Origin of the sequence: Streptomyces rubellomurinus, from assembly GCF_000961885.1 — a bacterium.
Lineage (GTDB): Bacteria > Actinomycetota > Actinomycetes > Streptomycetales > Streptomycetaceae > Kitasatospora > Kitasatospora rubellomurina.
The window spans coordinates 228,233-285,903 of sequence record NZ_JZKH01000001.1 but is presented as its reverse complement, the minus strand read 5'-3'; the positions used below and the strand labels follow the sequence as shown (position 1 = coordinate 285,903).

Below are 57,671 nucleotides of genomic sequence, written 5' to 3'. Positions count from 1 at the left end.
GAGCGAGCCGAAAAGGGCGACGACGGCGACGAGGGCGCCGATCAGGCTGAGGTTCTGTCCGCCGATCGCGGCGAGCAGGGCGCGCGGGCCGCCGGACCGCACGGGCAGGGCGCCGGTGTCCGGCGCCGGGGTGGTCGGGGGAGTGGCGGTGGTCATCGGGTCTCTCCGGTCTGGGCGGTGCTGGCGAGGTCGTCGGCCGTGGCGAGGTCGTCGGCCATGGCGAGGGCGAGGATGGCCTCTTCCGTCGCCTGGTCGCGGGTGAGTTCGCCGGTGGTGCGGCCGTTCTGCATCACCACGACCCGGTCGGCGAGGCCCAGGACCTCCGGGAGTTCGGAGGAGATGACCAGGACGGCCGTGCCCTCGCGGGCGAGGTCGGCGATGATCTGGTAGATCTCGGCCTTGGCGCCGATGTCGACGCCGCGGGTGGGTTCGTCGAGGATCAGCAGGTCGGGTTTGCGGGCGAGCCAGCGGGCCAGGACGACCTTCTGCTGGTTGCCGCCGGACAGTGTGCGGACCTCCGCCTCGATGGAGGGGGCGCGGACCCGCAGCCGGTCGGCGTACTCCTGCGCGAGGTCCTTCTCCTGGCGGCGCTTGACGAACCGCCACCGGCTGAGCCGGCGCAGGCTGACCAGCGAGGTGTTGTCCCGGATCGTGCGCTGCAGGAACAGGGCCTGGGCCTTGCGCTCCTCGGGCGCCAGGCCGATGCCGGCGGCGATGGCCGCGCGCGGGTCCTTCAGCCGCAGGACCCGGCCGTTGAGGGCGACGGTGCCGGAGCGGATCGGGGCGTCGCCGGCCAGGGCGAGGGCGAGTTCGGAGCGGCCGGCGCCGATCAGGCCGGCCAGGGCGACGACCTCGCCGGCCCGGACCGTCAGACTGATGTCGCGCACGTCGTCGGTGGTGACGTCCCGGACGTCCAGGACGACGCGGTCGGTGGCGACCTGCTGGCGGACGAACAGCGAGGACAGGTCGCGGCCGACCATCAGGCGGACCAGCTCGCCCTCGTCGGTGTCGGCGGCCCGGACCACCCCGGCGACCCGGCCGTCGCGCAGCACCGCGATGCGGTCGGCGAGCCGGAAGATCTCCTTCATCCGGTGCGAGACGTAGACGACGGCGATGCCCTCGTCGCGCAGCCGCCCGATCAGGGCGAACAGTGCCTCGACCTCGTGCTCGGAGAGCGAGGAGGTCGGCTCGTCGAAGGCGATCGCGCGGGGCGGGACGGCGCCGGTCAGGGCCCGCATGATCTCGACCAACTGGCGCTGGGCAGCGGTGAGTTCGGAGCCGAGCAGGTCGGGGTCGAGGACCTTGTCGAAGCCGAGGCGGGCCAGGTCGGCGGTGATCCGGCGGCGCAGCTCGGCGCGGTCCAGGCGGCGCAGCCCGGCGCGGGGCAGCGAGCCGGCGTAGACGTTCTCGGCGACCGGGACGTGCGGGATGATCTCCGGTTCCTGCGGGATGATCCGGATCCCGGCCCGGCGGGCGTCCTGCGGGGAGTGCAGGTCGAGGGTCTGGCCGTCCAGCAGGACGCGCCCCTCGGTGGGGCGGTGGTCGCCGGTGAGGATGCGCAGCAGGGTGGACTTGCCGGCGCCGTTCTCGCCCATCAGCGCGGTGACCTGCCCGGGCGGGAAGGAGACGGTGACGTCGGTCAGCGCCTGGACGCTGCCGAAGCGCTTGGACACGCCCTCGGTGCTCAGGCCGGCGGAGCCGCCCGGTGGCGGCGGGGGCGTCGGTTCAGGTGGGGTCATCGGGGCCTCGTTGGCGGTGCGGTGCGGGCGGTGCGGACGGTCTTCGGGAGCGGCGGCGGTGCGGCGGGGCCGGTGCGGGCCCGCCGCACCGCCGGCTCGACGTGGCGTCAGTGTGACGCCGGCTGCGGCGTCAGCTGCAGGACACGCCCGCGGACTGCCAGGTGGCGGCGTCGACCATCTTGGTGGGGGCGAAGGCCTCCTTGGGGAAGTCCTTGCCGTTCTTGAGCTTGTCGACCATGGTCTGGACGGCCAGGGCGCCGACGTCCTTGCCGCTGATGAACAGCGCGGCCTTCATGCCGGAGGGCTTGCCCGCGGCCCAGTCCTTGCACGCCAGGTAGGCGCCGAGGCCGACGCCGTCGATGTCGTCGGGGCTGATCCCGGCGTTCTGCAGGGCGGTGACGGAGCCCTGGACGTTCTCGTCGTTGCAGCCCCAGGTCACCCAGTGCTTGACGCCGGGGTTGGCGGTGATGGTGGCGGCCACCTTGTCCTGCGCGCCGGTCGGGGTGTTGTCGGTGGCCACGTCGATGGTCCGCACGCCCGGCACGGCCTGGTCGAAGGCGTCCTTGGCGGCCTTGACCCGGTCGCCGCAGACCGTGACGTCCTGCTTCCAGGCGGAGATGACCCGGGTGTCGGCCGCGTTCCAGCCGGCCTTCTTGAACTCCTCGGCGGCGCGCTGGCCGACCTGCTGGCCCATCTGCTGGCCGGAGAAGCCGATCCGGGGCACCAGGTCGCCGGCGGCGCACTGCGCCGGGGCGGGGCCGCTGACGCAGACCTGGTCGTCGGAGGTGAGCAGCGCGGCCTTGGCGTCCCGGGCCGTCTGGACCACCTGCGGGCCGACCGCCGGGTCCGGCACCACGATGATCAGACCGTTGCTCTTCTGCGCGATCGCGGCCTGCACCTCACTGACCGTCTTGTTGGCGTCGTTGCCGAGGTTGACGACCTTCAGGTCCGCGCCCAGCTCGGCCGCCTTGGCCTTGGCGCCCGCCGCCTCGTCCACGAAGTACTGCTGGTCACCCTGCTTCTGCAGGTAGGTGATCGAGACCTTGCCGGACACCGGCGCCACCGAGGCGTCGCCGCCGGAGGAGGTCTGGCCGGTGGAGCACGCCGTCAGGCCGACGGAGGTGACCAGGCTCAGTGCGGCGAGCGAGGCCAGACGGGCACGGAGGGAGAGGTGCATGGTGGTGGGCTCCTGAGGGTGTGAGTCCGATCGACTCAGAAGCAAACAGAGTCGATCATAAAACATCGCAATCAAACGCGATGGATCAACAGGAAACGCCCAGCTCAGGCTTGAGTCAAGCGTGGCTTTGCCTGCGGGCCACTTTCGAAACCGTCTCGTTATGCCAGTCCAGCCCGGCGCGCTGGGGAAGCGTGCGAATCGGCGGGTCAGGGCTGTTGATTAGTGTTGGAAGTTGCGTCTACGCTCCTGCGTGGCCTGCCGGGCATGCACCCGACAGCCTAGGGGCGGCGGTCGGCCACCCCGTTCTTCCCCCGCTCGTCCCCCCACTCCCTCCCCACCCAGGAGACCACCTTGGGACGCACCCGCCTGCCCTCGAAACTCCGTACGGCCCTCGGCGCCGCCGCCCTGCTGCTGGGCGCGCTCGGCAGCCTGGCCACGACACCGGACGCCCGGGCCGCGACCCCCGTCCAGACCGCCGTCACCCTCGACGGCACCAAGCCCGGCCTCACCTTCGACGGGGTCGGCGCGATCTCCGGCGGCGGCGGCAACTCCCGCCTGCTGGTCGACTATCCGGAGCCGCAGCGCAGCCAGCTGCTGGACTACCTGTTCAAGCCCGGCTACGGCGCCTCGCTGCAGGTGCTGAAGCTGGAGATCGGCGGCGACACCAACTCCACCGACGGCGCCGAGCCCAGCATCGAGCACACCCGGGGCACCGTCGACTGCCACCAGGGCTACGAGTGGTGGCTGGCCGAGCAGGCCATGGCCCGCAACCCCGAGATCAAGTTCTACGGCCTGAGCTGGGGCGCCCCCGGCTGGATCGGCAACACCGGCAGCGGCGGCAACTTCTGGTCCCAGGACACCGTCGACTACCTGATGTCCTGGATGGGCTGCGCCGCCCAGCACCACCTGAACGTCTCCTACCTCGGCGGGTGGAACGAGCGCGGCTTCAACGCCGGCTGGTACGAGAACCTCAAGAGCGCGCTCCTGTCGCACGGTTACGGCTCCACCAAGGTCGTCGCCGCCGACGACACCTGGGCCGTCGCCGACGCGATGGCCACCGACCCGGCGTTCCGCAACGCCGTCGACGTCGTCGGCGTGCACTACCCCTGCGGCTACCTGGGCAACTTCACCAACTGCCCGAGCACGCCCACCGCCCAGGGGCTCGGCAAGCCGCTGTGGGCGAGCGAGAACGGCTCCGAGGACGCCAACGACGGCGCCGGCGCGGTCGCGCGCGGGATCAACCGCGACTACCTCGACGGCCGGATGACCTCGTTCATCAACTGGCCGGTCATCGCCGCGCTCTACCCCAACCTGTACTTCTCCACCGACGGCATGTCGATCGCCAACCAGCCCTGGTCCGGCGCCTACACCATCGGCAAGACCACCTGGGTCACCGCGCACACCACCCAGTTCGCCAAGCCCGGCTGGCGCTACATCGACGCCGCGAGCGGCTACCTCGGCGGCGCGCGGACCAACGGCAGCTACGTGACGCTGAAGTCGGCGAACACCACCGACTACAGCACCGTCGTGGAGACCGTGGACGCCACCGCCGCCCAGACCGCGAGCTTCACCGTCACCGGTGGCCTGTCCACCGGCGCCGCCCACGTCTGGTCCACCGACCTGGGCTCCACCGACCCGTCGCAGTGGTTCGTCCACACCCAGGACGTCACGCCGAAGAACGGCACGTACACGCTCACCCTCCAGCCCGGCCGCGTCTACACCGTGACCACCACGACCGGCCAGGGCAAGGGCACCGCCACCCCGCCGCCCGCGGCCCCGATGGCGCTGCCCTACGCGGACGACTTCGAGACGCCGGCCACCACCACCTCGCCGACCTACTTCACCGACATGAACGGCGCCTTCCAGACCGTCCCCTGCGGCGGCGGCCGCACCGGCACCTGCCTGCGCCAGATGGCCCCGACCTCGCCGATCCGGTGGACCGACGAGAAGCACGACGCCCCGTACACGATCATGGGCGACGGCAGCTGGTCCAACTACACCGTCAGCGCCGACACGCTCTTCGAGCAGTCCGGCGGCGTCGAACTGCTCGGCCGGGTCAACCAGCAGGGCCGCAACAACAACGGCCTGAACGCCTACCACCTGCGGTTCAGCGACACCGGCGCCTGGTCCATCGACAAGAGCGACACCGCCTGGAACTTCACCACCCTCGCCAGCGGCACCACCACGGCCCCGGGCACCGGCCACTGGCACACCGTCGCGCTCTCGATGCAGAACACCACCCTCACCGCCAGCATCGACGGCGTCGCGGTCGGCAGCGCCACCGACGCGAGCTTCACCAACGGCCAGGCCGGCCTCGGCGTGGCCGGCTACCAGACCCACCAGTTCGACAACTTCAAGCTCACCCCCGGCACCCCGGCCACCCACACCGGCCCGATCGCCTCCGCCCTCCCCGGCAAGTGCGTCGACGGCAACTCCGGCGCCGGCGGCACCGCCGTCCAGCTCTGGGACTGCAACGGCGGCGGCGCCCAGGTGTGGACCTGGTCCAACGGCACCCTCACCCACAACGGCAAGTGCCTCGACGTCACCGGCGCCGCCACCGCCAACGGCACCCCGGTCGAACTGTGGGACTGCAACGCCGGTGCCAACCAGCAGTGGACGCCCCAGCCGGACGGCACCCTGAAGAGCACCCAGTCCGGCCGCTGCCTCGACGACCCGGGCTTCGCCACCACCAACGGCACCCGGCTGGCGATCTGGGACTGCAACGCCGGCGCCAACCAGCGCTGGACCCTGCCCTAGCCGACCGCCGAGGACGGCCCCGGACGGCACCCGGCCGCCCGGGGCCGTCCGCCGCCGCGGGCTCGCCCCCCGCCCGCCGCGGACGTACCGTCGAAGGAGGACGACGCTCCAGCGCACGGATGGTGACGGCCGCAGCGTCCGGCCCTGCGCACGCACAACGCCCGGACGGCCGGCCGCCGGGAAGGCTCAGCGGCGATGGACCCGAAGACACTCCTGCAGAACGTGTCCGGCCTGCTCTGGCACCTGGCCGACGCGGCCGTCCGATCGCTCACCGACCCGCTGGCCGGGCTGAACAAGCTCACCGGCCAGCCCCCGGCCCTGCAGGACAGGCTGCTGGAGCCGCTGGCCGCCCTTCCCGACCACGACGCGTTACTCGGGCTGGTCCGCGACCTGTTCGGCGACGTCACCGACGCCGGATCGCCCGTGCGCGCGCACGGGTGGCAGCGCGACGCGAAGTCCGCGCGGGGCCTGGCCCTGGTGCTGACCGAAGGAGCCGCCCGGGCCGTCGTCGCGGCGACCCCCGGGCCGAGCGACAGCGGGCCGACGATCGACGTCGTCGTCACGCCGGGCGCCGACCTCCGTCCCACCCTCGGCAACGCCCCCTGGTCGGTGACCGTCGAGATCCGGACGCCCCAGGACGCCTGGGTCGCCACGTACTTCCCCGGCGCCACACCCGAGCCACCGGCCGGGACGGCCACCCTCACCGCCCGGCGGGGCGCGTTCGGCATCGGCCCGGCCGACGGCCCGCACGTCTCGATGGACGCCCTGACCGTCACCCTCACCGCCTCGCCCACCGCCCCGCTCGGCGTCGACCTGCGCGTCGAGGGCTTCCAGGCCGCCGTCCTGCCGCCCGCGCTCGCCGACTTCCTGGGCGACGGCGGCGGCCCGGCGACCGGGAAGACCGCCTTCACCGTCCGGCTCAGCCGCGCGGAGGGCCTGCGGTTCCAGGACGGCGGGGCGCGCCTGGCGCTCCCGGTGGGCCTGGACCTGCCGGGCGTCTCCACCCGCGGGTTCGCGCTGGAGCTCGACGAGGACCAGGACGGCATCGCGCTCCGGCCGACCTTCGCGGCCACCGCCAAACCGCCCGTGCTGCCGCTGAACGCGACCATCGACGGCCTCGGCCTGCGCGTCCCGCTCCGGCTCCGCTCCGACCGGATCGGCGTCGACCCGGCGCAGCTCCGGGCGGACTTCCCCACCGGCATGGGCATCGAGCTCGACGCCGGGCCGGTCTCCGGCGGCGGATCCGTCCTGGAGACCGGCGCGTCCGGTGACGGCGCGTACGCGGGCGTGCTGGACGCCGACCTCGGCTTCGCGCGGGTGAAGGCGTTCGGGCTGCTGCAACTGCCGGTCGCCGGGCGGGACCTGTCGTTCCTGGTCCTGCTCGGCGCCGAGTTCGGGTTCCCGGGGATCGAGCTGAGCTTCGGCTTCGCCCTGGACGCGGTCGGCGGCCTGCTCGGCTTCGACCGCCGGGCCGACGACGAGCACCTGCGCCAACTGGTCCTGGACGGCAACGCCGACCGCATCCTCTTCCCGGGCGACGCGGTCGCCCGCGCCCAGGAGATCGCGGGTTCGCTGGAGGCCTGCTTCCCGGTGGCGCCCTCCCGGTTCGTCGTCGGCCCGATGGTCCGGATCACCTGGGGCGGCCGGATCCTCGCGCTCTCCGCCGCCGTCGTCCTCGACCTGCCGGAGCCCGTGCGGGCCCTGATCCTCGGCCGGCTGACCATCAGCCTGCCCGACCCGCTCGTCCCGCTGATCCGGCTGCAGGCCGAGGTGTTCGGCACGATCGATCCCGGCGTGCCCGAGGTGGAGGTGCTGGCCTCCCTCACCGGCTCGTGGATCGTCGGCATCCCCGTCTCCGGGGACTTCTACCTGCTCTTCCGCGGCGGCAAGGACGCCGCGTTCGTGCTGTCCGCCGGCGGGTTCCACCCGCGCTTCGTCCGACCGCCCGGCGTGCCCGCGCTGCGCCGCCTGGCGATGGACCTCGGCGGCGGAGGCCTGGGCCTGCGCGCCGAGGCGTACCTCGCGCTCACCTCCAACTCGCTGCAGTTCGGCGCGAAACTGAGCCTGGACGCGACGATCGCCGGCTGCGGGGTGGAGGGCTCCCTCGGCCTGGACGCGCTCTTCGTGTGGGAGCCGAGCCTCGCCTTCTCGGTCCACGTGTTCGCGAGCGTCGCCGTGCTGGCGTTCGGCCACCGGCTGGCCGGCGTCGCGCTCGACTTCACCCTGGAGGGCCCGGCGCCCTGGCACGCCTTCGGCAGCGGCAGCATCTCGGTGCTGTTCTGGGACGTCTCGCTCGACTTCGACGAGCGGTGGGGCGCCCCGCCGGCCGTGGCGCCGAAGGCGGACGAGATCCTGCCGCTCCTGCTGGCCGCATTCGCCAGGCCCGACGTGTGGACGGCCGCGCGGCCGCCGGGAGAGCGGTCCCCGCTGCGCCTCACCGACCAGGCGAACACCGCGCTGGCCAAGGGCGAGGTCGCCCACCCCGACGCGACGTTCCGGGTGAGCCAGAAGGTCGTCCCGCTCGACACCGCGATCACCCGCTTCCACCGGGTCCACATCCCCGAGCAGACCTGGCGGATCGTCCCCGTCGTGGGGGCGCACGACGACACCCCGCTGCGGCCCGTCGACCGGACCACCGAGCAGTTCGTCCCCGGCGAGGTCTTCGAGCTGACCGACGAGCAGCAGCTCACCCGGCAGGGCTTCGAGGAGCTTCCGAGCGGCGCCGTGCTCTCCGACACCGACGTCCGGCCCGGCGCCCGGCACCGGGTCACCGACAGCTACGAGACCGTCTACGAGGTCGACACCGACTGGTTCAGCGGGACGACGACGCCGCCGCCGGACGGGCGCAGGCTGGCGGGCACCGGCCTGTTCGAGCTGGAGGGCTTCGCCCGCCCCGTCCGTGCGGCCGAGCGGGTCGACCGCTGGCGGGCGGCGCAGCGGCCGGTCGGCGCCCTGAAGGTGGAGTTGCCGCGATGAGTCAACGCTGGTTCGTCTCCTCCGTCACGTTCGGCGCCCTGGCCGACGCCGTCTCGGTCACCGGGGCACGGCCGTCGTTCGACCCGGCGGTCAAGATCACCCGGACCCTCAAGGACCAGCCGGGCGAGACCTTCCCCGACCGCCCGGGCCCGAGCCTCCAACTGCTCGGGCCGGGCGACACCCTCGGGTTCGACCAGGCCGCCGTGGTCCGGCAGGAGCCCCCCGCCGGCAGCCCGAACGGCGTGGCCGAATACCTGGCCCAGGTCGAGTTCTCGGACGCCTCGCTGCCGTGGCTGCTCAGCCTGCCGGGCCCCGCCACGCTGCCGTGGCTGGTGCTGCTGGTGCTGCGCGAGGACGAGGGCGCCCTGCAGCCGGGGAGCCCGCTGCCCGTCGTCGACGTCCCGGGAGCCGCGCTGCCGGACCTGGCCGACTCGTGGGCGTGGGCGCACGTCGAGGCCCGGATCGAGGACGGCGACACACCGGAGGCCGCCGTCACCCGGGACGTCCGCACCGGTCTGGACACCGTCGTCTCGCGGCTGATCTGCCCGCGCAGACTGGAGGCCGACCGGGGCTGGCTGGCCTGCGTGGTGCCGGCCACCAAGGCCGGCGCCGCCGCCGGGCTCGGCGCCGACCCGCCGGCCGACGGGGCCGCGCAGGCCTGGACCGCGGGGCAGGCGCAGGTCCGGCTGCCGGTCTACCACTCCTGGCGGTTCCGCACGGGGGACGACGGCTCCTTCAAGGACCTCGCCCACCGGGTCCAGCCCGTCGCGAGCCGGAATCTGCCCGACTTCGGCAGCCGCACGGTCGACGTCCGGTGCCCGTGGCCGCTGCGCGACCTGCTCGGGGACGGCACCCCCGCGCGGCTCACCGTCCCCGTGCGCGGCGCCCTGCGGGTCCCCGGCACCGACACCGCCGACGAGCAGTGGAGCGATCCGGCGAGCATGCTGCGCTTCCGCGAGATCCTCAGGGGACAGCTGGACGCGCCCGGGCTGCGGCACGACCCGGCACGGGTCGAAGCCCCGGTGGACCGCGACGAGAAGGCCGTCGCCCCGCCGCTGTACGGCAGCCACCACACCGGTGTGCAGGCGGTGCCCGAGGACGGCTGGATGAACCGGCTGAACCTGCGGGTGAAGTACCGGATCGCGGCCGCCCTCGGCGCCCGGTACGTCCAGCTGGAGCAGGAGTTCCTGATGGCCCGCGCCTGGGAGCAGATCGGCGCGGTCACCGAGGCCAACCGGCTGCTCGCGGCGGCGGAGCTGGCCACCGAGAGCGCCCGGGCCGCCCAGGACAAGCACCTCGGCGGGCTGGACGCGGCGGCGCTGCCGGAACTCTCGCCCTACCAGGGCGTGTTCGGCTCCGGCGCGGGGAGCGGCACGCTGGCGGACGCCCTGGCACCCTCCGCCGTGCCGAACGGCGTCGCCTCGACGGCGTTCGTCCGGCTGACCCGCCGCGGCGGCGCGGTGCACCGCCGGACGGGACGGGCTGCGCGGGACGTGGCCGCCGGCGTGCTCACCACCGACGCCTTCGTCGACGGGGCCCTGAAGGCGACGAAGTCCTCCCTGCCGTCGATGTGGCTCGCCGGCGCGGAGCAGGCACAGCTGCCCCCGCCCGCCGAGGTGGTCCAGGGGCCGCTGGCCACGTCCACCGTCGTCGGCGACCCGTCGGCCGTGTTCGCCTCCCAGACCCTCAACGAGCTCCTCTCCACGATGCGGATGCTCGCCGAGGACTACCGGGACTTCCAGCAGTTCGACGCCCCCCGGGAGAAGTTCCAGGCCCTGTTGGTGAAGGCGCAGGCCGCGGCGACCGACCGCGACCCGCGGTCGATGACGCAGCCCGCCCTGGTGCGCGGGGTCGGCCGGATGATGAGCGTCGAGCCCCTCGCGGCGCCGCTGTTCACGGCGGCCGACCCGGGGCCGACCGCCCGGGCGCTCATCGGCGAGGTCCGGGACGCCGTCCAGCCGGTGCCCCTTCAGGTGGGCCGGATGGTCTCGCTGCTCGGCCCCACGGTGATGCGGGACCGCACCGAGGACGACCGGCCGCTGCGCCCGATCATGGCGCACCCGGAGTTCGGGTTCCCGATCGCGGCGGAGCTGGTCAGCCGGTGGCCGGAGTGGGCCGTCCCGGGCGTCTCCGCGTTCCCGGACGACGCCGCCACCCTGCTGGAGCCCAACCCGGCGTTCGTGGAGGCCCTGCTGGTCGGCCTGAACCAGGAGTTCAACCGCGAACTGCGCTGGCGGGAGTACCCGACCGACGAGGCGGGCACCCCGTTCTCGCGGTTCTGGCCGCCGGGCGGTGCCCGGCCCGGGTACGGCGAGATCGCCCGCTGGGCGACCGGCGACGAGCTCGGCTCGCACGACCCCCACCAGGGCGACGACCTGCTGGTGCTGCTGATCCGCGGCGAAGTGCTGCGCCGCTACCCGGGCACCGTCGTCCTCGCCGCGAAGTCGGTGGACCGCACCGTCGAGGGCCCGGACGTGCGGTGGCAGGAGCCGGCCTTCGTGCTGCCGGTGGACGAGCGCACCAACCTCTACGGCTTCGCCGGTCTGGCGGCCGCGCAGGCGGTGGCCGAGCACTGGATGTTCGTGCTGCGCGAGCCGATGCGCGGGGTGCAGTTCGGCTTCGACCAGCCGACCTCCCCGCCGTCGGCGTTCACCTCCTGGGCCGATCTGACCTGGGACCAGGTGCCGACGGTCAACGGCTTCGTGGTCCCGCGGGTCGTCGACGGCAAGCCGCCCGCGCCCGCCGGGCTGGTGGACCCGCGCACGTGGCCGGGCCCGGACGCGGCGGACTTCGCGAGGATCGTCTTCCGGCCGCCGTTCCAGGTGGCGTTCTCACCGCAGCGGATGATCGGCGGCGCGTGATCGGAAGCGGCCCGGTCCGGTCCGGTCCGGACCGGCTCGGTCCGGCCCGGTCAGGGCCAGGTCTCCGAGGGCCGGACGATGTCGAAGAGCAGCCCGCTGGAGCTCTCGCCGCAGCCGGGGTTCTTCTCCCGCCGGACCCACGGGTGCCAGGAGCCGTCGTACCAGCGCGCCAGCACCGGGCTGCGGGTCACCTCCGCCCCTTCGCGCGGCACCTCCTCCTCGGGCACGGACGAGTCGGGCCGCAGCAGCCGGCCGAGCGGCTGCGAGCTCGCCCCGGGCTGGTTCAGCTGCACCAGGACGAACCGGATCGACGCCAGGGCGATCGCCTGCGGCACCAGCGGCAGCCAGTAGTCCGGCACGACGGTCTGCACCCCGTAGGAGCCGGTCCCGCTGGACTGCGAGCTCTGCGCTGCGGTGCACGGCGTGCCCTTCGGTGCGGTGCGCAGCCAGCGCTCCCGGCGGTCGACGAGTTCACCGCGGAGGTCGGTGACCGACTTCTCGATCGCCCACGCGAGGTTCGCCAGCTCGTCCCGGGCGAGCAGCACCGTCTCCAGCCGCTCGCCCACCGCGCCCTGCCCCGAGGGCATGACCAGCAGGCCGTCGTCGGTGCCGGTGACGGTGAACAGGTTCCAGCCCGCGTCCGCGCCGCCGGCCCGCCGCACCGTCCGGGTGTCGCCGAACGAGTCGGTGACCACGATGCCGTCGAGCGTCGTCAGCGAACCGACCGGCACCTCCAGCGGGAAGAGGAACCAGTCGTTCCCGTAGACCTCGCCGAAGGCGATCACCAGCAGCCGCCCGGTGTCGAGCGCGGACACCTCGGCCGCGCCGAAGTCGACCTGGGCGTCCTCCATCTCCCAGAACCGGTCGGCCGGGATCCCGCCGAACCGTACGGTCGCGGGGACCACCTCGTGGCTGAAGGGCAGGTCCGGCGCCGCGGCCGCCGGGCCGGCGCCCGGATCGAGGTCGACGCTGAACCAGTCCAGGCCGTCGCCGAGGTACTCCTCGGCGTGGAAGACCTTCGTGCCGCAGCTGAAGTCGGCCCGGTGCTCGAAGCGGTGCGGATCGAACGTGTCCGGGGTGTCGACCGGTGCGATGCCGCGCCACCAGGCCAGCCAGCGGGCGCCGACCTCGGCGAGCCCGTCCACCCGCAGCGCACCGGCGACCAGGTCCGCGGCCAGCTTGCCGGCGTCGGGCACCCGGGGCGCGAGGAGCGTGACCAGGCCGGCCGGCGGCCCGGACGGCGCCGGCACCGGGTCGAAGCGGTACACCGCGAGGACCCGAGGCAGCGCGGACGACAGCCCCGCCTCGTCCAGCAGCCGGACGAAATGGGCCCCGCCCTCCACCCGCGTGTACTCGTCCGGCTCGGTGGCGCCCTCCGACTCCACCAGGGCGTCGAGGGGGCCCGAGGCCGGGTCGTACGGCACCCACGGGTGCACCTCCCGCACGCCGGGCGCGGCGGCCGGGCGCCAGGCCGAGATCGGGGTGCTGCGCCCGCTGACCACGGCCAGGACGGGCGAGCCGGCGTCCTGCCCGGCGAACTCCCCGAACTGCCACTGGCGGGCGAGCGCCCACGCCGGATCGTGGACCCGGGCCGCCAGGCCCGTCGCCACCTCGTCGGTGCGCGACAGCGGCTCCAGCCGGTAGCGGTAGGACCCGCTCTGGTCGACGTGCTCGCGGGGCATCGGTCAGTCCTCCGCCAGGTCGATCCAGAACTGCCTGATCGCGGCCGCCAGGTCCGTGATACCGCCGTCGCCCACCCGGCAGGCCGGGAGGATGTTGTCCAGCAGCGGAAGGTCGGCGAGGTCGACGGCGCGCATCTTGGCCAGTTCGAGGGTGTCCCGCACGACGAGCGCGAGGCCGTCCGCCGTCCAGCCGCGGGTGGTGTCGGGCGGCACCGCGATCAGCACCGCCTGCGGGGCCTTGGCGTCGGGCCGGTCGAAGTGGAACGACACCCCGGTCAGCTCCGACTCCGCCGCGACGACGTCCGCTGGGGCACCGTTCGCCGGGACGCCGTCCGTCCGCGCCCGTTCGGCGGCCAGGGCGTCCGCGCCCGGGAGGACCTCGACCCACTCGTCGAACACCATCCCCGCGACCGGCCCGCCGTCCGGCAGGTCGGCGACGGTGTGACGGACCAGGTGCCGGCGGGCCGGCGGCCGTGCGAGCGGGTCGAAGCGGCCGCCGATCCAGGCGCCGTCCGGCGGCAGCTGCGAGGCGGACAGCCGGCTCGCCCGGCCGGCCCGGGCCTCCGCCAGCAGCAGGGTCTCGTACCAGGTCCGCACGGCGGGACGGACCTTGGCGAACCGGCGCACCCAGTCGGCCACCGCCGACCCGGTCGCGCCGTCCGCCGGCGGCGGCAGGGCGGTGCCGGAGAGCACCGGTGTCAACGGGATCCCGGCCCCGAGGAACTCCGCCAGCACCCGGGTGACCTCGCCGAGCCAGCCGGGGGCGGTCGAGTCCGCCGTCAGCGCGTCGAGCCGGGCCGGGTCGCCCTCGATCCCCAGCGCGTCCCGCTGCTCGGGGGTGCGGACGTTCGCGACGAACTCGGCCACGCGGGTGCGCACTTGATCGAGTCCCGGGACCGCCTGGCCCGCCGGCGCCCCCGGATCCGGCGCGGCCGGGTCGTCGACCAGGTGGGACGGCAACAGCGGACCGGCGCCGAGCAGGAGCCCCTGGATCCGGCCGGCCACCGCGCGCAGCTCGTCCCAGCCCTGCCCGAACCCGACCTCCGGGCCCGCGGCCCCGCTCAGCTCGCGGATCCTGGCCCGCAGCCGCCGGTGCACGGTGCCGGAGACGTCCAGCACGAGACCGAGGGCGCTGAACCCCACCTGGTCGAGCGTCACGGTGAACGGACGCGGGGCCGGCCCGTCCGCGACCGTGCCGGACAGCGTCCAGCCGGCGGCCGGGCCGAGCAGGTCGGCGATCCAGGCGTCGACCCGCGGTTCGAGCGCCGAGAAGGCGTCCGTTCCCCAGCCGGCGGGTCGCGCCGGGTCGCTCGGCAGCACCGCCGCGATCCGGTGGGTGACGGCCCGCCCGCGGTGCGGGGTGCGCAGGACGTCGATCCGGTCCGGCACCTGCTCGCCACTGCCCAGCGTGTCGGCGGCGAGACCGGCGCGCATCGGGTTGCCGCCGACCAACTGGTGGACGCTCTCGGCCAGCAGCAGGTCGCTCACCGCGTCGAGCGCCTGCACCAGATCGTCCAGCATCGGCCGGGTGCCCGGGTCGGCGGCCGGAAAGCCCTTGGCGGCGAGGACCGCGTCCACCCTGCCCGCGCCGTGCGCCCGGGCGAGGGCGACCCCGTCCACCACGTTCCGGGCGGCGATCGCCTCGGAGCTGCGCTCCCACAGGGGGTCGGGGCCGGGCGTGCCGGTCGGGGGCGCCGGGGCGACGGGTACCGGGAACGCCTGGCGGAAGGCGTCCTTCTGCTGGTCCAGGTGCGCCTCGTGCAGCGCCCGCTCGAACCGGTAGCCGAGCAGCGCGCCGAGGTTCTGGCCCCGGTGGACGCCGCCGAGCAGCCGGCGGGCGGTCCTGGCCCGCCGGGACGACAGGTCGACGGCGAACGGCGAGGCCGAACCGTCGGCGGGCGGGGTGGTGTCGCTGTCGCCCCCGGGTGCCGGGGCGCCCTGGTGGGCGAGGAAGCCCGACCGCAGCACGGCGGCGGTCGCCGCGTGGTGCAGCGAGGGCGCGTGGAGGAACCCGTCCGACGGCCTGGCCGTGCCGGGGTAGAGGTTCTCCACCCAGCCGTACCCGCCGATCCGGACGCCCCGCACGCCGGCCGCCCGGGTCTCGCCGAGCCGCCGAGTGGCCAGCGAGGTGGCCCAGGCGTCCCACCGGTGGGAGCAGACGTCCAGCAACTCGAAGGCGAGTGGCAGGTAGTCGTCCGCCGGGACGTCCGCGAGCGCCGTCAGCCCGGCCAGCACCGTGTCGGCCGCCGGAAGTCCGGAGGTGGCGGCCGCCAGCTGGTCGGCCAGCTGCTGTGCGGAGGCGGTGCCCGACTGCCGCATGGCGATCAGCAGGTCGACGGCGGAGGGGATGTGGTAGGCGAGGTCGACCACGTCGTCGGGGTGGCTGCTCCCGAAGGACACGAACAAGCCGTGGAGGTCGGAGTTCAGCATCACGAGGACCAGGTCGGTGGCCCCCTGCGGGGGCGGGAAGCCGAATTCACCGAAGATCGTCGGCGGCCGGGTGGGGGCGGGGTTCCCGTCCGCGGTCATCGGCCAGCGCGTGAGGAACTGCTCCTGGGTCAGCTCGCCCCTGAGCAGCCCCACCGCGTCGGCGAGGCGCCGAGCGCTGTTGGCGAACAGGGCCGCGTACTTGTCGGCGTTCGGCGCGAGCCGCCGCGGGACAAGGGCGTAGTCCGGCGGCTTCGTGTTCGACGTCCAGGCGAGGTTGCTGATGAGCTCGGACGGGAGCGCCCACCGCAACCCGGACCGGATCCCGCCCAGCGCCACCGTCGGAGCGGGTGCGCGCAGGCTGATGCCGTCGAACCTGATGAGACCTCCCCGGGAGGTGAGTTCGCGCCGGATGACGATGTCGTTCGACACCGGCAGCCGGGTGAGGATGTCCGCCGCGATCCAGTCGGCCGGGGTGCCGTCGGTGACCCGCGGAATCCAGCCCGGGGTCAGCGCGGCGCGCCAGTGGTGCCGCAGCCGCTGCAGCCAGGGCACGATCAGGGCGTCGGCCCCGTCCGGGGCGGCCGGCACCCACTCGTCCAGCGCCGTCACCGGGAGCAGCCCGTACGGCTGCCGCCCGACCCGCACGGTCGGCAGCGGACCGCGGCTGCGCACGTGGTCGGCCAGGTGGCTCCTGATCGTCAACCACTGGGCGTTGCGGTCCTTGAGGACCGAGCCCCGGGGATTGTCGTCCGTCAGGACGGCGTCGCTCCGGACCTCGTCGACGAGGGTCCACCAGCTCAGCAGCGACAGCGCGGCGATCGCGCTGTCGCCGTCCCGCGCGGCCCCCGCGCACTCGCCGAGGAAGCTTCCGTCGCCCAGGCCGAGCGCGTCCGCGAGGCGGGCCCCGTCCGTCCCCTTCAGCAGTGTCGGCGGCGGGCCGGGGGGCATCGGGGTCGGCCGTGCGGACCACGCCGTACGGGTGTCGGGCGTGTTGTTCGTCGGCGCCCCCACCGGCAGGACGTCGAACCCGTCGCTGAACAGGTGGCCCTGCAGGCACTGGCCCAGCCGTTCGGCGCCGGCCTCCGGTTCCAGATCGCTCACCCCGATGACGAAGAGCTGGTCCAGGTGGTCGTAGCCGGGCGGCAGGACCAGCTCCGCCGCCATGCCGACGTCCACCGCGGTGCGGAAGTCGACCGCCCACTCGGCGTGTTGGTGGTCGGGCGCCGCCTCGTCCGCGGCGAGCAGGCCGAGCGGCAGCGGATCGGGAATGTCCACGCCCACCTGGTCGACGACCGCCCGTCCGTCGACCAGTCCGAGGAAGCGCCAGCGACTCGGCAGCGTCGTGACCCGGGGGGCGCGCCGGGGCCCGGGGTCGCGCAGCTGCGGAGCGGTCGCGGCCCCGGGACGGGCTGCGCGGGTCGCCCAGGCCGCCCGGGGCGCGCTGACCACGCGGAGCAGGTCCTGCCACGCCTGCGCACCGGGTGCCTGCCAGTACTTCTGGGCCGCGTCGAGTTCCGCGGGGGTCAGCCGGGGCTCGAAGGAGTCGACGTGGATGTCGTCGGGGTAGACGCGCGCCTTGATGCTGCGTCGGTCGGCGGACCACTTGGTCTCGATCCGCACCGGCAGCAGGGCGATGGGAACGGAGGTCCGCCGGCCGAACAGCGGGGCCTCCGCGTCGAGCGAGTCGGCGAGCCGCTGGGCGGCGGCGTCGACCTTCGCACCCAGCGCCGCCAGGTCGCGCAGTCGGTTGCTCTGGCCGTTCTCCTCCATGCGCAGCTTGTTGCTGGCGGCGCTGAACAGCGGCACATCCGAGGCCGGTTGGCTCGCCACCCAGGCACGGACCCGCTCCAGCGTGACGGCCCTCGCGTCCGCGTCCAGCTGCGCGAGGTCGTGCTCCAGCCGGGCGTCGTCGAGCGCCCGGCGCAGCCCGAGGGCGCTCTCCCGCGGGACGGTCACGGGGGAGAGCGTCACGATCAGCCCGCCGGGCGATTCGATCTGGGTGACGGTGCCATCGGGGGCCAGGCCGATCGCAACGGGGGCGCCGGGCTCCCCGATCGGGTTGAGTGCCCACTGCGGGGCCGGTATGAGCGTGAGCTCGTGCGTGGTGGTGCGCGAGAGCGGGGCTTCGGCCGGACCGAAAAACTTGGGCTTCAAGTCGAAGGGAAGCGCCCGGCCGTCAACGATGAGCCGGTACCCGAAGACGGTCAGCGTCCGCCAGGACGCCCTGGCGAAGCCGGCGAAGGCGTCGTCGATCACGATCCGGCCTTGGCGGGTGAGGCCGAACGTGAAGGGGGACATCCCATCCACCAGGAAGAACGCGTATTCCCCGAACGGGATCAGTGCCAATTCGTTCGTGTCGGTGCGGGAGAGGTTACCGCCCGACCAGTTGGGCAGTTCTGGTGTCAGGCCGTGGGAGAGTTCTCTCGCGTCGAGGGTGATGGTGAATCCGTGAATCACCATCGACCGGTCGGTGACCTCGGCGAAGCCCAGAAGGGTCGGGTCCAGAACGACCCGGCCGTCATGGGTCACGGCAAACCCGTAGTCCGTATTTCCTCTGGAGAGCTGGAACGTGTAGGCCGGCGCGGGTAACAGTCGGACGTCGTGCGCCGTCTCCCGCGACAGCGTTCCCGCGCCGGTGGTGATGGCCAGGAGCAGATCGTGCGACAGGGCGCGGGCGTCGATCGTGACCGGGAATCCGTGCAGCACCAGCGTGGTCGTCCCGCGGCCTTCGAGGAAGCCGTCGAAGGTCGCGTCGAAATCGACGGTGCCCTCCTGGGTGACCTTGAAGTGGAAGCTCTCCTCTTGGTCGGACACCTGCGCGACGCTGTAGACCCCGGGCGCCAGGGAGATCGTCGGTGCGGCCGACCCGTCGATGGACGGGACGTTCAGCCCGGCGATCATGAACTGCGGGAAGGTGAGGCTGCTGCTGTCAATGCGGATGTCAGGCATCTCATGAGCCCCAAGGCTGCAGAGGTGATGGGGGCCTCACTCCCCAGGGTTTCGCAGCGGACGGCCGGCTGCAACCGGGCGGCGGGGCGGCGGGGCGGCGGCGCTTCCGCCGCCCCGCCAAAGGGGCTCAGCCGCAGATGCCGCGGGCGTAGTCGTAGGTCGCCGTCGCCTGCGAGTACTGCCACTGCGGGGCCAGCAGGCCGGTGTTCAACTGCTCCGCGGCCTTGGCGTCCTCGACGATGTAGCCGAAGTCCTGGAGGTAGGCCGGGTAGAGGTTCTTGGAGCCGATGAAGAACGCCGAGCCGTCGACCGAGACCAGCTTGTGGTGCAGCGCGTACGGGTGGCCGTCGGCCCAGGTGGGGGTCGGGGCGGCGCGGAACGAGGCGAGCTGGAGGTTCTGGCACATCGCCGTGCGCGCGCTCCCGCTGCTGCCGGTCAGGGTGGTCAGGTGGTTCAGCAGCGCGTCGCTGACCTCGTTGAGCGACTTGATCTGCGAGTAGCCGCCGCTGCCGACCCGGCCGCGGTTGGCGGGGTCGCTGACCACGATCCGGACCTTGACGCCGGCCGCGAGCTTGGCGGCCAGGGTGTCGTACAGCTTGACGTCGTAGCGCGGCATCGGCGGGCAGGTGCCGTTCAGGTCCTGCTGGGAGATCTCGATGTGGCCGGTCGCGCTCGCGATGAGGGTGCGCAGCGCGCTCTCCTCGGGGTTGACGGTGGCGTAGCCGCGGTCGGTGTTGGTGTAGTCGTGCACGCCGATCGGCCCGCAGCTGACGGCCGGGGAGGTGGCCGGGGTGAACCGGTGGCCGGAGGAAGGGTCCGTGTCCCGGATGCCGACGCCGAGGCCGCCGACCGCGATGACCGGGGTGCTGCCGGTCGCGGCGGCGGGTGCCGGGTTGGCGTCCTGTTCCAGGGTGGGGTTGCAGGCGGCGCCGTGGGAGGAGGCGAACCAGGCGGCGGAGAGCGGGCCGGTGTTGCGGCAGGTCCAGTCCCAGAGCGTGTCCAGGTAGCGCCCGGCGGTGGTCGCGGCCGGGCCGGTCAGCGCGAGGTCGACGTCCGACACCGGGTGCGTGGTGTCGAGGTAGTCGTCCTTCCAGTTGTTGATGCCGCCGGTGATCACCCGCTGTCCGTCCACCACCAGGAGCTTGGAGTGGTTCCAGGAGAACGCCGTCTTGGCGGTGGTCATCGACGCGACGGTGAGCGTGATCCGGTCGGCCGCGTCGCCGAGCCTGCCGACCAGTTCGTCGCGGTAGCGGGTGGGCAGCGCGGTGACGTTGAGGAGCGGGGCCGCGCCGACCAGGATCCGCACCTGGAGGTGGTTGCCCTTGGCCGCGGCGGACTTGAGCCCGGCCACGATGGCGTCCTCGAAGGCGCCGTTCGGGAACGGCGCGAGGGTGGAGATGTCGACCGTGCGGGTGGCGCTGCCGATCGTGTCGGTCATCCGGGCCAGCAGCTGCCGGGTGCCGGGCCGGTCGGTGCACTTCGGGTCGCCCCAGCAGGCGGGCGTCTGGAGCAGCCAGCCGGCCGGGTCGTCGGCGGGTGCGTCGAGGGCGTTGCCGGCGGTCCGCTGCCAGACCGTGCCCTCCAGGCCGGGGGAGACCTCACGCAGGGCCTGTTCCACGGCGTCGAGGTGCGGGGTCGGGCTGCTCTCAACGCCCCCCGGCGGTACGGGTGTTGCGGGGTCGGCGAAGGCCGGGGCGGTCGGCATGGCGGCGAGGACGGCGGTGGCGAGCGCGAGCGACGCCGCTCGGAGGAGACGGTGGGACTGCTTGTGGAGCAAGGACGTACCTTCGGGACAGAGGGCGGAGTTTGATGATTGTTCATACGATAACCGCCAAAAATTACCCGCACGTCACCTGTGTCTCCATCAGATCCCCGCAGAGGGACGCCGCGTCAGTGGGCGGTCCCCTCCGGGGTGCGCAGGTCGGTGGGGCGGGTCGAGGCCGTGAGCAGGGCGCGCACGGCGTGGGCGGCCGTGGCGGCGGGCAGGGAGGGCTGAGCCCGGTCGAGGACCTGTTCGGGCAGCGCGGGCAGGTGGACGAAGCCGCCGCGGGTGGGGGGGCGTTCGGTGGCGATCAGGTGCATCAGCGCGTAGAAGACGTGGTTGCAGACGAACGTCCCGGCGCTGTGGGACAGGGAGGCCGGCAAGCCGGCCTCCCGGACGGCGGCCACGCACGCCTTCACCGGCAGCGCGGCGAAGTAGGCGGCGGGGCCGCCGGGGACGACGGGCCGGTCCACCGGCTGCCGACCCGCGTTGTCCGGGATGCGCGCGTCGTCGACGTTGACGGCGATGCGCTCGACGCCGACGTCCGGGCGGCCGGTCGCCTGGCCGAGGCAGAGCACCACGTCCGGGTCGCTGCCGCGCACCGCCGTCCGCAGTTCCTCGGCCGCCCGCCCGAAGACGCAGCTCAGCCGGACGGGGGTGACCTCCATCCCCGCGGGCGGCTGCTCGGCGACGAGGCGGGCGACCTCCCAGGACGGGTTGAGGGCGGCGCCGTCGAACGGCTCGAAGCCGGTGAGCAGGACCCGGGTCATGGGCGGGCGGAGCCTTCCTGTGAGGTGGAGAGGTCAGAACGCGAACAGCGACATGATGGCGATGTTGCACACCAACAGGACGCCAGCGGTGGGCAGTTGGGCCTTGATCGGCCCGTACTGGTCCTTGAGTTCGAGCAGGGTGGCCGGGACCAGGTTGAAGTTGGCGGCCATCGGGGTGGCGAGGGTGCCGCAGAAGCCGGCCAGCATGCCCACGGCCAGGACGACCGCCGGGTTGCCGTGCAACTGGGTGATCAGGACGGGCCAGCCGATGGCGGCGGTCATGACGGGGAACGCGGCGAAGGCGTTGCCCATGATGACGGTGAACAGGGCCATGCCGAGGCAGTAGAGCGCCACCGCCGCGTAGGTGTTGCCGTCCGGCAGGAAGTGCGTGGTGATCCGGCCGACCTGGGTGCCGACCCCGGAGGCCTGGAAGATCGTGCCGAGCACGGCGAGGAGTTGGGGCAGCAGCAGCGCCCAGCCGATGGCCTCCACCAGTGAGCGGCCGGCGTGCAGGGCGGTGACGGGCCTGCGCTCGCGGGTGAGGAGGTGAGCGACGGCCAGGGCGACGAGCGTGCCGATGCCGAGCCCGAGCAGCGCCTCGCTGCCGGACTGGAGCAGCAGGCCGCTGCCCAGGTGCACGTCCTTGAGGAGGGTGGCGCAGGTCAGCGCGACCAGCGGCAGGGTGAGCGCGGGGACGAACAGCCGGCTGCCGAGACGGGCGGCGGAGGCGGCCCGCTGCTCGGGGGTGGTGGTCGTGGGCGTGCCGCGCCCGGTGAAGCCGAGGCCGCCCAGGCAGATCATGGCGAGCACGGCCGCACCCAGGGGCGCGGCGGGCGCGCTCTTGTCGGCGACCCACGTGCCGTAGACGAAGCTCGCGCCGAACAGGCCCCAGAAGGCGGCGCTGCCGAACCGCTTGGGGTTGCTGCGGTCGGCCGCCATCTGCACGGCCATCGCGAGGAAGACGGCGCCGACGAGCCAGTACAGCCATTCGACCTTGATCACTTGCTGTCCTCCGCGGTGAGGGTGGCGGCGGCGGTGCGGGCGCCGGCGGGGGCGTCGGCGGGGCGGCCGGACGCGGTGGCCAGGTCCCGGGCGAGGACGGTGTCCAGCCGCAGCAGCCGCAGGCCGTGGACGAGGGTGGCGCAGACCGCGGTGGGGACGGCCCACAGCGCGAGCTGCACCGGCTCCAGGCTGGTGTGGTAGGTCGCGTTGACGAAGCCGGTGATCAGGAGGATCGAGCCGACGGCGAGGAAGCAGTCCTCGCCGAAGAACAGGCCGACGTTGTCGGCGCTCGCGGCGAAGGAGCGCAGCCGTTCGCGGGCCTTCTCCGTCAGGGTGCCGTGGCGGCGCTCGACCGCGGCCTCCGCCATCGGCGCGATCATCGGCCGCACCGCCTGGGGATGCCCGCCGAGCGCGGTGAGCCCGAGGGCGGCGCCGAGCTGACGGATCACCAGGTAGCAGGCGAGCAGGCGGCCGGCGCTGACCTTCGCGAGCCGGTTCATCAGGGTGCGGGCCTGCTCCTGCAGGCCGTGGCGCTCCAGGAGGCCGATGACCGGCAGGGTGACGGCGAAGAGGGTCACCGAGCGGCTGGAGGCGAAGCCCGTCCCGAACGTCTCCAGGACCTTCACCGGGCTCAGCCCGCCCAGCAGGCCGGTGACGATGCCGGCCGCGCCGACGACGAGGAGCGGATTTCGCCGGGTGGCGAATCCGGCCACCACGATGAGGATGCCGACAAGAACGATCATGTGGCTGGTCGCCTTTCGGAGGGGTCCACGCCGGGTGCGCGGTCGTCTGCGACGCCACGGGCGCGGGAGGTCCCGGCCGGTGGGCCGCGACCTCGCGGGGGGTTGCCGAGAGGTTAGGGGATTGTGGAACAATCCGACAAGAGTTCAGGAGCGGCTCCGTACGAGCGGAACGCGGCGGCAGGAGGCAGGACTTGACCGGGGTTTTCGACGCACTCGCGGCCGACCGGGGCCGGCTCGAACGCGCCAGCGCCGCCCAGCGGGTGGCCGAAGTGCTGCGCGAGCACATCACCGAGGGCCGACTCGCCTCCGGAACGCGGCTGTCGGAGGAGGCGCTGGGCGAGGCGCTCGCGGTCTCGCGCAACACCCTCCGGGAGGCGTTCCGGCAGCTGGCCGACCAGCGCCTGGTCGTCCACGAGCTGAACCGCGGGGTGTTCGTCCGGGTCCTCGAACCGGAGGACGTCGCCGACATCTACACGCTGCGCCTGGCCCTGGAGATGGCCGGGGTGCGCGCGCTGCGCAGCGCGGCGCCGGAGCGCCTGGCCGCCGTGCGGGCCGCGCTCGCGCGGGCGGAGGCGGCCGAACTGCTCGGTGACTGGGCCGCGGTGGGCACCGCCGACCTGCACTTCCACCAGGCCGTCGCCGGGCTGGCCGGCAGCGGGAGGATCGACGAGTGCATGACCCGGCTGATGGCGGAACTGCGGCTGGCCTTCGCCGCCGTCCCCTCCCCGCGCGCGCTCCACGAACCGTTCCTGGGGCGCAACCAGACGCTCGCGGGGCTGCTGGAGTCGGGCGAGATCGACGACGCCGAGGTCGAGTTGACCAGGTACCTGGACGACGCGCGCGCGATGATCGTCCGCGCCATGGCCGAGCGCGGGCAGGCCCCGGGAGCCGGGCGGTGACGGACGGACGGGCGGAGCCCGCGGCCGTACCGGAACCGGTGATCGACCTGAACGCCGACCTCGGCGAGGGCTTCGGCCGCTGGACGCTCACCGACGACGCGGCCCTGCTGTCGGTGGTCACCAGCGCCAACGTCGCCTGCGGCTTCCACGCCGGGGACCCGTCCACCATGCGACGGGTGTGCGCGCTGGCCGCCGAGCGCGGGGTGCGGATCGGCGCGCAGGTCTCCTACCGGGACCTGGCCGGCTTCGGGCGGCGGGCGATGGACGTCCCCCCGGACGAGCTGGCCGACGAAATCGCCTACCAGATAGGGGCGTTGCAGGTGTTCGCGCAGGCCGCCGGCGCCAAGGTCGGCTACGTCAAACCGCACGGCGCGCTCTACAACCGCACGGTGCACGACGAGGAACAGGCGGCGGCCGTGGTCCGTGGCGTCCGGCTCGCTCTGCCCGGAACACCGTCGCCGGTGCTCGGGCTGCCCGGCTCTCGACTGCACGAGGCGGCCCGGCGGGCCGGACTGCCGGTCGTCGCCGAGGCGTTCGGCGACCGCGCCTACACCCCGGAGGGCACGCTGCTCTCCCGCCGGGAACCGGGTGCGGTCGTCCACGACCCCGACGCCGTGGTCCGCCGCTCGGTCGGCATCGCCCGCGACGGCCTGCTCGCCGCCCACACCGGCGAGCGGATCCGCCTGCGCGCCCGCTCGCTGTGCCTGCACGGCGACACCCCCGGGGCGGCGGACCTCGCCCGCCGCGTCCGGACGGCGCTGCGCGCGGCCGGGGTGCGCGTCGAGGCGTTCGCATGAGAGTGCTGCGGGTCGGCCCGCACGCCCTGCTGGTCGAACTCGCCGACGCCGACCGGACCGCCGCCTTCCACGCCGAACTCCTGCGCAGGCGCGCGGTGTTCGGGCTGCCGCCGGTGGACGAGATCGTCCCGGCCGAGCGGACCGTGCTGCTCGACGGGGTGGCCGACCCGCGTGCCCTGGCCACCGAACTGGCCACCTGGCGGGTGCCGCCCGCCCCGGAGCGGCTCGGCCCGGTGGTGACCGTCCCCGTCCGCTACGACGGCGCGGACCTCGCGGAGGTCGCCGCGCTCTGGGGCGTCGCGGAGGACGCCGTCGCGCGCATCCACTCCGCGACCGAATTCCGCGTCGCCTTCAGCGGGTTCGCCCCCGGCTTCGGCTACCTCACCGGCCTCGCCGAGCGGTACCACGTCCCGCGCCGGGCCGTGCCCCGCAGCGCCGTGCCGGCCGGCGCGGTCGCCCTGGCCGGCCCGTACACCGGCGTCTATCCGCGCTCGTCCCCGGGCGGCTGGCAGCTGATCGGCCGCACCGAGGCCCCGCTGTGGGACGCCGCGCGCGAGCCGGCCGCCCTGTTCGCCCCGGGGACGCGGGTGCGGTTCGTCATCGAGGAAGCGTGATCGAGGAAGCGTGTATCGAAGAAGCATGATCGAGGAAGCATGATCGGGGGAGCCGTGACAGGGGAACCGGCGAGCGGCGGACCAGCGACCGTCACCGTCGTCAGCGCGGGTCTGCTGACCACCGTCCAGGACCTCGGCCGGCCGGGCCACGCCCACCTGGGCGTGCCGCGCTCCGGTGCGCTCGACCGGCCGGCCCACCTGCTGGCCAACCGGCTGGTCGGCAACCCGGCCGGGGCGGCCGCCCTGGAGACCACGGTGCTCGGCTGTGCGGTCCGGGTCGACCGGCCGGTCACGGTGGCCGTGGCCGGGGCGCCGTGCGCCGTCCGGGTCGACGGCCAGCCCGCCGCCTGGGGCGCCCCGGTCCGGCTGCCCGCCGGCGCGCGGCTCGACCTCGGCCCCGCGACCCGGGGGGTGCGCAGCTACCTCGCCTTCGCGGGCGGGGTCGCCGCCGCCCCGGTCCTCGGCAGCCGCTCGACCGACCTGCTCTCCGGCCTCGGCCCCGCGCCGCTGTCCGCCGGGGACCGCCTGGCGCTCGGGGCCCCGGCCGGCCCGCCGGCCGGGGCGGACGTGCTGCCCTGGGCCGCCCCGCCCGCCCGGCTGGTCCTCCCGCTCGTGCTCGGCCCGCGTGACGACTGGTTCACCGCCAGGGCCCTCGACGCCCTGGCACGCTCCGTCTACCACGTCTCGACGACCAGCAACCGGATCGGCCTGCGCCTGGACGGCCCGCCGCTGGAGCGCGCCGCCGAGGGCGAACTGCCCAGCGAGGGCATGGTGCTGGGCGCCGTCCAGGTGCCGCCGTCCGGCCGTCCGGTGGTCTTCCTCGCCGACCACCCGACCACCGGCGGCTACCCCGTCATCGGCGTGGTCCCCGCCGCCGCCCTCCCCGCCGCCGCCCAGGCCGCCCCGGGGACCCCGGTCCGCTTCACCCCCGTCCGCCTGCGCTGACGGACCCGTCCCACGCGTCGTCGATCGACCGGATACTCCGCGCGGGTGGGCGACCTCGGCGGCGTCCCCGCGGCCGCGCTCGTCGTGGGGCCCCGCTCATGATCGCCGGGACGGTGCCGAGAGTCGAAATGGACAAAGTAGGATGACTCAACTCCCGCGCTACGCGCGAAGAGTTCCATGTATGTCCCATTTGACCGATTCATCTCCCGCTTCACACGCACGGAGTCACCCTCATGGACAACCTGTCCACCGTCGACGCAGACGGCGCGATAGAGACACGCGGCATCGAACCCGTCCCCGACCACGAGCGCGGGGGCAGAGTCCGCGAGCTCTTCCCGACCTGGGTCGCGGCGAACATCAGCGTCCTGCTGCTCACCATGGGCGCCGCCCTGGTGGTGTTCAACCACTTGAACTTCTGGCAGGTCCTGGTCGTCGCCGCGTGCGCCGCGCTCGTCTCGTTCGGGCTGGTCGGCGTGCTGTCGGTCTCCGGGAAGTGGGGCGGGGCGCCGGGCGCGACCCTGTCCCGGGCCACCTTCGGCGTGCGCGGGAACCTCTTCCCCGGTGCGATCCTCTGGATCGCCCGGTTCGGCTGGGAGACGATCAACGCCGTCACCGGCGCCTACGCCGTGCTGACCGTCCTCGACCTGGTCTTCGGCGTCAAGAGCAACACCGCGCTGATCGTGGTCACCCTCTTCGCCTTCGTCGCCTGCACCTTCCTGGTCTCCGGTATGGGCCGCAAGGCGCTGAACGTCTGCAACACCTGGTCGACGTACCTCTTCGGGATCTTCAGCGTCCTGGTGCTGGGCTACCTGATCGCGACCATGCGGTGGAGCGAGGTCTTCGCCAAGCCCGCGGGCACCACGGCGATGATGATCGCCGGCGTCGGGACCATCGCCGCCGGTGGCATCAGCTGGGTCCCCACCGGCCCGGACTTCGCCCGCTACCTGCCGCACGCCGCCTCCGGCCGGAAGATCGTCGGCGTGACGGTCTCCGGTGCCGGCATCGTCATGGTGCCGATGGTGCTGATGGGCGCCGTGATGGCGGTGGCCTCGCCCGGCCTCGCGGATGCCGCGGACCCGGTCTCCTTCCTCGGTGACCTGCTGCCGACCTGGCTGGCCGTGCCCTACCTGCTGACCGCGATCGTGGGCATGCTGCTGATCAACAGCCTCTCCATGTACTCGGCCGGCTTCACCGCGCAGACCATGGGCGTTCGGCTGCCGCGCGCCCTGGCCGTCAGCATCAACGCCGTGATCTCGCTGGTCGGCGGCCTGCTGCTGATGCTGGTCGCCAAGAGCTTCCTGGGCTCCTTCATCACCTTCCTGATCCTGCTCGCGGTCTCCTTCTCGGCCTGGATCGGCGTCTACGCGGTGGACATGTACCGTCGCCGCTCGCGCGCGGTGCGCTACGACCCCGCCGCGCTGATGGACACCAGCAGGAACAGCCGCTACTGGTACGTGGGCGGCTTCTGCTGGCAGGCGATGGTGTCCTGGGTCCTGGCGCTGCTGATCGGGCTCGCCTTCACCAAGTGCGACTGGTTCGCCGGCCCGCTCTCCGGCACTCCGGTCGGCCGGTACGGGCTCGCCTGGGCGGCGACCATCGTGATCTCCGGCGTGATCATGGCCGTGCTCCCCACCCCCCGGGAGAACACCCCCGCCACCCCGGAGACCGAGCGGACCGAGCGGACCGAACGGGCCGCCGCCACCGTCTGACCGCACGACGCCTCTTCCGGACCGCCCGGTCGCCGACTCACCCGAGCCGGCGACCGGGCGGTCCCGTTACCGCCCCCGGCGGCGATCCGTCGACGGCTCTCGTCCGGTGGCCGGTGCGGCAGCAGCGGCTTCGCAGGATCGGCCGCCCGTCCCCTCCCGGCAGCGCGCGGCACGTCATTGCGCGAACTCGCCGGCCCCACCCTCCTCTCCCGGCCACGTGCCCCTCGGCGCCCGTCCGGCGCGGTCGGCGGTCCGGCTGTCACTCCACGTCGGAGCGGGCAGGAGGCGGACTCCGGTCGACGATTCGTCCGCCCGGTCCCGGAACCGCTCGCGACACGCCAGAACAACACGCCCCACGCCGCTCGGAAACTCCGGACGGGAATGGCCGAGAACAAATGAGAGCGAGGGCTGTTCGATTGACCCCAAGAAAGGCGGTCCGGATACTGATCGGGTACGACGCAACGGAAACTCGTTGCGCAGCGGACTCCGATTCAACGTTTCATCAGACTGGGGAGAATCCATGATCTCGAAAGCGAAGAAGGCCGCGAGCTCGCTGGCCGTGGCCTTCGCCGCGGCGGCCACGCTCACCGTGGCCGTGCCGTCCGGCAACGCGTTCGCCATCGACCACGTCCAGTGCGACGGGAGCCGCAACGACTTCCTGAAGATCTGGTCGCACCTCGACGGCCGGGACAGCGTCGACTGCTACGCGAACGCGGGGTCGATCGGCTTCGGCGGGCGGTGGGTCGACCGGATCTCCACGGGGAACAACGACCTGGTCTACAGCGACGCCAACGGCGACTCGGTGAGGATCAACCGCTGGACCGACATCACGTTCCCGAACCGCCCGCCGAAGGTGAACTCCATCCGGATCCTCTGACGAATCGGCGGGGCGGGCCTCGAACGGAAATTCGTTCGGCCGTATTGCCGTGAGTTCCGCACCACTTGGGTCGCCGACGAATTTCCGTGACCCGAATCGGCTCCGCCCCGCTTCGCCGGTGCCGGTCACGCCCTCCGGGTGTGACCGGCACCGGCATGTGGTGCCGCGGCGCGCGAACTACCCCTGGGTCGGCATGCTCAGCGAGCGGTGCCGTAGACGCGAATCTTTCGCGTTAAGCAGTTGCGCTGGGCGCATGAGTGAGCGAGCGAGCACGCGGCCCGGCGGGCGCAGTGCGCGGGTTCAGCAGTCGGTGCAGGGGCGGGGGCGCTCACCGTGCCGGCGCTCGCCGCGCGGGCGGGGGGCGGCGCCCCCGGCCCCTAAAGGCTAAGTAGTTGCGTTTATCGGCGAGGCGCCCCCGGCGCCCGCTATCTCACCAGCCGCACCGAACACCGGCTGCTCGCCGAGCCTGCCGCCGAGCTGCCGGCGACCGCGGCCTGACGGTCCGCCGTACGACCGCCCTTTCCCCGGCCCCCGAAAGGCCCGCCATGCCCGTGCCCGCCACGCCTGTGGTCGATCCCCCCTTCAGCATCCTGTCCGAGGACTTCGCCGCCGACCCCTACCGCTACTTCGCCGGACTGCGCGAGCAGGCGCCGGTCCACTACGAGCCGGCGCTCGACAGCTGGTTCCTCTCCCGGTACGAGGACGTGCGGCGGGTACTGACGGACCACCGGGCCTTCACCACCGAGACGCTCCAGGTCCGCGCCGAGCCGGTGATGCGCGGGCCGGTGCTGGCGCAGATGGCCGGGGCCGAGCACACCGCCAAGCGGAAGATCGTCGTCCGGGGCTTCACCGGGCCGGCCCTGGAGCAGCAGGTCCGCGCCGTCCGCGCCAACGCCGCCGAACTCCTCGCGCCGTTCCTGCCACGGGGACGGATGGACCTCGTCAACGACTTCGGCAAGCCCTTCGCCGTCCGGGCCACCCTCGATGTCCTGGGGCTGGACGAGCAGGACGCCGAGCCGATCACCGAATGGCTCGGCGGCGTCAGCGAGTTCATCACCAGCCTCGCCCTCACCCCGGAACGCCGCCGCCACTGCCTGGACTGCGCCGAGCAGTTGGAGGCCCACCTCCGGCCCGTCATCGAGCAGCGGCGCCGCCGCCCCGGCGGGGACCTGATATCGCAGCTGTGCACGGCCGGGTCCGGCGGCACCGGCACGGGCACCGCGATGAGCACCCGCGAGGTCACCGCGCTGATCATCAACGTCCTGGTCGCCGCCGTCGAACCCGCCGACAAGACCCTCGCCCAGCTCCTCAAGCAGCTGATCGAGCACCCGGAGCAACTGGCGCAGGTCCGGCGGGACCCGGCCCTGCTGCCGGCCGCGATCGCCGAGACCCTGCGCCGCACCCCGCCGGTGCAGCTGATCCCGCGCCAGGTGGAGCGGGACGCCGTGTTCGCCGGCACCCCCGTCCCCGCCGGCGCCACCGTCTTCTGCATGATCGGCGCGGCGAACCGCGACCCGGCGGCGTTCACCGACCCGGACGCCTTCGACATCCACCGCCCCGACCTGGGCACCGCCCGCTCCTTCACGGCCGCCGCCCAGCACCTGGCCTTCGGCGCCGGACTGCACCAGTGCGCCGGGGCGGCCTTCGCCCGCGCGGAGCTGGAGACGGTGGCCGCGCTGCTGCTCCCGCTGCTCGACGGGGTCCGCCTCGCCCCCGGCTTCCGCTACCGGGAGAGCGGGCTGTACACCCGCGGCCCCGTCGCGCTTCCCCTGGAGTTCACGCCCGTCCGCGCGACAGACGGCACGTTCCGGCACCTTGGTTAGGATCGCGCCACCGGTACTTGGGGGAAGGGAGCCGCGATGGTGTCCGTCGGGGAGCGGCTGAGCAGTGCGCGGGTCCAGGCCTTCATAGGCCGGGACGAGGAACTCGACCGCTTCGCCCGGGCGCTGACCGGGGATCCACAGGCGCCCTTCGCCTTCTACCTGTACGGGCCCGGCGGCATCGGGAAGTCCACCCTGCTGCGGCGCCTGGCGGACCACGCCCGCGCGGCGGGACGGCTGCTGGTCGAGCTCGACGGCCGCTTCGTCGGCCGGGACCCGGCCGACTTCGAGCGGGCGGCCGGCCCCTTCCTCGACGTCCCCGGCACGGTCCTGTTCCTGGACTCCTTCGAGCACTGCCAGTGGCTGGAGGGCTGGCTCTGGCACCGCTTCCTGCCCCGCGCCGCGGACGGCGCCCTGGTCGTCCTCGGCGGCCGGCTCGCGCCGCAGCCGCAGTGGACCGCCGACCCGGCCTGGGCCGGCCTGCTGCACGTGGCCGAACTGGAGCCGTTCTCCGAGGAGCAGGCCCGCACCCTGCTGGCCACCGCGCAGATCCGCCCCGAGATGCGGGAGCTGGTGCTGCGCTTCGCCGGCGGCAACCCACTGGCCCTGTCCCTCGCCGCGGCCGCGGGCTCGACCGGCTGGAGCTACGACCAGACCTGGGCCCCCTCGGCCGACGTGCTGCGGACCCTGCTGGTGGGCCTGATCGGCGAGGTGCCGTCGGCCGCCCACCGCCGCGCCCTGGAGGTGGCGGCCCAGGCCTACTCGACCTCCGAGGAACTGCTCGCCGCGGTGCTGCCCGACCACGACGCCCACCTGCTCTTCGCCTGGCTCCGCGAGCTGCCCTTCATGGAGGCCACCCACCGCGGCCTGCACCCGCACGACGCCGCCCGCGAGACGCTCGCCGCCGACCTGCGCTGGCGCGCCCCCAACGCCTTCGTCGCGATGCGCAAGCGGCTGGCCGAGGAGTACCTGCGCCTGCTGCGCGAGGCCCCCGAGGAGCGGGTCTGGACCGTCACCGACGAACTCTTCTACCTCTTCCGGGACGGGCAGATCGTCGCCCGGCTGCGCACCTGGTCCCGCGAGGACGAGGTGCACGACCGTCCGCTGCACCCGGACGACCTCGGCACGGTGCTGCGCATGGCCGCGGAGACCGAGGGCCCCGAGTCAGCGGCGCTGGTCCACTACTGGGCACAGCGCCAGCCGCAGGCCTTCAGCGTCTACCGCCTGGTGAGCACCGGCCGGATCGTCGCGTTCACCGCCCGGCTCGCGCTGCCGGCCCCGCCCGACCCCGAGGACCTGGCCACGGACCCCGTCGTGGCGGCCGCCTGGGCGCACACCGACGCCACCGCGCCGGTCGGACCGGGCGAACACATCGGCATCAGCCGCTTCACCGTCTACCCCGAGCGGTACCAGGTGCCCTCGCGCGTCATCGACCTGAGCAGCTCGCGGGCCCAGGCCGAGTCCGCCCGCGCCCGCGGCCGCGCCTTCGGCTTCGCGGTGTGGCGGGACGCCGAGGCCTGGGCGGCCCGGGTCAAGGGCAGCCTCGCCGACACCGGCGCGCGGCCGCGGGTCGGCGAGCACACGTACGGGGTGTTCGGCGTCGACTGGCGCCAGGTGCCCGTCGAGACCTGGCTGCGCCACTTCATCGCGTCCACCGAGGTGCCGACCCCGTCCGGGCCCTCGGGCTTCTCGCGCACCGCGTTCGACCGGGCCGTCCGCGAGGCCCTGCCGCACTGGCGCGACCCGGCCGCGTTCGCCGCCTGCGCCCTGGCCCGCACCCGGCTGGCGGCCGACTTCGCCGACCCCGCCGAGGAGTTGCGGACTCTGCTGCGCCGGAGCGTGGACGACCTCGCCCGTGACCCGCGCGGGGTGCGCGCCCGCGAGGCCCTGACGGCGGGCTACTTCTCCGGCGCCCCCACGCAGGAGGCCGCCGCCCGGCGCCTCGGCCTGCCGTACGGCACGTACCGGCGCCACCTGCGCCAGGGCCTGGACCTGCTCTGCGAGTCGCTGTGGCAGCAGGAGTTGCGCGGGCCGTACGGGGAGCAGTAGGGCCGGCCGACACCGCACCGCCGCCGCGCCGCACCGCCGCCGCCCGGGCGAGCGGGGGCTCGTCCGGGCGGCGCGGTCGGGCAGCGCGATCGGGGCAGGCGTCAGGCCGCGGCGCCGTCCGGGGCCGGGTCGGGGATCCAGGAGCCGTGCAGTCCGGCCGCCACCCGGTGCGGCAGGTGGACGGTGGCGACCCGGTCGAGTCCGGAGGCGTCGATGACCAGCAGCTGCGAGGCGTCCTGCTTGAGGTCGGAGACCACGGTGAGCAGGTAGCCGTCGTCCTCGCGGGTGGCGCCGGCCGCGGGGACGAAGACCGCCTCGCTCGGCATCCGGGCGTCGCCGGCCCGGTGGATCCGGCGGGCGCCGGTGGTGCGGTCGTACTTGACGATGCCGTAGCCGCCGAAGCCCTGCTCGTCGGGGAAGGAGACGGCGTACTGGTAGCGGTTCTCGGCGCCCAGGTACGCCTCGTTGAGGGTCGGGAACTCCACCGGCAGGTCGTCGATGATCTGCTCGTCGACCGTGCCGGCCGTGGCGTCGATGACCCAGCGGCGGGTGTAGGAGCGCGAGACGGGCTCGCTGCCGCGGCCGGGCGCGCCGATCCACCAGTTCCAGGAGAGGCGGAAGCCCTCGCGGTCCACGGTCGGACCCTCCAGGACGATGCGGCCCCGGCCGTCCTCGTAGGCGTTGGAGACGTGCAGCATGTTGCCCGGCTCGATGGTGAACCAGCGGACCTGCGGGGCACCGTGGGGTCCGCGCGGCAGCACGCCGATGCGGGCGGGCTGCTGGTCGCTCCAGCCGTACGGGATGCCGGAGCGGTCGTTCGGGTCGAAGCTGACGTTGCCCTCGACGAAGACCACGTGGTGGCGGGTGAGGGCGAAGTCGTGCTTGAGGGCGGCACTCGCCCCGGGGACCTCGGCGGTGTGGACGATCCCGCCCTTGGCGTCGGCGACGTGGTAGGTCAGGAACGGCGGGACGGGCGAGGAGCCGAAGAAGTGCAGTTCCCCGGTGAGCGGGTCCTCCTTGGGGTGCGCGGTCATCGCGGTGCGCAGCTTGCCGGCGAAGTCGTAGGCGCCGACGGTCTCCAGCTCCTCGGTGAGCTCGAAGGGCAGGTTGGCCTCGCACAGGGCCAGCAGGCGGCCCGCGTGCTCGATGACGTGGGTGCCGGCGGCGCTGGCGGTCAGGTCGGGGCCGTGCTCGGTCATGTACGGCGCGCCGTCCAGGGCGGGGGTGCGCACCCAGCGGTTGCGGTACCACTCGGCGCGGCCCCCGCCCAGCCGGATCCCGTGGACCATGCCGCTGCCCTTGAACCAGTGGGTGGGGGTGACTCCGGGCTTGGGGTTGTGGCCGTTGCGCAGCAGTCGGCCGGTCAGCTCGGGCGGCAGCGTGCCCTCGACGGTGAGTTCGGTGGCGACGACCTCGTCGGCCACGGGGGTGAAGTGGCCGGTCAGGTAGGGCTTTGCGGCAGTCATGGGGAGGAACCTCTTTCGGGGAGACGTGGGGTGGCGGCGGTGAGGTGTCGTCACGGGGTCCAGTCGGCCGGCAGGCCGGACTGGGCGAGGACGGCGTTGAGGCTGTAGTAGTCCTGGTCGGAGGCGATCCGGTCGTGGTCGTCCAGGTCGAGCAGGGTTGCCATCGGGACGGCGAACGGCTTGGGGGCGCCCTTGAGGTGCCCGGCGTAGACGGCCTCGACGGTGATGTGGCCGCCGTCGCGGTGGGCCGCGCGCACCGTGACGTGCACGTCGTCGATCACCGCGTCGGCGCGGGCCTTCCAGCCGGCGATCTCCTGGCGGCCGTGGAAGACCACGCCCACGGCCTGGTCGGTGTAGGTGCCCTCGGCGTCGAACAGGGCGCCGAGCGCCTGCGGGTCGGTGCCGTTCCAGGCGGCGGCCCAGGCGGCGACGACCTTCGGCAGGCAGTGTTCGGCGGGCTGCGCGGAGGCGGCGGTGCCGGTGCCGAGCACGGCGCAGACGGCGGCGGCGCCGACCAGGGCGGTCGCGGCACGGGGTGAGCGGGACATGGTGGTGGGGCTCCTTGGGGTGAGGGCGGATCGTGCTTGGTGAGTTGGGTGTCGGTGGGTCGGGTGTTGGTGGGTCGGGTGTTGGTGGGTCGGGTGTCGGTGGGTCGGGTGTCGGTGGGTCGGGTCTCGTGGTGAGGCCGTCGAGCGGGCTCAGCCGGTGCGGGGGAGCCGTCGCGGTCGTGGAGCGGAGGCCCGGCCGGCGGCAGGAGCGGTTGCGGTCGTCGTCCGCGGGCCGGTGCAGCGGGCCAGGACCACCGCGAGGAGGGCCGTTGCGGCCAGGACGGCGGCCGAGGCCGTGAAGGCGGACCGGTAGCCGGCGGTGAGGGCCGCCAGGTGGGCCTGGTGCGTCGCCGCGCGGGCGGTGACCGAGCCGGCCAGCCCGGCCAGGGCGGCCAGGCCGATCGCGCCGCCGACCTGGCGGGTGGTGTTCACCAGTCCGCCGGCCAGGCCCGTGTCCTGGGGCGGCAGGCCCTCCATGGCGAACGCGGTGAGCTGGACGAAGGCGATGCTCAGCCCGAGGCCGACCAGGACGCTCGGGCCCAGCACGTCGGCCAGGTAGCTCCCGTCGGCGCGGATCCGGGACAGCCACAGCAGGCCGGCGGCCTCGGTGAGCAGCGCCGCGGTCACCGTCGCGGTCGCGCCGATCCGCCGGGAGAGCCGCGGGGCGAGCGTGGAGCCGAGCATGTTGGCTGCGGCGAGCGGGAGTTGGCCGACTCCGGTGGCCAACGGGCCGGAGCCGAGCACCTGTTGCTGGTAGAGCGGCAGGAAGAAGAACAGCGCGATCCACACGGATCCCAGCAGGGCCATCAACAGGTTCCCCGCGGCCACCCGGCCGGTGCGCAGCAGCCGCGGCGGCACCAGCGCGTCCGGCCGGCGGCGCTCGATCACGGCGAAGGCCGCGAGCAGGACGGCCGCGGCGCCGAGCGCGCCCAGCACCCGGTCGTCGGTCCAGCCGGCGCCGCGCGCGGTGGTCAGGCCCCAGACCAGGCAGGTCAGGGCGAGGGTGACGGTCACGGTGCCCGGCAGGTCGAACCGCCCGGCCGCGCGGCCGCCGGTCCGCGGGCCGCAGGGGCGCGCGGAGTCCGTCCGCGGGACGAGGGCCGGCAGCGCGAACAGCACCAGCGCGGCCCCGATCGCGACGGTGTGGAAGATCCACGGCCAGCCCCAGGCCTGGGTCAGCGCCCCGCCCAGCAGGACGCCGCACGCCCCGCCCGCACCGGAGACCGCGCCCCACACCCCCAGCGCCCGGCCGCGCCCGGGGCCGGGCGGGAACAGGTCCACGGCCAGGGCCAGTGCCGCCGGGGCGATCGCGGCGGCGCCGAGGCCCTGGAGCACCCGGGCCGCGATCAGCACCCCGGACGAGCCGGCCAGTCCCGCCACCGCCGAGCCCGCCGCGAACAGCCCGAGACCCCAGCCCAGCACCCGGCGGCGACCGAGCAGGTCGCCCGCCCGTCCGCCCGCCAGCAGCAGCGCACCGAACACCAGGCCGTACGCGTTGACCACCCAGGTGGTGCCGCTCTCCGACAGGCCGACCCCGGCGCGGATCTGCGGCAGCGCGACATTGACGATCGAGGTGGCGAGCATGACGGTGAACTGCGCCGCGGCGAGCACCGCGAGCGCAACCGCCTGTCTGTGTGGGAGGTTCATGCCGCACAGCCTGGGCCGGGGCGCTGTCCACTCTCCAGGTCATGCCGGTGCGGACACTGTCCACTCCTGTCCGCGACTGTCCACCCGCTCGCACAGATGCGTGCTCGACGCGCGTATATCGTGCCGGAACGTGAATCCCCATGAGACTTCCATGACCGCCACCGCCACTCGCACCGACGTCGCCGCCGCCCTCACCGACCTGCTCTTCACCCCCGGTCTGGACCTGGCCGAGGCCGTCGACCGGCACTTCGCCCCCGACTACCGCCAGCGCACCGACGGCCGCTGGGACGACCGGGAGGAGTTCACGGCCCACATCGCCCACCTGCGCACGATCGTCGCCGGCGGCGAGATCCAGGTCCTGGAGGAGCTCGTTCAGGGCGACCTCTACGCGGAGCGCCACATCGTCGACGTCCACAAGACCGACGGCTCCTCCGTGCGCATGGAGGTCTACCTCTTCGGCGAGTTCGCCCCGGACGGCCGGTTCCGGCGCATCGAGGAGACCACCCTCATGCTCCAGGGTTCCGACGCCGACCGGAACCTCGGCAGCGCCCGCTGATCCGGCGTCCGACGCTGTCCGGCCCGCGAGTGCTGGAGCGGCGGGGGCCGGCCCGCCGGACCCACGGCGGGGCGTACGCGGTGGAGAGCGCGGCCTCCTCGACGGCCTTGCGGCCCTTGGCCGCAGCTCGACCACGGCACCTCGACCACGGCACCTCGACTCCGCCGATCAAGCGGCTGGAGGCGGCCGGCCCGGTGAGCCGCGAGCGGCGGCCGGACGACGAGCGCGCCGCCCTGGTCAGCCCGACCGGGCGCGCCGCCCTGGCGTGGGCCGGGCACTCCGGGCCAGGGCGTGTTCGATTCCCGCCGCGATCGGGGAGACGATGGGGCCGGCCTCCCGGGCGGTTGCCGTCAGTTGGTGACGGTCAGGACGAGCTTGCCGCGGGTGCGGCCGGCCTCGCCGCGGGCGTGGGCCGCGCCGGCCTGCTCCAGCGGGAAGGTCTGTTCCACCTCGACGGCGACCTCGCCGCCGTCGATCAGCCCCGCGATCGTCGTCAGCGCCGTGCCGTCCGGCTCGACCAGGAACGGGGTCACCCGCACGCCGGCCGCCTCGGCGGCCTGCGCCAGCTCCGGGGAGACGCCCTGCGGGATCGCGACCAGCAGGCCGCCGGGGCGCAGCACCTTCAGCGAGCGGGTGCTGGTGCTGTCGTGGGCGTCGCCGACCAGGTCGATCACGACGTCGACATCGGCGACGGCCTCCTCGAAGCGGGTGGTGGTGTAGTCGATGGCCTCGTCGGCGCCGAGCTCCTTGAGCCAGGGGTGGCGGGCGGCGCTGGCGGTGGCGATCACGTGGGCGCCCAGGTGGCGGGCGAACTGCACCGCGAAGTGGCCGACCCCGCCGGCCGCGGCGGTGATCAGCACCCGCTGGCCGGCCTGCACCTGAGCGGTGTCGACGACGGCCTGCCAGGCGGTCAGCGCCGCGAGCGGCACGGCGGCGGCATGCACGTGATCGAGGGTGGCGGGCTTGCGGGCCCACTGGCGGGCCGGCGCGGTGACGTACTCCGCGTAGGCGTTCGCGACCCGCGGGAACCACGGCATGCCGTACACCTCGTCGCCGACCTTCAGCGTGGTCACGCCGAAGCCGACCTCGGCCACCACGCCGGACACGTCCCAGCCGAGGGTGAACGGCGGCTCGCCCAGCAGCCCGGCCATGCCGGAGCCGCCGCGGGTCTTCCAGTCCACCGGGTTGATCCCGGCCGCGTGCACCCGCACCAGCACCTCGGTGGGCAGCGGCACCGGGCGTGCCACTTGCTCGACCCGCAGCACCTCCGGGCCGCCGAAGGTGTCCTGGACCACCGCGCGCATCATGTCTGCGGACATGCGTCATCTCCTGAAACAGCGTTCTGAGGAGGGCCGTTGGCGGCCTTCCCTTGACGCTGGCGACGCTATCCCCGGGGGTATGGTTACCTGCAAGGTCCATTACTTCCCTTTGGGAAGTGCCCTGATGAGGAGCTTGCACGTGGCGACCAGCTGCCCGAGCGGGCAACACCCGCACCACGACGTCTACACCGCCCAGTGCCCCTGCCGCGCCCTGCTCGACCTGCTCGCCAACAAGTGGTCGGCCCTCGCCATCGGCGCCCTCGAAGAGGGTCCCCAGCGGTTCGGCGAACTCCAGCGCAGGCTCCAGGGCGTCAGCCCCAAGGTGCTCACCCAGACCCTGCGCCGCCTGGAGGACGTCGGCATCCTCGACCGGACCGTGTACCCCGCCGTACCCCTGCACGTCGAGTACGCGCTCACCGACCTTGGCCGCAGCGCCGCCGTCCCCCTCAACCACCTGCGCAGCTGGGTCGAGGACAACCTCGACCACGCCTTCCGCGCGGAGTCGGTCGCGGGTTAGCGGGCAGCAGCCCGAGCGGCTGACCGGGGCCAGTCACACGATGGACGGGGCGGTCCCCGGGCCCAGCCTCCTGAGGAGCTTGACCCGCGGGGAGCTGTCAGAACTGATGGTCGAACACCGCGGTCACCGGGGCGTGGTCGGACCACCGCTCGGCGTCCTGACCTGGGGCCGTGGCTCACTGATCGCCAGAGCGAGTGGGACGCGATGGTGTGGGCCAAGGTGGACCGGGCGTTCCGGTCGGCCAAGGACTGCGCGGACGTGGCGCACTGGGCGGAGGAGAACCACAAGGTTCTGGTCTTCACCGACGATGGCATCACCCTCGATTACCGGGAGGGCCGCGAGTCGTCGTTCGGGAACGAGCTGGCTAAGACCTTCCTGATGCTGGCGTCGATCTTCGCGGAGATGGAGCTCAAGCGGATCAAGGCCCGCGTCACGGCCGCGCACAAGCACCTGCGCAAGACGGACCGCTGGGCCGGCGGGCAGCCGCCGTACGGGTACCGGATCGTCGACCGCCCCGGTGGCGGGCGAACGCTGGAGCCGGATCCGGTCGCGTCCGAGGCGGTCCGGTACATGGGCAAGCTGCTCCTGGAGGGGCAGAGCCAGTGGATGATCGCCATGGCCCTGGAGGTTGCCGGTTTCGACACGCCGTCGATGCACGCGTACAAGCACCAGGGCGAGTCGTACTCGAGCAAGCGCAAGACGCCGCCGTCGAACCACTGGAATCCCACCAGCGTGGGGAAGATCCTGCGCTCGCCGGCGACGATGGGCCTGAAGCTGACCGGCCGTTCCGTGAAGGCGCGCAAGATCGACTGCTGGCCCGGCTGCGGCAACGCCGTACGCACCGACACCCACGGACAGACCCTGCGGGACCGCGCCGACGAGATCGACCAACTCGCCACCAGCTCCCCGGAGCCGATCAGCAGACGCCTGCGGACCAACGCGCAGCGGCTCCGCGACATCGCCGACCACCACGACGCCACCTCCCAGCCCGCTGAGGCCCTGCCATGAACCAGCAGCACCAGGACGAACGCACCCGCATCCGCGCCGCCGTCGACCGCCTCCTGGGCGGTGAGGCCACCGCCTCCGACGGCAGCCTCACTGTCCTGGCCCTCGCCGTCGAAGCCGGCGTCACCCGCATGGCGATCATCAGACGCCACACCGACCTGAAGAACGAGTTCTACAGTCGCGTCCGCAACGAGACCGCACAGACCCCCGAGCCGGAGAAGCTCCTACGAGCGACCGTGGCCAAGCTGAAGACGACCATCACCGAGCAGCGGGCCGAGATCGAGGAACTCCGCCGCCAGGTCACCGGCCTCGCCCTGGCCGGTGCCGTCCTCACCGACCAGCTGCATGCCCCCCAGCAGAACCCGGCTGCCGACAACAACCTTCTGCCCTTCACCCGGCTCTGAGCACCCGGGCCTGTGTCACGGCCGCTCACCCAGCAGAGCCCTGGTCAAAAGCCTCTGCACAGGGCCGGTCGGTGCCCGCGTCGCGGGCGAGGTGGCGCGGGTGCCGGGAGGTCCGTGCCACGGGTTCGCCCGCCGATTCGCGGATGCCGGCCGGGGTGGAGGAGGGTGTTCGCAGGGCTACCGGCGGCGTCCGCGTGACCTGCGGCGGCCGGGGAGGACGGAGGCGGCGAGGAGGAGGGCGCCGACGGCGTAGGCCCAGGGGGCGGGCAGGGTGATGGCGAGGAGGAAGAAGACCGCGCCCAGGGCGGCGAGGGCCGCTTTGAGCAGGGCGGTGCGGGTGGGTGGGCGGTGTGCGGGTTCCACGGCGGTCCTTTTCCGTTCCTGCGGGTTGCGTGCCGGCCTTGGGGCGGGCCTCGTTCCGCCGCCCGGGACGGCCGGGGCGCCGGAACGAGGCCGGGTGGTGCCTGGGGTTTTGTGCCGGTGTGGTCAGCGGCGGCCGATGATCTTGGCGAAGGTGGAGAGGGAGATGGTTCCGGCTTTCTGCGCGGCGGTGCCGACGGCGCCCCAGCTGCCGATGGACTGTCCGTAGTTCGCGGTCAGGGCGGCGCCGGTGGCGCCGGTCTTCGCGTCGGCGAGGTCGGCGCCGGAGGCCATCTCGACGACGAGGGGGATCTGGGTGGAGAGGTTGACCGAGCCCTGGAGGACCTTCCCGGTGATCTGCCCGGCCTTCTCGGTGGCGCCGACGATCTTGGCGCCCTTGGTGCCGATGTAGTTGAACACCTTGCTCGCGTCGGAGGCCCCGGTGCCGCCGGTCTCGGAGAGGAAGGTGAGCCCGGCCCGGCGGACACCGACGCTGGCCTTGTGGCCGGCCTTGGCGCCGGCGCCGATCGTCTTGGTGATGGCCTTGCCCGCCTTGAGGCTCTTGGAGACCGCTCCGATGCCGGGCAGGGCGGCCAGCGCGTCGGCACCGAGCCCGGCGATGGTGGCGGCGTCCCAGTCGCCCTTGATCGCGGCGTCCACCGTGTGGGCGCCGAGGGCGGCGATCGCGGTGACGGCGGCGACCGGACCGGCGATCGGGGTGAGGATGGGGATGAGGGCCAGGACGCCGGCGACGGCGGAGACGATGCCGAGGATGTCACCGATGAGTCCCCAGGGGCCTGCGGATTCCTCGGCGGCCTTGCGGGCGGCCTCGGCCTTGAGCCATTCGAACTCCATGCCGCGGTTCTCGACCACCCGGGTGAACTCGCGGTCCGTGAGCAGGCACTGGAGCTGGTACTCGGCCTGGATCGCGATCGCGGTGTCGATCAGGTCGTAGAGACGCTGGTCCGTGATGTACTCGCGGGGGTAGCTGCCATCCGTCAACCTCCAGTAGACGCCCTCGTAGCTCTTCGCGCCCATGGCGAGGGACTTGTTCTCGCCCGCGTTGCGCGCGATCGCCGGATGCCGCCACGACAGCACCCCCTCCACCACACCCTCGAGACTTCCGTCGACATAGCGTGGGTCGAACGTGCCGCGCTTCACCTCCCCGAGCTTCCCGTCCTCCAGGGCGTCGCGCAGGATCTCCGCCGTCTCCAAGTCGTAGCCCAGGTCGCCGCGCTTGTAGCTGCTGTCCCGCTTCGGGGGGACGTAGCCGGGGAACGCGTCACTCGGGGCGTAGGCGGGGTCGTCGGACGTGGCGAAGTACAGCTCCAGGGCCTCGCACGTGCGCCGCGGAAGCTCGTCGACGAACTCCTGCGCCTGGCTCCGCAGGTCCTCGCTGGAGTCCAGGTAGGTGTCCCACTCCTGCCCGAGGCGGTAGAGGGCGTCGCGGATCTGGTTCTCCTGGAAGGTGAACATGCGCTTCAGCTGGTCGATCTTGTAGTGCTCGACGTCGGTCAGGGCCGCCGGATCCCAGCCCCAGATCCGCATCGACATGCCCGGATCCTTGCCGAAGATCTCCAGCTCCTTGTGGACCGCCCCCACGTACTTGTCGTGGTGCGGCATGAACCCCAGGCGGTCGACCTGACCGTTGTAGCTCCTCATGATGACTGCTCCCTGTCTCGGTTCAGGCCGCGGCGGCGTCGGGGAAGGTGATGGTGCGGCAGACCTCGGCGAGGACCTCCACGCACGCATCCCAGTGGTCCAGGTTCTCGGTGGCGATCGCGAAGTCCGCCATCGCGAGCCGCCCCGGGATCGGGACGAAGGTGTGCAGCTGGCGCACGATCGTGGGACCGCCGCCGTCGGTCAGGAGGTTGACCGGCTTCTCCACCTTCCGCTCCTCCGTCAGCAGCACCGCCGGACCGCTCTCCAGCACGACGACACCGACCTCGGCCTGCGGGTAGATCGCCCCATCGTCCGCGCCAGACGCTGCACCGTCCGCTCGTTCGACAGCTCCGCCGGCCGCGCGGTCACCGTCAGGATCGCCGACGACAGCTTCTCCTTCGGGTTCTCCTTCGTCGGCCCGTACAGCAGCGTCCCCGCGTACACCGCGCCGGCCGCCGACAACAGCTCGTACATCGTCTGCTGCGCGAGGACCGCGTGCGCGACCTCCTCGTCGGACGGCTTGGGGTCCACCATGTTCAGCCGCTCGATCAGCTTGTTCGTGTTCGCCTCCGCCGACACCTTGAAGTCGATGTCGGAGAAGGCCTCGGGCACCTCGAAACTCAACGGCAGGTCGATCGTGGCATCAGCCATCAGGACACCCCTTTACTCGGCAGCAACAACAAGGGCACAGCCCAGCCCCACCGGCCGCACCCCGCGCGCCATCCTGAGGACAGCCGCACCCGGCAACAAGATCGCAATCCGGCCACCAGCCACCGCCCACTCCCGCTCGAACAACTGCCCTCCCATCCCCGGGCACTGCGCGCACCCGGAACAGGCGGCAAGTCGTCCAAAACGCATGTCACTCGAAAGAGTGAGACCTGGTGGCCGCGCTCCTGCTCGGACGACACCCCCCCCGGCGACACCGACACGGTGACCGGCCTGCGGAACGCAGCGAGGGCGCGCTTCAGTGTCGGGCTGCCGCGCACGCCGACATGCTCAAAGCCGCCGTTGCAGAGGCGCACGACAGCGGAACCGGCAGCAGGAGCCGGGCACCACCAGCAGAGTGCACAGAAGAACTTGACAGGGAATTCGCCTGGAGCCCGGACCAGCGCTTCCGGCTCGCCGGCGGGCAGCTAGACCCGGGACCCTGGTGGCACATCGCCGCCTCTCGGGATCCGCTCGCCCGCCCCAGTGGCAGCTCGCTTTCTCCAAGCAGCCCCACCCGAGTTCGTCACGGCCGTGACCGAGCCGCTCGCCCGCGCCGGCTCACGCATCGACTGGACCGGTGAGGACCACCCCGCCCTCAAGCCCCCCACGGACCGGCGCGCCTTGATCCGAACGCTGCAGGACGCCGGCTGGCACAGCACCGTTGCTGCCCCTCTAAAAGGGTGATGACGCTGCGGCGCCTTCGCGCTGATCCTCGGCTTTAAGGGATTGCTACCCCTCCGAGGGGTGATGAGATCGGTACGTCGCGCGCTGACGGCCTGATCGTCACGTTGCTGCTCCTGCCCAGGGCAATGAGCCTGGCCGTGGCGAAACGTGAGATGTACACCGGCGAGTTGCTACCCCCCCTCCAACGGGCAATGAGACAGCGTGCTCCTACCTCCTGTAGCGGTGCGCGCAGACGTTGTTACCCCTCCGAGGGCGATGAGCCTCGACTTCCGCAGCACCTTCGACATCCTGGAGCACTCGTTGCTACCCCTCCGAGGGTGTGATGAGACGGGCGGGCAGCTCCACAAGGCCCGCATGCTGCAATGATTGTCACCCCTCCAAGAGGCGATGAGATTGCCACATGGTCGTGGTCCCCGGAGACGTCAAGGGGTTGTTACCCCTCCGAGGGGCGATGAGCAGCGTACGAGCGGCACCTGGCGGCCCAGGGGGACCAGTTGTTACCCCTCCCAGGGGCGATGAGGTTCACCGCCGCCGGGCGGCCCCTGCCGTCGTCTACCCGTTGTTGCCCCTCCCAGGGGCGATGAGGCTCCGTGGCTCACCGCCGAGACTCTGGCCGCGGTCAAGTTGCTACCCCTCCCAGGGGCGATGAGACGGTCCGGGAGTCGTGGTGCTCGCAGATCTCCGTCACGTTGCCACCCCTCCCGGGAGCGATGAGGCCCGAACGCCTCGCATGGGTTCTGTCCGATGTCGCATTGCTACCCCCCAGGGGCGATGAGGCTTCGTCGCCAACCTCATCCCCGTCCCGGCGCGCATGTCGCTACCCCTCCCAGGGGCGATGAGGCTGGAGGTACGGACAGCATGGCTGCACCACGCACCAGATTGTTACTCCTCCCAGGGGCGATGAGTCGTTGGCGAACGTCCACCCGATGACCACGCCCTCCGGGTTACTACCCCTCGCCAGAGGCGATGAGCGCGAGCGCCTTCGGGCCTCCCTCGCCCGCCACGGCCTGTTGCTACCCCTCTCCCAGGGGCGATTAGGCGTGGCTGGTGCCCTCTGACCAGAACCTCAAGGACGTGTTGCTACCCCTCCGGGGGCGATGATCCCTCCGAAATCGAAAAATGATGGCCAGTCGGATCATTTTGCTGTCCTCCGACGGGCAATGAGGCCCTGTGCCGCACGGTCATCTTCGTGCTGAGCTTCTTCTTGATGCCCCTCCGAGGGGCGACGAGTCGGTGCCGATCCACGCCACCCACATCCACGGCATCACCTTGCTACCCCTGCGGGGCGATGAGGACCAGCGCGTTGGCGAAGCGTCGGGTGCCCGCCAACACACTGCAGCCCCTCCCAGGGGGCGATGACGCATGAGGAGCAGCGCAGCAGGCCCGCCAAAGACTACGAGTTGCTACCCCTTCCAGAGGCGATGAGGCGGCCGTGATCGGCGTCCAGTGGACCCCGGTCAGCGCGTTGTTACCCCTCCCCGGGGCGATGAGGCAAGACGGCGTCAAGCGATCGCGCTGCACCGCCTGGGAGTTGCTACCCCTCCCAGGGACGATAAGGCATGCCTACCAGCCGGGTCTGATAACGGCGCCCGCGAGTTGTTACCCCTCCCAGGGGAGATGAGGCCCGCAAGGACGCCAAGGTGCGCCTGGTCCCGGTCACTACGTTGCTACCCCTCCCAGGGGTGATGAAGCGGCGCGGTCGGCTGTCACCCAGGCAAGTTCGCTGTGGTTGCTACCCCTTCCAGGGGCAATGAGGCTGACCCGGAGGCATACCGCCTCGCCATCGTCGCCAGGTTGTTACCCCTCCCAGGGGCGAAGAGGCATGGAGATGTACTGCAAGGGGTGCCGGCGGCCGTAGTTGCTACCCCTCCCCGGGGCGATGAGGCATCAGGCACCGAAGGCGAAGTCCGCATCACCCCCTTGTTGCTACCCCTCCCAGGGGCGATGAGGCGTGGTCGCCAGCCGCGCGCTCCGCGACGTCGTCATGTTGCTACCCCTCCCAGGGCCGATGAGGCTGGACGTCGAGGACGCCCTCGACGCCTACGTGCCCCTATTGCTACCCCTATCAGGGGCAGTGAGGCAGGCGTCACCTTGACCACGTACAGCGGGCAGTAGGAGTTGCTACCCCTCCCCAGGGGCGATGAGGACAGAGTCATCCGTCCGTCACCCCATCACCGCGGTGAGTTATTTCCCCTCCCGGGGCGATGAGGCATGGATGACCGCCGCCTACACTGCCGCGTGCGGCCAGTTGTTACCCCTCCCAGGGGAGATGAGGCGACCCGCGGCGTGGACGGGTGCTTCGCCTACTCGTAGTTGCTACCCTCCCAGGGCCGATGAGGCCAGCGCGCTGTCGAGGCTGTGGCTGCAGGTGGAGACGTTGCAACCCCTCCCAGGGGCGATGAGGCGTGGCTGGTGCCCTCGGGCCAGAACCTCAGGGACGTGTTGCTACCCCTCCAGGAGGCGGTGATCCCTCCGGGATCAAAAATGATGGCTATTCAGACTATCTTGCTATCCTCCGGTGGGCGATCAGGTCCTGTGCCGCACGGCCATCTTCGTGCTGACCTTGCTCTTGATGCCCCTCCGAGGGGCGATGAGGCGCAGGGCGGCCTGATCACCACCCGATTCCGCCACTAGTTGCTACCCCGCCCCGGGGCGATGAGGCGAAGATCGGTACCCGGGCTGGCTCCCCGGCCCGCCTGTTGCTACCCCTTCCAGGGGCGATGAGGCATCCCCGGCCGCCTACGCCCGCGTCGGCATCGTCTCGTTGCTACCCCTCCCAGGGACGATGAGGCCCGCCGCGTGAGCACCTGGCCGGACAAGACCATCCCGTTGCTACCCCCCAGGGGCGATGAGGCGCCGGATGCCTGCGGGCGGGTGGACTGGATGGTCGGGTTGTTACCCCTCCCAAGGGCGACGAGGCGGGGCCTTCCGACCACTGTGCGGTCAGCGTAGACCTGTTGCTACCCCTCCCAGGGGCGATGAGGTGTAGGAGAGGGGTGTGAGCAGCACCCCATACGGCTTGTTGCTACCCCTCGCAGGGGTGATGAGGCCGGCGCCGACTCCTATCACGTCGTCAGGTACTACGGGTTACTGCCCCTCCTCCCAGGGGCGATGAGACCTGACCGGCACCGAAGGCCGCTGGGCGGTCAACCGGTTGCTACCCCTCCGGGGGCAATGAGACGCGCGAGCGGCGGGCGCACGGTACGCCCACGTGCTGTTGCTACCTCTCCGGGGGGGGGAATGAGACGGGGGTGGTCGTCAAGCTGTACCGGCAGGCTGACCTGTTGCTACCCCTCCCAGGGGCGACGAGGCTGGGGCGCCCTGGACCGGATCCTCGACGAGGTTTAGTTGCTGCCCCTCCGAGGGGTGATGAGACGTGATCTGCTCGATGACCAGTACTACTACACTCCCGAGTTGCTACCCCTCCCAGGGGCGATGAGACGGCGGACCCGCGGGAGTTGGTCCAGGTCGGCGCCTAGTTGCTACCCCTCCCAGGGGCGATGAGGCGCTGATCGCCGCGAAGCGGGCTGACCAGATCGGCAGGTTGCTACCCCTCTTAGGGGCGATGAGGCGCTGCCGCCACGACTTTCGGCGTGAAGTCGGCGTTGTTATCCCTCCCAGGGGCGATGAGGGCGCAGTCGACGGGGCATGACCGGATCCCAGGTCGCGTTGCTACCCCTCCCCGGGGCGATGAGGCCCGATGGTAAAGCTGCAGGTCAGACGCCGGGTGTGACTGGCCAGTGAGTCAGGTTCTGCGGTAGGAGTCCGGTGATGCTGTTGGCCGCGTCGTGGCGCTGCGGTGGGCAGCTTGGCGTTGGTCTGGGTGGTCTTGTTCAACGGTAGGGCATCGAGTTCTGCCCGGGGTCGTGGGTGACTGTGCGCAATCTTGTGACGGCTGTCAGTGGTGCAGTTTAGGGTCCTGGACTGTGCGGCTGGTGGTTCGTCAGCTTGCTGGTTTGTCATGCCATTTGAGCGTTGGAGTGCGGGATGAGGGTGCGGCTGGCCGTGGTGACGGCGGCGGAGGAGGTGCCGTGGGGCAGCGTGCTTGCCCCTGGTCGGGGGGTGGTCTACGACGTGCTGGGGCGGGTGGCTCCCGATCTTGGGCGCCGGCTGCACGAGCACGGTGAGGGGCCCCACGGGATGGCGCCGTTCGGGCATGGTGCGCCGGTGTTCTCGTCCGCACGTCGGCGGCCGGGGCGGTATGCGGCTGGCGGGCGGGGGGCGGTCGAGTTCGGCAGCCCGGTGCCGGCCATCGTGGAGGCACTGGCGGCAGGGTTCGCGGAGCGTGAGTTGTTGGACTGGGGCGGGGTTGCCCTGCGCCTGACGGGCCTCGGCCTGGTGGAGCCGCCGGAGTTCGCGGATGGCCGGGCGGTGTTGCGGACGTCAACTCCGGTGGTGATGAAGGGCTCCGGATACGGCGCTGATGGGGTGCGCGGGCCGCGTCAGGCGTGGGTGCTGCCGACTGAGCTGGAGTGGGCGGGCTACTTCCAGGGGAACCTGCGGCGCAAGGCCGAGACCTTGGGCCTGGACGCCGGGGTCAGCCTGGAGTCCGTGTCCTGGGTGGGGCCGAAGAGGTCGTTCGCGGTGGGGCAGGGTGCCAAGCCTGGGGCCGCCGTCGAGGTGGAGCTGTCTGGAGCGCCGGAGACGCTGCGGGCCTTGTGGAGCTGGGGCCTGGGCCAGGCGAACTCGGCCGGGTTCGGCTGGGTGGCGGCATGACCGCGCCGGTTCGCGGTGACCTCGGCCAGGGCCGACTGGTGCTGACCGCGCACCCCTTGCAGCGGGTGGGGGCGTTCGCGCTCGCGGCCCTGGCCGGCGACGGCTCTCCGGAGGAGACCACCGAGGCCGAGTTCGAGGCGGCGCTGTCGCAGATGGCCCGGGACGCGCTGCGTGCAGCGCTCGGACGCGACAGCAAGGCACCGGGCGGTTTCTGGTTGAAGGTCAGTTACTCCTTCTTCCCCAACACCGCGATGAACCACCCCAGCAACGGCAAGCGCACCGATGCCGCGATCGCGGAGCGGGTGGAGCAGTGGCGGACTCTGCCCCCGCCGTCCGGCTGGCCGCCCACGGTGTGCTCGCTGTGCTCACGGCAGGCGGTCGGGTACTACGGGAAGAGCGACGTGCCGCTCGCCGAGAGCCAGTCTTACCGCAACACCACCCCGCGAGGCCACGACGGGATGGCCCTGTGCTGGCCGTGTCTGTGCAGCTTCTACGCGCTGCCCTACGGGGTGCGCCTGACCGGCGGCCCGTCCATCGCCCTGCACAGCTGGGACGACGACTTCCTCCAGCACGCCGTGGCCGAGCAGGTCGACCACAACCGGATGCTCGCTGCCACCGGTGACGGCAGCAAACGGCAGACCGGTGCGCAGGAGGTCGTGGCACTTGTCGCGCTGCGCACCCACCGCCGGCCGATGGGCGCTGCCGTCGACCTCGTGGTGTTCAACAACAACAACCGTGGCCAGGAGCTGGAGACCCACGCGCTGGAGCAGCCGCTGGCCGAGTGGCTGCGCCGCACCCAGCGGCTGGGTGATCGGCGTGCGGGTTTCGTGGAGCTGGTTCGCGCCCATGCCAGTACGTCGACGCCTGGGCTCGTGGCCTTGGCCCGCAACGTCTTCCGCTCGCCCGGCCGGATCGTGGCCGTCGGCCACGGTCGGCTGCTCGGCTGCCTGACCCGCACCGGGCGTGACCGATCCCGGGCCGAGGCCCTGGCCGTGCTGCTCAACTCCTTCGCGACCGAGGTAATGCTGATGACCGAGAAAGACCTGGCCGAGATCGCCAGGACCGCCCGCAACGTGGCCGCGCTGCTGAACACCGCCACCACCGGCGGCCAGTTGCGGAGCTTCCGCACGCTGCTTCGCGACCCGTCGAAGCTGCGCGGGTGGCTCACATCCCAGGGCGTGCAGTGGACCGTCAAGCCGCCCGCCGGAGCAGAGGGGCCGTTGGTGACCGAGCGGGGCTTCGAGCTGCTGTTCAGCCCGGTCTCGCAGAACCCGGCCTGGTTCCACCGGGACATGCTCCTGGTCGGTGTGCTGCAGGAGCTGAACTCGCTCGGCTGGAAGCCCGAGCAACCGGAGGAGGAGGGCGAGGAGGATCTCGATCCCCGCGACCTCGAAGCCCTGACGTTCGACACGGAGGATGAGCAGCAGTGACGTACCTGGTTGGCAAGATCGTTCTGGATGTTGTGGCGGGAGCCCCGAACAACGGCTTGGCGGAGGACAACAACGGCAAGGTCAAGCAGTTGCGGGTCGGGCGGGACGTCCACCCGTACGTGTCCGCGCAGGCGTTCCGCCGCTGGCTGCGCGACAGCCTGCCCGCGCAGGAGTCACGGTCGCCGGTAACCCGGAGCGGCGCCGGCGCCAAGCAGCAGGCTTACACCGCGGGCCGCCCCGATCTGCACCTGGACGACGACCTGTTCGGCTACATGGTCGCGGTGAAGAACGAGAGCTACGGCCGGGAGACGGTGCTGGCGACCGGCACGTTCGTGTCGGTCGTCCCGCAGCGGCCCACCAGCGACTTCGGCACCATGAGCCGGGACTTCCCGCCTGGCGAGCACCCGGTGATCCACTCCCACGAGCTCTACAGCGCCGTCCTGGCCGGGGACGTGCTCCTGGACCTTCCCCGTGTCGGCGTATTCGAGACGGACGGGACGGGGCTGCGCACCGCGCTGAGCCCGGCCGCCGCGGAGGAGGCCGTCAAGGCGGGTGCCGAGAAGACGGTGCTGCGCAGCGTCGGCGCGGTGCGGCTGCCCCTGGCAGAGCGTCGGCGGCGGGTGGACACCGTGCTGCGCACGCTCGCCTCGGTGCGCGGCGGCGCGAAGCAGGCCCTCCACTACGGCGACCGCGCCCCGGCGCTGGTGCTGCTCGCCTCGGTCAAGGGCGGGGTGAACCCGTTCACCCGGATCGTCGGCGCCGACGACGGCCGGCCTGTCTTCCAGGCCGATGTGCTGCGCGAGGAGATCGAGGCGTGGCGCGACGAGCTGGACGGTCCGGTGCTGGTCGGCTGGGCGCCCGGGTTCCTCGGAGACCAGCGTGAGAGGGCGGTCAAGGACCTCGCTGACCTCGTCGACAGCGGCGCCGTGGTCTTCGGGCACCCTCGGGTGATCCTCAACGGCCTGGCCGACCGGATCGGTGAGGGCGAGCACGACGCCTGGTTCGAGGACCCCGCGGCATGACGGCCGCCTCGGTCACGGCGCTGCGGGTGACTCTGACCGCGCCGGTGGTCTCCTTCCGCAACCACCTGTATGCCGGTGTGCAGGTCACTCATCCCTGTCCGCCGCCGTCCACCGTCGCCGGGATACTCGCGGCGGCGGCCGGCGGCTGGGACGCGGTCGACGTCGGCCTGCGGTTCGCCATGGCCTTCCACGCCGCCGGCGCCGGGGTCGACTTGGAGACCTACCACCCGCTGGATGCCACTGGGAAGGCCACCACCCCGGTCCCGCGTACCCGGGAGTTCCTCGCCGACGCCACCATGCGCATCTGGCTGCTGGACGATACCGAGTTATGGCGCGGCCGGTTGCGGAGGCCGGTGTGGCCGCTGCGGCTGGGCCGAAGCCAGGACCTCGTCGGAATCCGCCTCGACCACACCGTCCTCACCCCGGCCGAGGGGGAGCAGCGCGGCGCCGTCGTCCCCGCCTTCCCCAATGCTCAGGGCACGCTGCTGCGACTGCCGACCGCAGTGGCCCCGGGGCGGGAGCGGACCGTCTGGGGCGACTACCGGCACGACGCCACCAGCCGCAGCAGCACCATCGTGCCCGGCAGCTGGTCGGATGCCGACGGCCAGGCCGTTCTGCTGCTGCCGCCCGTCCACCCCGGCGCTCACTTCACCACCGCCGTCAGCCCGGCCTGACCCAGCAAGGAAGAAGGAGACGACCTTGGGCACGAGCGCCGATCCCTTGCGGACGCTGCTGGCCAAGAGCGCCCGCGGTGCCGTGCCGCCCGAAGAACTGACGGTGCATCTGGAGACCACATTGACGGCGGGGGTCGAGCTCGCCCGGCGGGTCGGCCGGATCGAGGCCGCAGAGCGTGTGCTGGACGGCCGGTTCTGGCTGGCCGCCCAGCTGAGCGGGCTGTACCACGACGGCGGCAAGCTCCCCGACGGCTGCCAGCAGATGCTCCTCGGCCGAGTCCGCTCCTGGGGCGAGAGGCACGAGGTCGTCTCCCTCGGATTCCTCCCCATCCTCGTACCGGACGAGCAACTGTGCGGCTGGGTGGCGGCCGGCGTCGCCACCCACCACCGCGCACTGACCGGAAGCAACGGCCGCGATCTGCGCTTCCTCTACCACGGCCTGACGCCGGAAGATCTCGCGAAGCGGATCGGCCCGATCGACGAGAACGCGGTGACGGCGCTGCTCGGCTGGCTGCACACCACCGCGACCGCGGCCATGCTCCCCACCACCCCGGAGACCAGCTCGCTGAGCAGTACCGACCTCATCGACGCGGCGCACCGCACCCTCACCGAGCTGCTCCACCGCTGGGACCGGCGGGTGACTCCCGACGTCGGCCTGGCCGCCGTCCTGCTCCAAGGGGCAGTAACGGTCGCCGACCACCTCTCCTCCGCCCACGGCTCCGTCCACACCACCCAGCCCTTCGACCACCGCTTCCGGCCCGCCCTTGAAGAGCAGATGGCCGCCAAGGGCCGGGCGCTGCGCGAGCACCAGGTCCGCGCGGCCGGGACCAGCGGCCACCTGCTCCTGCGGGCGCCCACCGGCAGCGGGAAGACCGAGGCCGTGCTGCTGTGGGCGGCCCGCCAGGTCACGGAGCTCACCCAGCACTCGGGCGGCGTGCCCAGGGTCTTCTTCACCCTGCCCTACCTCGCCTCCATCAACGCGATGGCCGACCGCTTCGCCGACCTCCTCGGCAACCCGGACCTGGTCGGCGTCGCTCACTCCCGTGCCGCCTCCTACCACTTGGCCGCCGCCATCCACTCCACCGACAGCCCCGACAGCGAGGAGCAGGAGGAGACCGGGCCCTGCCAACAGAGCGAAGCCACCAAGGCCCTCGCCAGGGCAGCGGCCACACGGCTGTTCCGCGAGAGCGTGCGGGTGGGCACGCCCTACCAGCTACTCCGCGCCGCCCTCGCGGGCCCGGCCCATGCCGGCCTGCTCGTGGACGCCGCGAACTCGGTATTCATCCTCGACGAGCTGCACGCCTACGACTCCCGCCGCCTCGGCTACATCCTCGCCACGGCCCGGCTGTGGGAACGTCTGGGCGGGCGGATCGCCGTCGTCTCCGCCACCCTGCCCGACGTCCTCGCCGACCTCTTCAAGGACACGCTCGCCCAGGCACCCGCTCTGGTGGACACCCCCGATCTCGGCCTGCCGCCCCGCCACCGCCTTCAGGTCCGCCGCCACCACCTCACCGACCCAGCTACCACCCACGAGATCCGCGCTCGGCTCGACCGCGGTCAGAGCGTCCTGGTCGTCGCCAACAACGTCGCGCACGCCCTGGCCCTGTTCAGCGAACTCGCCCCGCACTGCGGGGCCCTCCACGGCGACGACAGCGCCTTCCTCCTGCACTCCCGCTTCACCCGCCAAGACCGCAGCCGTATCGAGCAGAACATCCGAAACCGATTCGCCAGCGCAGCAGCCCACCGCCTCCCCGGGCTGCTGGTTGCCACCCAGGTCGTCGAGGTCAGCCTCGACCTCGACCTCGACGTGCTGTTCACCGCAGCCGCTCCGCTGGAAGCCCTACTCCAGCGATTCGGCCGCATCAACCGCCTCGGCGCCTACGACCCGGCCGACGTCATCGTCCACACACCGGCCTGGAAGCGCCGACGCAACCAGCCCGGCGAGTACGCCGACGGCATCTACCCCCGCGAACCGGTCGAGGCCGGCTGGCACCGCCTTCTCGAACACCAGCACCGCATCGTCAGCGAAGCTGACGCAACCGGCTGGCTCAACACCATCTACACCACCGACTGGGGCCGGCGCTGGCACGACGAAGTCACCAACCACCGCGACGCCTTCGACAACGCCTTCCTCACCTTCCGCCGGCCCTTCGCCGACCGCACCGACCTCGCACAGACCTTCGACGAACTCTTCGACGGCACCGAAGCCATCCTCGAACGACACCGTGCCGCCTACACCGATGCACTCACCCAGGGCACCACCGCAGAGGGACGACTCGCCGCTGACCAGTACCTCATCCCCATGCCTGCCTGGGCCGCCCCACTCACCCGCTACGAGAAGGCCCTCAACGTCCGCATCCTTGACGCCGACTACGACCCCGACCTTGGCCTCCTCGCCATCCGAGGCCCCAACCAACACGCCTACCAAACCGGCCAGGTCGTGTGACGACCGCCAGTAGCATCAGGGCTGCACTGCAGCGCACTCAACATCCCGCAGCAGGGGCAACAACACCATTCGCCTAGCGGTCTTGAAAAGCAGTGCCGCTTCCTCATCGCCCCTGAAGGGGTACCAACTACCAATCCCACGGGTCGAATTAGAAGGTCCCCCCAGGGGACCGTCCTGGCACTGCTACGCCGACTTCGTGCGCGAGCGCTCGCTCATCACCGCGCTGCCGGCGACCGCGCCTGAGAGCCTTCCCCCTCGTTGACCGCGACGAGCGCCCCCACCCGGGTGCGATGCGGAACTGCCGCCCTCCGATCCGTCCCCCACGGATCCAGGTCGGCGAGCTTAACTAGCCCGGGCGGCCCAGCGAGCAGCTGGGCCGCCCCGGCGCGAGGACCTCGCCCCCCATGGCAGCAGCGCCCGAGACGGCAATGGGCCGCACACCCAAGCAGGGTGCGCGGCCCATTGCCGTGTCCGATCAGGTCGCTGCTGCGTAGCTCGTTCGCAGCAGCGACATCGACCGGTCGAGATCCTCCACCGAAGCGATCCGGACCTCCAGCTCGCCCGTCCCAAGGTGCCCGATCTTCCGGACATCCCGCGTCCAGCCCGGCACGAGCTGCACCGTCGCCGGGTCGACTCGCAGGAACACGACCAGCGCCTGCTCCCGTGCCAGGACGCGGACGCAGGCGAAGTTCCGACGGCGACGGTAGGCGACGTAGTGCTGCAGCTCCACCGAGTGGCCCTCGCCGAGGTCGAGCAGACGGGCGTCGAGTTCTTCATACAGCTCCCGGAGCTCACTGCGCACCTGCGTCAGCGCATCGCTGACCGTCCGGCGCACTGGTGAGCTAGGCCGCATCCGTTCCGACTGGCCAACCGTCGAGGAGCCGCAGCCGCCGGCGACCGAAGCAGCCAGGTCCAGCGTCACCAGGTCGTCCCCGTAGCGCCGGTAGACCACCAGGTCGACACGGTGGTGAGACATGCCCGCCGCCACCAAGTCGTAACGGGCGTAGTCCGCCGCGATGCAGATCACACGCGGCCGGCTCCAGTCCACCTGCTTGGCGGCTTCCGGCCCGAGCCGCTGCTCGACCAGGGCTTCGAACTCGCCGCGGTTCTCAATCAGCCAGGCCAGGTAGAACAGCCCCTGGGAGAGGACGCTCTGGCTGCTCGTGCGCTTGTACTCCACCAGGACCGGGCTCCCGTCCTCGTCAAGACCGAGGCTGTCGATCCGACCCCGGTGGACCGGTCCGGTGGAGTACTCGCTCGCCATGAAGCGAACACCGCCCAACATCTCCTCCATGTTCGCCTCCACGAGCCGCTGGAGGTCGCGCTCGAACTCCACAGTCGCGCCCTCGACACGGCGAACATCCCCACCAGCGACCCGAAACACCTGCAGTCCCGCCACGTACCCCCCAGCACACCACCCGCCGGGCCGTCCGGCGATGGACGGCACACCGTACATGCCAGAAACCGGACAATCTAGCGGTTGTTGCGTATATCGCATTTCAAGTAGGCGGGAATAGATGGGCGCGGCGGATGGTGTGGCGGTGGTCGTTGGCGGAGGGAATGTCCGACGGCGAAGGCCACATGCCGTGCCGGGGTCGGTGACCAGGCGTCGCAGCGGGCGCCGAGCTCGCGGTGATGGCCTTCGCGGCATCCGCAGCGCCGACAGACGCGACCGCGTCTTTGCTGGGGTTCGATGAGCAGCGCACGGTGATCGCCTCGAAGGGCCGCGCGCGGGTCGTCCTCCTTCCCGCCCGAGGCCGCAGGGCGACCTCGTCGCGACCACCCGGCTAAACAAGCGCGGTGACCTGGGAATCTCCCCTGATTGGTGGCAATGGGAGCCCCTGCAGCAAGGAGAGTTGCGTCTCGAGATGTGATATCTCAAATCATGTCATATGGTGCAAATCTGGACTATTGGTGCCGCCATCTCGGGCTCTGGCGCGGACAGGGGAGGAGGGCAGTGCTGTGTCCGACAGTGCTGAGCCGATCCATGTGCGCCTTGCGGAGCTTGCTGGCCCGGCGGATTCTGGTCAGGTTGTTGTTGATCTCGGGTGTGGTGCGGGGCCAACGCTTCGGGCTGTCAGCCGGAAAGCGCCGCAGGCTTCCCTCATTGGGATCGACCGTTCGGCGGAGTCGTTGCGCCAGGTGCACGCGGCTCTGGCAGGCCATAAGGGGTCGACGGCGACGATCGTTGCGGATCTGCGCGACAGTCTCCCGTGTTCCGACGCGAGCGTGGACGTTGTCCTGTCGTACAACACCATCGAGTGCCTGCCGGACCCGCTGGAGATGCTGGCCGAGGTGGCGCGGGTCCTGCGGCCTGGGGGGCGGGCGGTCATCGCGCACGTCGACTTCGACTCGATGGTCATCGCGGGCGCGGACGCCGATCTCGACCGGCGGGTGTGCCATGCGTTCGCGGACGATGCGCAGAGCTGGATGGATCACGCGGACGGCAGGATCGGTCGCAAGCTCGGGCTGCTCCTCGCCTATAGCCCGCTGGATCTCGTCGGCGTTGAACCACTGCTGGTGTGGTCGACCGAGTTCACGGGGCATGCGAAGGATCGGGTTGACCAGATCCGAAAGGCTCTGTTGTCGGCCGCCAGGCACGGTCGTGGCGCGGTCGCCCCGGAGGAGGTCGAGGCGTGGTACACCTCGGTGCGCGATGCGGACCAGTTGGGCGGTTTCTTCTTCTCCGAGCTGGCGTTCATCGCAGTGGCGGAGAAGACCAGGAGCGGTCGCATAGGGCATGGGGCGGGCTCGCACGACGGCCGGCGGGCGGCACCCGTGGGAGCCGGCTCGATGCTGCATCTCCCGACTGCTGCTTGACCAGCGTCTATGGGGAAGCGACGTTCGCGAGGGTGGTGGCGGCGAAGGTGAATAGGGTGTTCACGGTGGTGCTGAGCGGGGCCGTGGTGTCCAGCGCCAGCGCGGGTTGTTCGGGATCGGACCAGGTCAGCTCCGGCGCGTCCGGGGCCGGGTTGGTCCGGTAGGCGCGGACGGTGCGGAGGGCGTCGCGGGCGTGGCGCACCGGTTCGGGTGCGTGGACGTGGATGAGATGGAGGCGTTCTCCGAGGAGGTCCGCGGCGAGCTGGCGCTCCGCCTCGGTGGAGGTCACCAGGGTGACGATGCCGACCTGATGCTGGCTGGCGGCGTGCGCGAGTGCGCGGATCGTGGCGATGCGGTCGGAGGGTGACCAGCCGAGATCTCGCAGGATGCCGGTGGCGCGTTCGATGTCCGCGTCGTAGAGCCCGCAGTCGGCGCCGTGCTCGGCGCGGAGGTGGTCGAGGAGGTGGCGGGCGAGGGTGGTCTTGCCGGAGGCCGGCAGCCCGAACAACCAGAAGACGGTCGATGATCGCGGCTGGTTCACGGGGCATAGCCCCACTTCTGGCACCAGAAGTTGAGCAGCGGCGGGACGTCTGCCTCCGCAGGCGGTGGGGTGGCGGCCTGGACGCGGCCGGAGGCGATCTGGGGCGACCAGTCACCGATGCCGTAGACGAACGGTCCGTGGTCGTGGCGGCCGTAGTCGAGCATGCTCGGATCCCAGGGGATGCCGATGTGCTCGCACAGGGCCTTGCAGGTGGCTTCCGGGTCGGCGGTGAGCTGCTCGTAGGTGACGTGGACGGCGCCTGGCAGGTTGGCGGCGGCTTCGTCGAGGGCGGTGGCGAACTTGTCGACGGTAACGGCCGCTTCGGCGAGGTCGTTGGCGTCGCCGGCGCGGCGGATGGAGTCGGCGATGGCGACCGGGTGCCGGCGCAGGACGATGTAGCGGGCCTGGGGCCAGCAGGCGGCGAGGCGCTGCCAGATGAACACGTTGCCCGGGGACTTCTCGACGAGCACGCTCTTGCCGGCCTCGGTGAGTTGGCGGTGCAGCAGGCGGTCCCAGAGCAGGTGCTCTATGTCGGTGTGGTCGAGGCCGAGGGTGCGCATGGACAGGTCGGTGAACTCGTCGTCGACG

The 57,671-nt window shown here is 72.4% G+C and carries 41 protein-coding genes and 1 pseudogene (2 of these 42 running past the window's edge); 22 read left to right on the top strand and 20 right to left on the bottom strand.

Annotation, left to right across the window (positions count from 1 at the left end):
- The 3 genes from VM95_RS01120 to VM95_RS01110 form a co-directional block, all read right to left on the bottom strand.
- Positions 1–156, bottom strand: partial view of an ABC transporter permease gene (locus VM95_RS01120; protein WP_045691995.1) — the start only. It extends 885 nt beyond the left edge of the window; 156 of the gene's 1,041 nt are visible here — the first part of the coding sequence; its start codon is at positions 154–156; the stop codon falls past the left edge of the window.
- Positions 153–1,739 (bottom strand): sugar ABC transporter ATP-binding protein, encoded by a 1,587-nt coding sequence (locus tag VM95_RS01115; RefSeq protein ID WP_045691994.1) that lies wholly within the window; start codon positions 1,737–1,739, stop codon positions 153–155. Before VM95_RS01115 ends, VM95_RS01120 begins: the two co-directional genes overlap by 4 nt.
- A gap of 130 nt (positions 1,740–1,869) precedes the next feature.
- Entirely contained in the window at positions 1,870–2,916 is a 1,047-nt protein-coding gene (locus VM95_RS01110; protein ID WP_045691993.1) for a substrate-binding domain-containing protein, read from the bottom strand.
- Between the two features lie 351 nt (positions 2,917–3,267).
- On the opposite strand from VM95_RS01110, the gene VM95_RS45050 reads away from it, so the two are divergent.
- From VM95_RS45050 to VM95_RS01095, 3 genes are all read left to right on the top strand, one after another.
- Positions 3,268–5,673 (top strand): ricin-type beta-trefoil lectin domain protein, encoded by a 2,406-nt coding sequence (locus tag VM95_RS45050; protein ID WP_279616808.1) that lies wholly within the window; start codon positions 3,268–3,270, stop codon positions 5,671–5,673.
- A gap of 195 nt (positions 5,674–5,868) precedes the next feature.
- Positions 5,869–8,649, top strand: coding sequence for a DUF6603 domain-containing protein (locus VM95_RS01100; protein ID WP_052707070.1), 2,781 nt, complete (start codon positions 5,869–5,871; stop codon positions 8,647–8,649).
- The gene (locus tag VM95_RS01095) at positions 8,646–11,510 is read left to right on the top strand and encodes a hypothetical protein (RefSeq protein ID WP_045691992.1); all 2,865 of its coding nucleotides are present in this window, start codon (positions 8,646–8,648) and stop codon (positions 11,508–11,510) included. Before VM95_RS01100 ends, VM95_RS01095 begins: the two co-directional genes overlap by 4 nt.
- Before the next feature lie 50 nt (positions 11,511–11,560).
- Here VM95_RS01095 and VM95_RS41145 read toward each other — a convergent pair whose 3' ends face one another.
- The 6 genes from VM95_RS41145 to VM95_RS01065 all read right to left on the bottom strand — a co-directional run bounded on the left by VM95_RS41145 (position 11,561) and on the right by VM95_RS01065 (position 22,848).
- Positions 11,561–13,192: a hypothetical protein gene (locus tag VM95_RS41145; RefSeq protein ID WP_045691991.1), complete on the bottom strand. Its 1,632-nt coding sequence runs from the start codon at positions 13,190–13,192 to the stop codon at positions 11,561–11,563.
- 3 nt (positions 13,193–13,195) lie between these two features.
- On the bottom strand, positions 13,196–18,571 hold the full coding sequence (locus VM95_RS01085; protein WP_045691990.1) for a hypothetical protein: 5,376 nt from the start codon (positions 18,569–18,571) through the stop codon (positions 13,196–13,198).
- Between the two features lie 127 nt (positions 18,572–18,698).
- Positions 18,699–20,348, bottom strand: a complete 1,650-nt coding sequence (locus VM95_RS01080; RefSeq protein WP_045691989.1) for a phospholipase D-like domain-containing protein — start codon at positions 20,346–20,348, stop codon at positions 18,699–18,701.
- Positions 20,349–20,461: 113 nt separating this feature from the next.
- Positions 20,462–21,103, bottom strand: coding sequence for a pyroglutamyl-peptidase I (pcp, locus tag VM95_RS01075; protein WP_045691988.1), 642 nt, complete (start codon positions 21,101–21,103; stop codon positions 20,462–20,464).
- Between the two features lie 33 nt (positions 21,104–21,136).
- The gene (locus tag VM95_RS01070; RefSeq protein WP_045691987.1) at positions 21,137–22,105 is read right to left on the bottom strand and encodes a DUF979 domain-containing protein; all 969 of its coding nucleotides are present in this window, start codon (positions 22,103–22,105) and stop codon (positions 21,137–21,139) included.
- The gene (locus VM95_RS01065; protein WP_045691986.1) at positions 22,102–22,848 is read right to left on the bottom strand and encodes a DUF969 domain-containing protein; all 747 of its coding nucleotides are present in this window, start codon (positions 22,846–22,848) and stop codon (positions 22,102–22,104) included. Before VM95_RS01065 ends, VM95_RS01070 begins: the two co-directional genes overlap by 4 nt.
- Positions 22,849–23,039: 191 nt before the next feature.
- Here VM95_RS01065 and VM95_RS01060 point away from each other — a divergent pair, with 191 nt between their 5' ends.
- The 8 genes from VM95_RS01060 to VM95_RS01025 all read left to right on the top strand — a co-directional run bounded on the left by VM95_RS01060 (position 23,040) and on the right by VM95_RS01025 (position 32,558).
- On the top strand, positions 23,040–23,747 hold the full coding sequence (locus VM95_RS01060) for a GntR family transcriptional regulator (RefSeq protein WP_045691985.1): 708 nt from the start codon (positions 23,040–23,042) through the stop codon (positions 23,745–23,747).
- Positions 23,744–24,544 (top strand): LamB/YcsF family protein, encoded by an 801-nt coding sequence (locus VM95_RS01055; protein WP_045691984.1) that lies wholly within the window; start codon positions 23,744–23,746, stop codon positions 24,542–24,544. Before VM95_RS01060 ends, VM95_RS01055 begins: the two co-directional genes overlap by 4 nt.
- A complete protein-coding gene (locus tag VM95_RS01050) occupies positions 24,541–25,158 on the top strand; it encodes a 5-oxoprolinase subunit B family protein (RefSeq protein WP_045691983.1) in 618 nt (205 codons plus the stop codon). Before VM95_RS01055 ends, VM95_RS01050 begins: the two co-directional genes overlap by 4 nt.
- Before the next feature lie 39 nt (positions 25,159–25,197).
- Complete coding sequence (locus VM95_RS01045; RefSeq protein WP_045691982.1) at positions 25,198–26,103, top strand: 5-oxoprolinase subunit C family protein; 906 nt, start codon at positions 25,198–25,200, stop codon at positions 26,101–26,103.
- Between the two features lie 233 nt (positions 26,104–26,336).
- On the top strand, positions 26,337–27,812 hold the full coding sequence (locus VM95_RS01040) for a purine-cytosine permease family protein (RefSeq protein WP_045691981.1): 1,476 nt from the start codon (positions 26,337–26,339) through the stop codon (positions 27,810–27,812).
- Positions 27,813–28,332: 520 nt separating this feature from the next.
- Positions 28,333–28,689 carry a beta/gamma crystallin domain-containing protein gene (locus VM95_RS01035; protein WP_045691980.1) on the top strand — a complete coding sequence of 119 codons (357 nt, stop codon included), beginning with the start codon at positions 28,333–28,335 and terminating at the stop codon, positions 28,687–28,689.
- A 551-nt stretch (positions 28,690–29,240) separates the two neighbouring features.
- Complete coding sequence (locus tag VM95_RS01030) at positions 29,241–30,512, top strand: cytochrome P450, cyclodipeptide synthase-associated (RefSeq protein WP_244178564.1); 1,272 nt, start codon at positions 29,241–29,243, stop codon at positions 30,510–30,512.
- Between the two features lie 36 nt (positions 30,513–30,548).
- The gene (locus VM95_RS01025) at positions 30,549–32,558 is read left to right on the top strand and encodes an ATP-binding protein (protein ID WP_045691978.1); all 2,010 of its coding nucleotides are present in this window, start codon (positions 30,549–30,551) and stop codon (positions 32,556–32,558) included.
- Between the two features lie 101 nt (positions 32,559–32,659).
- Here the strand turns inward: VM95_RS01025 and VM95_RS01020 are convergent, their stop codons facing one another.
- From VM95_RS01020 to VM95_RS01010, 3 genes are all read right to left on the bottom strand, one after another.
- On the bottom strand, positions 32,660–34,024 hold the full coding sequence (locus VM95_RS01020) for a carotenoid oxygenase family protein (protein ID WP_045691977.1): 1,365 nt from the start codon (positions 34,022–34,024) through the stop codon (positions 32,660–32,662).
- 50 nt (positions 34,025–34,074) lie between these two features.
- Positions 34,075–34,572: a nuclear transport factor 2 family protein gene (locus tag VM95_RS01015; protein ID WP_078859493.1), complete on the bottom strand. Its 498-nt coding sequence runs from the start codon at positions 34,570–34,572 to the stop codon at positions 34,075–34,077.
- Positions 34,573–34,722: 150 nt separating this feature from the next.
- Positions 34,723–36,219 (bottom strand): MFS transporter, encoded by a 1,497-nt coding sequence (locus VM95_RS01010; protein ID WP_045691976.1) that lies wholly within the window; start codon positions 36,217–36,219, stop codon positions 34,723–34,725.
- Positions 36,220–36,370: 151 nt separating this feature from the next.
- Here VM95_RS01010 and VM95_RS01005 point away from each other — a divergent pair, with 151 nt between their 5' ends.
- Positions 36,371–36,775 (top strand): nuclear transport factor 2 family protein, encoded by a 405-nt coding sequence (locus VM95_RS01005; RefSeq protein WP_045691975.1) that lies wholly within the window; start codon positions 36,371–36,373, stop codon positions 36,773–36,775.
- 350 nt (positions 36,776–37,125) lie between these two features.
- Here VM95_RS01005 and VM95_RS01000 read toward each other — a convergent pair whose 3' ends face one another.
- Positions 37,126–38,094 (bottom strand): NADP-dependent oxidoreductase, encoded by a 969-nt coding sequence (locus tag VM95_RS01000; RefSeq protein WP_045691974.1) that lies wholly within the window; start codon positions 38,092–38,094, stop codon positions 37,126–37,128.
- A gap of 124 nt (positions 38,095–38,218) precedes the next feature.
- Between VM95_RS01000 and VM95_RS00995 the strand changes: the two genes are divergently transcribed.
- The 4 genes and pseudogenes from VM95_RS00995 to VM95_RS00980 all read left to right on the top strand — a co-directional run bounded on the left by VM95_RS00995 (position 38,219) and on the right by VM95_RS00980 (position 40,020).
- Positions 38,219–38,611, top strand: coding sequence for a winged helix-turn-helix transcriptional regulator (locus VM95_RS00995; RefSeq protein ID WP_244178563.1), 393 nt, complete (start codon positions 38,219–38,221; stop codon positions 38,609–38,611).
- Between the two features lie 147 nt (positions 38,612–38,758).
- Positions 38,759–39,067 (top strand): annotated as a pseudogene (locus VM95_RS45045) (recombinase family protein); the annotation flags it as partial.
- Complete coding sequence (locus tag VM95_RS38430; RefSeq protein ID WP_279616809.1) at positions 39,062–39,619, top strand: recombinase family protein; 558 nt, start codon at positions 39,062–39,064, stop codon at positions 39,617–39,619. The pseudogene VM95_RS45045 and the gene VM95_RS38430, both read left to right, overlap by 6 nt.
- Positions 39,616–40,020: a hypothetical protein gene (locus VM95_RS00980; protein WP_045691972.1), complete on the top strand. Its 405-nt coding sequence runs from the start codon at positions 39,616–39,618 to the stop codon at positions 40,018–40,020. The genes VM95_RS38430 and VM95_RS00980 overlap by 4 nt, the downstream gene beginning before the upstream one ends.
- Before the next feature lie 177 nt (positions 40,021–40,197).
- Here the strand turns inward: VM95_RS00980 and VM95_RS00975 are convergent, their stop codons facing one another.
- The 4 genes from VM95_RS00975 to VM95_RS00960 all read right to left on the bottom strand — a co-directional run bounded on the left by VM95_RS00975 (position 40,198) and on the right by VM95_RS00960 (position 42,693).
- A complete protein-coding gene (locus VM95_RS00975) occupies positions 40,198–40,383 on the bottom strand; it encodes a hypothetical protein (protein WP_045691971.1) in 186 nt (61 codons plus the stop codon).
- A gap of 123 nt (positions 40,384–40,506) precedes the next feature.
- Positions 40,507–42,042: a hypothetical protein gene (locus VM95_RS00970; protein WP_045691970.1), complete on the bottom strand. Its 1,536-nt coding sequence runs from the start codon at positions 42,040–42,042 to the stop codon at positions 40,507–40,509.
- Positions 42,043–42,064: 22 nt separating this feature from the next.
- Positions 42,065–42,313, bottom strand: a complete 249-nt coding sequence (locus VM95_RS00965) for a hypothetical protein (RefSeq protein WP_157881965.1) — start codon at positions 42,311–42,313, stop codon at positions 42,065–42,067.
- Entirely contained in the window at positions 42,283–42,693 is a 411-nt protein-coding gene (locus VM95_RS00960; protein WP_045691968.1) for a hypothetical protein, read from the bottom strand. Before VM95_RS00960 ends, VM95_RS00965 begins: the two co-directional genes overlap by 31 nt.
- A 4,728-nt stretch (positions 42,694–47,421) precedes the next feature.
- On the opposite strand from VM95_RS00960, the gene VM95_RS00955 reads away from it, so the two are divergent.
- The 5 genes from VM95_RS00955 to cas3 are packed head-to-tail and all read left to right on the top strand — an operon-like array spanning position 47,422 to position 53,722.
- Entirely contained in the window at positions 47,422–48,150 is a 729-nt protein-coding gene (locus tag VM95_RS00955) for a CRISPR-associated endoribonuclease Cas6 (RefSeq protein ID WP_045691967.1), read from the top strand.
- Between the two features lie 38 nt (positions 48,151–48,188).
- The gene (locus tag VM95_RS00950) at positions 48,189–49,580 is read left to right on the top strand and encodes a hypothetical protein (protein WP_157881964.1); all 1,392 of its coding nucleotides are present in this window, start codon (positions 48,189–48,191) and stop codon (positions 49,578–49,580) included.
- Positions 49,577–50,602: a type I-B CRISPR-associated protein Cas7/Cst2/DevR gene (cas7i, locus tag VM95_RS00945; RefSeq protein ID WP_045691965.1), complete on the top strand. Its 1,026-nt coding sequence runs from the start codon at positions 49,577–49,579 to the stop codon at positions 50,600–50,602. The genes VM95_RS00950 and cas7i overlap by 4 nt, the downstream gene beginning before the upstream one ends.
- On the top strand, positions 50,599–51,276 hold the full coding sequence (gene cas5 / locus VM95_RS00940) for a CRISPR-associated protein Cas5 (RefSeq protein WP_045691964.1): 678 nt from the start codon (positions 50,599–50,601) through the stop codon (positions 51,274–51,276). The genes cas7i and cas5 overlap by 4 nt, the downstream gene beginning before the upstream one ends.
- 25 nt (positions 51,277–51,301) lie before the next feature.
- Entirely contained in the window at positions 51,302–53,722 is a 2,421-nt protein-coding gene (gene cas3, locus VM95_RS00935) for a CRISPR-associated helicase Cas3' (protein ID WP_208615379.1), read from the top strand.
- Between the two features lie 475 nt (positions 53,723–54,197).
- Here cas3 and VM95_RS00930 read toward each other — a convergent pair whose 3' ends face one another.
- On the bottom strand, positions 54,198–55,058 hold the full coding sequence (locus VM95_RS00930) for a DUF5655 domain-containing protein (protein ID WP_244178562.1): 861 nt from the start codon (positions 55,056–55,058) through the stop codon (positions 54,198–54,200).
- Positions 55,059–55,684: 626 nt separating this feature from the next.
- On the opposite strand from VM95_RS00930, the gene VM95_RS00925 reads away from it, so the two are divergent.
- The gene (locus tag VM95_RS00925) at positions 55,685–56,542 is read left to right on the top strand and encodes a methyltransferase domain-containing protein (protein WP_157881963.1); all 858 of its coding nucleotides are present in this window, start codon (positions 55,685–55,687) and stop codon (positions 56,540–56,542) included.
- Positions 56,543–56,549: 7 nt separating this feature from the next.
- Here VM95_RS00925 and VM95_RS00920 read toward each other — a convergent pair whose 3' ends face one another.
- Entirely contained in the window at positions 56,550–57,083 is a 534-nt protein-coding gene (locus VM95_RS00920) for an adenylyl-sulfate kinase (RefSeq protein ID WP_279616807.1), read from the bottom strand.
- Positions 57,080–57,671: the 3' portion of a sulfotransferase family protein gene (locus VM95_RS00915; RefSeq protein ID WP_045691961.1), read on the bottom strand. The gene runs 143 nt beyond the window's last position; 592 of the gene's 735 nt are visible here — the last part of the coding sequence; its start codon lies off the right edge, out of view; it ends in the stop codon at positions 57,080–57,082. Before VM95_RS00915 ends, VM95_RS00920 begins: the two co-directional genes overlap by 4 nt.

Bases quoted from the DNA above. Each gene is read 5' to 3' on its own strand.
- VM95_RS01115 (WP_045691994.1), bottom strand. From the start codon at position 1,739: ATGACCCCACCTGAACCGACGCCCCCGCCGCCACCGGGCGGCTCCGCC.
- VM95_RS01110 (WP_045691993.1), bottom strand. From the start codon at position 2,916: ATGCACCTCTCCCTCCGTGCCCGTCTGGCCTCGCTCGCCGCACTGAGC.
- VM95_RS01100 (WP_052707070.1), top strand. From the start codon at position 5,869: ATGGACCCGAAGACACTCCTGCAGAACGTGTCCGGCCTGCTCTGGCAC.
- VM95_RS01095 (WP_045691992.1), top strand. From the start codon at position 8,646: ATGAGTCAACGCTGGTTCGTCTCCTCCGTCACGTTCGGCGCCCTGGCC.
- VM95_RS41145 (WP_045691991.1), bottom strand. From the start codon at position 13,192: ATGCCCCGCGAGCACGTCGACCAGAGCGGGTCCTACCGCTACCGGCTG.
- VM95_RS01085 (WP_045691990.1), bottom strand. From the start codon at position 18,571: ATGCCTGACATCCGCATTGACAGCAGCAGCCTCACCTTCCCGCAGTTC.
- pcp (WP_045691988.1), bottom strand. From the start codon at position 21,103: ATGACCCGGGTCCTGCTCACCGGCTTCGAGCCGTTCGACGGCGCCGCC.
- VM95_RS01065 (WP_045691986.1), bottom strand. From the start codon at position 22,848: ATGATCGTTCTTGTCGGCATCCTCATCGTGGTGGCCGGATTCGCCACC.
- VM95_RS01050 (WP_045691983.1), top strand. From the start codon at position 24,541: ATGAGAGTGCTGCGGGTCGGCCCGCACGCCCTGCTGGTCGAACTCGCC.
- VM95_RS01045 (WP_045691982.1), top strand. From the start codon at position 25,198: ATGATCGGGGGAGCCGTGACAGGGGAACCGGCGAGCGGCGGACCAGCG.
- VM95_RS01040 (WP_045691981.1), top strand. From the start codon at position 26,337: ATGGACAACCTGTCCACCGTCGACGCAGACGGCGCGATAGAGACACGC.
- VM95_RS01035 (WP_045691980.1), top strand. From the start codon at position 28,333: ATGATCTCGAAAGCGAAGAAGGCCGCGAGCTCGCTGGCCGTGGCCTTC.
- VM95_RS01025 (WP_045691978.1), top strand. From the start codon at position 30,549: ATGGTGTCCGTCGGGGAGCGGCTGAGCAGTGCGCGGGTCCAGGCCTTC.
- VM95_RS01020 (WP_045691977.1), bottom strand. From the start codon at position 34,024: ATGACTGCCGCAAAGCCCTACCTGACCGGCCACTTCACCCCCGTGGCC.
- VM95_RS01015 (WP_078859493.1), bottom strand. From the start codon at position 34,572: ATGTCCCGCTCACCCCGTGCCGCGACCGCCCTGGTCGGCGCCGCCGCC.
- VM95_RS01010 (WP_045691976.1), bottom strand. From the start codon at position 36,219: ATGAACCTCCCACACAGACAGGCGGTTGCGCTCGCGGTGCTCGCCGCG.
- VM95_RS01005 (WP_045691975.1), top strand. From the start codon at position 36,371: ATGACCGCCACCGCCACTCGCACCGACGTCGCCGCCGCCCTCACCGAC.
- VM95_RS01000 (WP_045691974.1), bottom strand. From the start codon at position 38,094: ATGTCCGCAGACATGATGCGCGCGGTGGTCCAGGACACCTTCGGCGGC.
- VM95_RS00995 (WP_244178563.1), top strand. From the start codon at position 38,219: ATGAGGAGCTTGCACGTGGCGACCAGCTGCCCGAGCGGGCAACACCCG.
- VM95_RS00980 (WP_045691972.1), top strand. From the start codon at position 39,616: ATGAACCAGCAGCACCAGGACGAACGCACCCGCATCCGCGCCGCCGTC.
- VM95_RS00970 (WP_045691970.1), bottom strand. From the start codon at position 42,042: ATGAGGAGCTACAACGGTCAGGTCGACCGCCTGGGGTTCATGCCGCAC.
- VM95_RS00960 (WP_045691968.1), bottom strand. From the start codon at position 42,693: ATGGCTGATGCCACGATCGACCTGCCGTTGAGTTTCGAGGTGCCCGAG.
- VM95_RS00955 (WP_045691967.1), top strand. From the start codon at position 47,422: ATGAGGGTGCGGCTGGCCGTGGTGACGGCGGCGGAGGAGGTGCCGTGG.
- cas5 (WP_045691964.1), top strand. From the start codon at position 50,599: ATGACGGCCGCCTCGGTCACGGCGCTGCGGGTGACTCTGACCGCGCCG.